This window comes from Herpetosiphon sp. (assembly GCF_003512625.1).
Taxonomy (GTDB): Bacteria; Chloroflexota; Chloroflexia; order Chloroflexales; family Herpetosiphonaceae; genus Herpetosiphon; species Herpetosiphon aurantiacus.
The window spans coordinates 1-46321 of sequence record NZ_DOPT01000017.1 but is presented as its reverse complement, the minus strand read 5'-3'; the positions used below and the strand labels follow the sequence as shown (position 1 = coordinate 46321).

Here is a 46321-nt window from a genome sequence, read left to right as displayed (position 1 = left end):
CATCAGCCCCAACCGATGTGCCAGTGCCCACCGAAATTCCGAGCATCGGGTTACCAACCGCCACGCCAACGATTGTGCGTGAGCAACCAACTGCGCCTGTCCCAACCAAAGATCCTGGCGATATTAAGCCAACCGAAGTTCCACCAACTTCACCACCAACTTCACCACCACCAACGAAGGAGCCACCGCCGCCTTCACCAACGAAAGAGCCAGAGGATACCAAAGGTCAGCCAAACCCCATTCTCCAATATTAAGGCTTTGATCTATGAGTCAGCAATCAACCCCACAAGATTGCTGACTCCTGACTCCTGACTCCTCCTGACTCCTGACTCCAAATTCTGTCCGTTTGGACAGGTCTAAGCCTGTCCGATTGTGCTGCACCTAGCCCCACTGCTGGCTGAGTTATTAGCAAACGCTAATAGCTATACTGCTAGGCAGATGGAGGTAGCTATGAACAACGACGATTTTCGAGGCTGGTGTAGTAGCCTCGCCACAGTTTGGAATCAACATATGTTGGCTGTTTTGCCCACATTATTCAGCCCAGCCATTCGTTATCAAGAGCATCCCTTCGAGCCGGCCTTGCATGGCGTGGCGGCGGTTATGAGCTATTGGCGCACAACCTTGGCCCAACATGAGCAAGTCGAATGTGTGATCACACCAGTCATCTTTGCCGATGGATGTGGAGTTGCCGAATGGCGCACCAAGCTCTATCACCACAATCAACAGCAAGCCCAAACTTTAGCCGGAATTTTTATTGTGAATTTTGATGCCCATGGCCAAGCTAGCGAACTTCGCGAATGGTGGTTGGCGCAGGCAGTCGAGGAGCAACAGATATGCAACGCATTGGATTAATTACCGGGGCTTCGCGTGGTTTAGGCCTAGCCTTAGCCCAACAATTAGCCTTGAATGGCTGGCACTTAATTATTACTGGCCGTGGAGCAACCGCGCTTGAGCAGGCTCGCGCCGCTTTGGCAACGCACACGACAGTTCAGGCAATTGCTGGCGATATTGCCGACCCAGCCCATCGCCAAGCGTTGGCGGTTGCAACCCAAGCATGGGGGGGCTTAGATCTTTTGGTGAATAATGCCAGCATTTTGGGGCCAAGTCCCCAGCCAAATCTGCTCGATTACCCGCTTGATAATTTAGCTCAAGTGTATGCAATTAATGTATTTGCGCCATTGGCAGCAATTCAAACATTAGCCCCAAGCTTCAAGCCAAGCATTCGAATTATCAATATCAGCAGCGATGCGGCAGTACAAGCCTACGAGGGTTGGGGTGGCTATGGCTCAAGCAAGGCCGCACTCGACCAACTAACCGCAATTTTGGCCGCCGAACAGCCAACATGGCGGGTGTATGCCCTCGATCCAGGCGATATGAACACCCAAATGCATCAAGAGGCCTTTCCTGGCGAAGATATCAGCGATCGGCCACCACCAGAAGCGAGTGTACCTACAATTCTGCGCCTGATTAACGATGATCTGCCGAGTGGGCGCTATCGGAAGTAACGAACACGGTAACAGGGGTCAGGCACTGGAAGTCAAAAGGCAGAAGTCAAAAATCAAAAGGGGCATCATTTTAACGCTGAGGCCCAAAGCGATAAGGCTATGGGCTATGGGTCATGGATTCATTGGGTTAACCACCAATTGTACCGTGCCCTCTCCCCCAGCCCTTCTCCCACTGCGGCGGGCGAGGGGAGCACTCCTAGGGAGCTTTTCCCTCGCTGGGCGGGCGAGGAGGTTCGGGGGTGAGGGCATGCGGGCCGTTGTTCATGCGATAAACCATGACCCATAGCCCATAGTCAGTGCGCAGATGCTTTGTGGATCATCAGCCCGATCCCCGCCAAGCGATCCTCGACCCTCTATTCATGAAAGTGATCGATCTATGCTTGCAACAATAGATTTTGAATTGCCCGCCGTGCTCGAGGCGGGGGAACCACCGGAAGCACGTGGCTTGGAGCGTGATCAAGTGCGCCTGATGGTTTCGCACAGTCGCTCAAATACGATTGAGCATTATCGCTTTGATCAATTGTCGATGATTTTACAAGCAGGCGATGTACTGGCAATTAATACTAGTGGCACGCTGAACGCAGCTATTCCCGCCACCGATGCTAGTGGTCAACGTTTCATGGTGCATCTTTCAACCCAGTTGTTGGCCGAACTATGGCTCGTGGAAGTTCGCTTACCCCATGGCACAAGCAGCCAGCCATATCGGGCTGCACTGGCTGGGAACAGCCTAAATTTACCATCTGGTGGGCAGATTGATATTCATCGCGGTTATGCAAATGATGGATCAGCGATCAATCGTTTGTGGATTGCTAGCCTGCGCTTGCCCCAACCTTTGCCACACTATCTCGCTGAGCATGCCAAGCCCATTCATTATCAGTATGTTGCCGCTGATTGGCCCAACAGCTACTATCAAACAGTCTATGCAACTGAACTTGGCAGCGCCGAAATGCCCTCAGCTGGGCGAGCCTTTTCTGAGCGTTTGCTCACACGCTTGGTGGCGCAGGGCATTCAAATTGCACCATTATTGCTGCATACAGGCGTGGCCAGTCTTGAAGATCACGAGCCGCCCTATGCCGAATGGTATCGCGTACCAGCAACCAGTGCTGATCTGATCAATCGGGCACGCGCTGATCATCGTCGGGTGATCGCGGTTGGCACAACCAGTGTGCGGGCAATTGAAAGCACCGTCGATCAACGTGGCTTGGTGCATCCCCAAGCAGGCTGGACAGAATTGGTGATTACGCCAGAGCACGGTTTGCAGGCGGTCGATGGAATTTTAACGGGCTTGCACGAACCCAAAGCGACCCATTTGGCCATGCTTGCCGCCTTAGCAGGCTATCAACACCTGGAGTTATGCTACCAAGCCGCGTTAGAACAGCACTATCTTTGGCATGAATTTGGCGATTTACACTTAATTTTGCCCTAGCCCAATTCATTCGCTAGATTGATCACTATTCAGGAATTGTTTGGCATACTGCTTGAATAGTGATCTTTTTCAAGGATGATTAGGCTATTGATGCATCCAAATGAGCAACCAATAGATCATGCTTTAGTGCAAAGCTTACTGGCAAGCCAATTTCCTGAATGGGTCGGGTTGCCGTTGCAAAAGGTGGATTCAGCGGGAACTGATAATGCAATTTACCGCCTTGGATCAGAGTTGGCAGTGCGGCTACCACGAATTGATTGGGCCGTCGATCAAATTGCTAGCGATTTTCGCTGGTTATCATGGTTGCAAGCCCAATTGCCATTGCAGATTCCTCAGCCCATCGCCCAAGGCCAGCCAACCGCAAATTATCCATGGCCATGGGGCATTTATGCTTGGCTAGCTGGCGAAAATGCGATTAATGCAAGGCCCAATAATCCAGAACATGGATTGAGTCAATTTTTGCATGCACTCCAAAAAATTGATGCGCAGACTGGCCCAGCTCCAGCCTCGCCAACTGCACGCGGGGTATCGTTAATTCAACGTAATGCGGTAACTCGCGCGGCAATTACCCAAGCTCATACATTACTTGATACTGAACAAATTTTAGCAGTATGGGACCACGCCATACAAATTGAAACATGGGCGTATGCACCCGTCTGGATTCATGGCGATTTGCATGCTGGAAATTTATTGGTTATTGATAGCAACCTTAGTGCAGTAATTGATTTTGGAGCGTTGGCAGTGGGTGATCCTGCTTGCGATTTACTGCCAGCCTGGAATATGTTTGATCGTCAAACACGGCTGAATTTTCGTCAAGCAATGGCGGTTGATGCTGCCACTTGGATACGTGGGCGGGGCTGGGCCTTGTCGGTTGCCGTGATTGCGTTGCCCTACTATCACCAAAGTAACCCTGTTTTGGCTCAGATGGCACGTTATAGCATTCAGCAAGTGTTGGATGATTGGAATAACCTATGATCTATTTAACTCAGCTTATTTATGTCAATTCAGGTCAAGCAGGAGTAGTTGAGCAATTTGAAGCGCTAGTTTTGCCATTGTTGCCGCAATATAATGGGCGGTTGTTGTTACGAATCCGCCCAAACGACGCAACGATCATTGAACAAACGATTGAAACCCCCTACGAAATTCATTTGCTTGAATTTGCCTCGCAGGCCGATTTCGAGCGCTACCTTGCTGATCCTGAGCGCCAAGCGTGTTTACACTTGAAAGAACAAGCAATTCGTTCGACATTTGTTATTCAGGGACAAACACTTTAGCTTTAGATTACACATTGAGAAAATTTATTTTTTGCGATAGGTTTCGACAAAAACATCGCTAACAACCCATTGCCCATCGTCATACGTTGTGGTGCAAAACCAAACCCATGGTTCGGACAAAATCGTTTGGGCAGTCATCCGACGCATAGCTAAAGCGGTTGAGCGAATGCCCCGAACATGGGGTTCAGGTTTGAGGATTGTGTGATTCGCATCGAGGAAAACAACCGACCAAATATTAAATTTCTCAACTACAGCTTGTTTGCAGGCGGCCAAGGCTTGTTTTTCTTGATCAATAGGTGGAGTGGTTGGGCTTGGTACAATGGTTACAGTCGGTTGGGTCGTAGGTTGGGTCGTTTGGTTGGCACAGCCACCAACAAGGCTGACGGCCAAAAGTGCAATCCAGATCAAGCTGCGCATACAGCGTCCTCATCTCTCAATGATACTCATCAATTGGGCAGAGTATACCCGATTAACCAGTTTTTGCCTACAAACAATTCATTCAGGATTGATAATTCAAGCACAAATGCTTTAATCTGCAAGTAATTGGTATATTGTATTCATTGCAATTTCCATTTCTAGGAGAGTAAAACAATCCAGATCAAGCTGCGCCAATGTTTCTGGAATATGGCGAAAGCTAACGAAAATGACTGGTACAGCCTGATTTAAATGCTGACGTGTATAGAAATAAATTTCTAGCGGGTCACGAAATCCCTCAATAAAATGGTCAATAATCAAAATAAGATCTGGATTAAGCTGATAAACTGTATCGAGTGCCAGTTGAATGCTATCACAACAATATGGAAAATAGCCATGCTCGGTTAATTCTTCAGCGATGAAAGGAATTGCCGCAGTTCGGGCAATAATCATAATCGATTTCGCCATGCTAGCTGCTCTCATAAAGGTTTACCTATGCACGAACTTCCAACACCGATCAGGATAACAACAAAGCGCTTTGAGCTACAAGGCATACCGGTTGGCACAATTGGTGAATTAACCCATATTTATGCGGAAGATCAATGGGAATTGTGCTTTGAGAATGAACATGGCATTACTTACGCTATTATTTTGGCCGAATCGAATGATTTTGTGCGGATTATGCCTTTTGAGGCAGATTAACAGGTTGCAAAGGAATTGATCCATTTTTTAACCGCAAAGATCGCGAAGGACACGAAGTTATTAACCGTAGTGGTTCTTCGTGTCCTTCGTGGTTAAATCGTTGTTCTATATGAACCTACTCGGTTGGTAATTCGAGCTTTTTAAACAGCACGCTTGGGGCGGCCAACTCACGACCTGCGGGCAGATCGCTCCATTCCCAGCGGCCAATCCAAGTACTAGGTTCGCAGGTAAGCACTTCGTGGCTATGCTGGCTTTCTTGGCGTTCTTCAAACAGCAATGGCCCTGCCAAATAACCTTCATTACCCAAAAGTTCATGCAATTTTTGGCTGGTGAAGGGCAAAAATGGCGTAAACAAGGTGCGCAAATTATTAATCGCTTGCAAGGCAACATACAAAATCGTGCCACCGCGTTCGCGATCGGTTTTGAGCACCTTCCATGGTTCTTGGCTGGCCAAATATTCGTTGACCGAACGCGCTGCTGCCATAGTGGCGATCAAGCCAGCTTTGAAATGAGCTTGCTCTAATTCCTTGCCAACCGTTTCAAAAGCCGCCCGCACAGTCGCCAAGGCGGCTTCATCCTCGGCGGTGAGGGCTTGCGGCGTTGGCACATGGCCAAAATTTTTGTGGGTGATTGAAAGTACCCGATTGACCAAATTACCCCAGGTTGCTACTAACTCTTCGTTGTTGCGTCGAATGAATTCGCCCAGCGACCACTCAGTATCCGAGGTTTCAGGGCCAGCAATCACCAAGAAATAGCGCAACGGATCGGGATCATACTGGGCCAAAAATTCGCCAACAAACGGAATACTATTGCCTTCAGCGCGTGATGATGAGATTTTCTCGCCGCCTGCCAAGGTCAAAAACTCGCTACTGACGACCTCATAGGGCAATTCCAATTCGCCATGACCAATCAGCATGGCGGGCCAAATCACGCTATGAAACACAATATTATCTTTGCCCATGAAATAATAATGCCGCGCGTCGGAGTTGAGCCACCAATCGCGCCAAGCCTCAGGCCGCCCAACCTTGATCGACCATTCAACTGCTGCTGAAAGATAGCCAATCACTGCATCAAACCACACATAAATTCGCTTGCTATCGAATTCGTCGCCTTCCACCGGAATTGGCACGCCCCACGTCAGGTCGCGGGTGATCGCGCGAGCTGGTACATCATCGAGTAAGCCCAACGAGAAGCGCTTAACATTTGGTCGCCAATGGTTTTGGCTTTCGATCCATTCGCGCAAACGTTCAACAAAGGCTGGCAAATTTAAGAAAAAGTGGGTTGTTGGCTTGAACACCGGCGTTGCGCCACTCAAGGTCGAACGTGGCTCGATCAAATCAACCGGATCAAGCTGCTTACCACAGTTATCGCACTGATCGCCACGGGCTTTGGTGTAGCCACAATGCGGGCATGTGCCTTCAACGTAGCGGTCGGGCAAAAAGCGCTTGTCAGCTTCGCTGTAGGTTCCAATCATTTCTTGAGCAAAAATATAACCTTTTTCTTGCAAGCGGGTAAAAAATGCTTGGGTTATTTGGTAATGGTTTTCGGTTGATGTGCGGGTAAACAAATCATACGACAAGCCCAAATCACGCAAATTGTTGCGAATTTCAGCATTGTAGAAATCGGTTACTTCGCGGGGTGTTTTGCCCTCGCGATCGGCTCGCACCGTGATCGGCGTGCCATGATCGTCAGTGCCACTGACCATGAGCACATTGTTTCCAACCAAGCGTTGATAGCGGGCAAATACATCGCTTGGTACGCCAAAGCCAGCAACATGGCCAAGGTGTCGAGCGCCGGAAGCATAGGGCCACGCGACCGCCACTAAAATATTTTTCGCCATACACACATCCTTAAAAAAACAATCATTGAGGGCAACAAAAAACCGAGCGCAAGTCGCCCGGTTGTACGAATCAACGAGGTGGGCGCATCTTCTAGTTGGCGGGAAGGCCCGCCATGAAGCCGCCAGCGGTAAGGCGAACCCCGGCCCATAGCCAAAAATCGGCTGCTGCTTGCGCCGCTTCGGGGGAAGTTTTGGTTGTGGTTTGATTGGTTTGCATTGGGTTGCCTCGCCTACGTAAGCCTCATTGTACCATACAGGTTGGTTGTGCGTATAGGCCTAAAGCTGTAGCGATTGGGGATCGGGGATCGGTTATTGGAGGTTGAGGATCAGCACTTAATGTAGAGGCACAGAACGACAATAGGCTATTGGCTATCGAACGATTGTGCCGCATACACGCTGATAGCCAATACCTGTTCATAAGTTCCTTATACTTGTTTCTTCTATGCCCCAACCACGCGACTAGTCAATGGATAGCCCGCACCAAAAATCGCGCCGAGCAATTGCTCTTTGATTGCGGCAAATTCGGCACTGCCCCGTTGACGGCTACGTGGTAGGTGAATCGGTAAATTGAGTGCAATATGCTGATTCTGAATAAGCAACACTCGATCAGCCAAGGCAATCGCTTCTTCAACATCGTGAGTAACCAGAATGGCAGTAAAGCCCTGTGCTCGCCAAAGTTGCTCAACCAATTGCTGCATTTCGATTCGCGTCAGGGCATCGAGTGCGCCAAATGGCTCATCAAGCAGCAACAAACTTGGCGTGTTGGCGATCGCACGGGCGAGCGCTAAGCGTTGACGTTCGCCACCTGATAAACCCAATGGCCAATCATATGCGCGATCAGCAAGGCCAACTTGATGCAAAGCTTGTAGGGCATGCTCAGGATTGAGGTTAGGCAAACCGAGCGCAACATTCTCCCAAACCCGTTTCCAAGGCAACAAGCGAGCATCTTGAAACATCACACGGGCGGCAGGATTTAAGCCCGCCAACGGGCTATTATCGAGCGCTACTTGGCCAATGGTTGGCTCGGTTAGGCCAGCAATCAAGCGCAACAAGGTTGTTTTGCCACAGCCACTTTTGCCGATGATCGCGATAAATTCGCCAGGTTTAATCTCAAGGTTGATGTCGTGCAAAATTGTCCGATTGGCAATTGCCTTGCCCAAGCCACGTAACCCTAATTCAACTCCACGGATACTCATCACACACTCCTACGAGATTTGTTGTTTATGCGCCAACTCGCCAACGAAGGCTGCGGCGTTCGATCAAACGCGCAATCGTATCGGCTAATTTGCCGAGCAGAGCATAGATCACAATGCCCATTACCAACACATCAGTTTGCATAAATTCGCGGGCATTCATCGTCAAATGGCCAATACCAGCATTCGAGGCCAAACTCTCAGCGACGATCAAGGTCAACCACATGACTCCCAAAGCAAAGCGTAGGCCAACCAAAATTGAAGGTAAGGCTCCAGGAAAAATAATATGGCGAAACAAGCCCCATTTTGATAACCCATAAACGATGCCCATCTCGCGGAGATTAGGATCAATACTGCGGACACCATGATAGGTATTCAGATACAGCGGGAAGAACACGCCAAAGGCTACCAAAAATAGGCGTGATGTTTCGCCGATGCCAAACCATAAAATCACCAATGGCAGCAGCGCCAAATGGGGAATATTGCGAATCATTTGGAAGGTGCTATCAAACAGGCGTTCACTGGTTGGAAATGTGCCATTCAGCAGGCCAAAGATAAAGCCAAGGCTGCCGCCAATTGCCAGGCCGAGGAGTGCCCGACGAGTGCTAACCGCAATATCGCCAAGCAAATTCTGGTGCAGCAAAAGCTCCCAGGTTGTTTGCAGAATTGTGCTGGGTGCTGGCAACACGCGGGCGCTCAGCCAGCCAATCGTTGCTGCAAGTTGCCATACCCCAATGAGCACGATTGGCACCAGCCATGGGAGCCAGCGTTGGCCCAATTGGCGTAATTGCAGCCGTTTTTTGGCTGAGCGCGGCGCGGTTGTTGGTTGTTCAATCGCCAATGCCATTGCTAAGGCTCCTTTCGTAGGGGCTAGGGACAAGGGATCAGGTGCCAGAAGTTAGCTGAAACCACGAAGGACACGAAGATCACGAAGGGAAATTGGCTATAGGCTAGCGGCTTTTGGCGCAATAGATCATCTATGTACCAACATTTGTTCCGATAGCCATCAGCCTAGCGCCATTGTTTCTCTGCGCCTCTGCGTTAATGGCTTTTTCGGTTTCATATCATTCGTGGATCAATAGCCCCTGACACCTAATTAACTACTGGCCAGTTGGAGCTGGCTCGCGCCGTGAAAATTCGTGCAACTGCAGCAACTCGCCAAAGATCCCAGTTTGGTTGGTAGGCGCGGTTGGTTTGCTACCCAACGGCAAGCGCGGAAACAACAATTCAGCCACGCGATAAGCTTCTTCCAGGTGAGGATAACCTGAAAGCACAAAGGTATCGATGCCTAGCTCGTTATATTCGAGCATGCGTTCGGCGACGGTTCCGGCATCGCCAACCAAGGCTGTACCAGCACCACCACGTACCAAGCCGACTCCAGCCCACAAATTTGGGCTAACTTCGAGCTGGTTGCGATTGCCATTGTGCAAGGCTTGCATACGCTTTTGGCCGACTGAATCCATCTTGGCAAAAGCCGCTTGCGCATTGGCAATTGCCGCATCATCAACATATCGAATCAGATCGTTGGCGGCATCCCACGCGGCTTGGTTGGTTTCGCGCACGATCACATGCATGCGCATGCCGAAACGAATTGTGCGGCCATGCTTGGCGGCCAAAGCCCGAACTTGGGTAATTTTCTCGGCGACTTGGGCTGGCGGTTCACCCCAAGTCAGGTAGACATCGACATGTTTGGCGGCAACTTCGAGCGCTGCTGGCGAGGAGCCACCAAAATAGAGCGGCGGATGCGGTTGTTGCAACGGCGGTAACATTAATTTGCCATCGGTCACATGAATATGCTGGCCTTCGAGAGTTACATGTTCGCCAGCCAACACGCGCCGCCAAACATCCAAAAATTCGTCAGTCAGCGCATAACGTTGATCATGATCGAGATGTAAGCCATCGCTGGCAACTTCGGCGCTATCGCCACCAGCCACCACATTGATCAACAACCGTCCGTTGGAGATGCGGTCGAAAGTCGAAGCCATTCGCACGGCGGGGCCAGGCAACATCAGGCCTGGGCGAATTGCCACCAAAAATTTCATCTGACGCGTGACCGCAGATAGTGCTGAGGCCAAGACCCAGGCATCTTCGCAATAATGGCCAGTTGGTAGCAATGCCCCAGTAAAGCCCAATTCATCGACTGCCTGGGCAATTTGGCGCAAATAGGGAAACGTTGTCGAGCGGCTGGCCACGGTCGAGGCAAGATAGCGCCCATCGCCGTGGGTTGGAATAAACCATAGGATTTCCATCGAGCCAAGCTCCTTTACCAATGAGCGCTGTCGTTGGGTCACACCACCCCAGCGAACACCAACGACAGCAGGAAATCATCACTGATGATTATACAGATCGACGCTACTGAGCGCTGGCTTGGGTTGGTTGCCACGTCCAAACTGCTTCGCGAATGCTGACCTTTTTGGGAATTAAGCCTAATTCAAAAAAGGTATCGGCAATTTGCTGTTGCTCATTCACAATTGCGTCATTGATTGGGCTAAGCCCAAAGGCCTGTTTTTTGGCCACTTCTTCTAAGATTGCCGCATCAACCCCAATCACGGGAGCTAGAATTTTGGCAACTGCTTGCGGTTCTTGGGCTGACCATTGCTCAACTTTTTGAATTTCTTCCAAGGTTGCGCTGACCAGATCGGGATGTTGCTCGGCAAAGCTTTTGGCTGCTAAATAGTAGCTATGGCTGGGCGCAAGGCTCGATCCATCGTGCACAACTCGCGCATCGGTTGCTTTGAGCGCAATCGTCAAATAGGGTTCCCAAATAATCCAAGCATCGACGCTGCCACCCTCGAACGCTGGCCGCGCATCGGGTGGAGTCAGAAATGCTGGCTCAATATCGCTATATTGCAAGCCTGCTTCACGCAGAACATCAATTGCAAAATAATGGGCGCTCGAACCTTTGGCAAAGGCAACTTTTTTGCCCTTGAGCTCGCTCACGCTTTGAATTGGTGAATCTTTCGGTACGAGCAAGGCTTGGCCGGTAGGCGAAGCCGCGACCGAGGCCACATAAACCAGCGGCGTGCCAGCAGCTTGGGCAAAAATTGGCGGAGTTTGGCCAGTCGAGCCAAGATCGATGCTGCCTGCATTCAGTGATTCAAGCAGCGGCGGCCCTGCGGCAAACTCAATCCATTCAACCTTGACATCCTTGAGCCGACTCTCAAGAGCGCCGTTGCCCTTGAGAATCGGCAACGAGCCACCCTTTTGATAGCCGATCCGCAGGGTGCGCGTGCTCGTTTGTCCATCTGAAGCAGCATCATTGCTGGTGGAGCCACAGCTTGCCAAAAGCCCGACGATTAAAGCCAAGGCCAAGCGTTGCCAACCAAGTGAAAAACGGCGTGCCATGATCTGCTCCTTAGGCCACTGCTGCCAGTGGCAAAACCCCTAATTGCTGGGCGATATCATCAAGTGCTAGCCCCAAGCGTTCTTCTAAACTGCGATGAATTCGTGGTGGTAATTTTGATCCGAGCAGCTGAATTTGCTGCTCGGCGGCAAATAGGCTCGGAATGATATGCTTAGCTCCAAGTTGGCGAAACCGCGTTGCCAAATCCGCATAGATTTGAGCTTCGGTTCGCGCCGATGAACCAGTGATTATTGGCAATACCAGCGTATTCCGTAGAATTCCTGTTGGAAGTAGATTAAGCCAGGCACGTAATAATTCAGCATAAGTGTCCTTATAAACTGGCGTTGCTACAATTAATGCCCCGGCTTGGCGAATCAGTTGGCTATAATGGCGCACTGCTGGGCTAAATTGAGCTTGGCCGATTAATTCTTCTGGTGGAATATCGCGCACACTCATCGATTTAACCACGAGTGCATGGCGCTCTAAAATTGTTTTGGAATGCTCCAAAAGTGCTGCTGCTGTTGAGCGGGGCGCTGGACTTCCCGCTAAAGTGACCACATCAACCACCACACACCCCTTTGATAACTTTCTTGATAAGAATACTTAACAATTGCCAGTATAGACAGTCGCGGTTCCGAAGAAGGTTCCATGCTGGTAACAGGTTGGTTCCAAATCAGGGCAACGAGGGATGGAGTATAATCAGATTTTGTGAATCGAACCCGAACAATACCTGGCCTAAGGAGCTTGTGTGGATAAATCATTACGTTCAAAAGTGGTAATCTCAGTAGTGCTGGGTGTAATAGTGATGCTTGGCCTAGCTCTATTTAGCGATATTGGCAAAGTTGGTGATAGCCTCAGCACTTTTAATTGGCTGATGCTGCCAGCAGTGCTGGGCTTTACGATTTTCAATTATGTCTTGCGCTGGCTCAAGTGGGATTACTATTTGCGCAAATTGGGCCAAGGCACGAATGTAAGTTATGGACAAAGTGCGTTGCTATTTACCGCTGGCATGGTGATGGCGGTCACGCCTGGCAAGGTTGGCGAGGTACTTAAATCAGGCTTACTCAAACGCCTGAATGGCACACCGATTAGCCGCTCAGCGCCGATAGTTTTGGCCGAACGCTTGACCGATGGGTTAGCGATGCTCTTGCTGATGGCCACTGGGTTGGCGTTGTATCCGCCGGCTCGCCCAGCCTTTGTGGTCTTGGTGATTTTGAGTGTTCTAGGTTTGGCGTTGTTCCAAAATCGCCGAATTGCCCTTGGTTTTATTGCTTGGCTGGAACGTGGGCGCTTGGCGCGTTTTGCCAAACCATTGCATAGCTTCTACGAAAACAGTGCCGAGCTGTTGAGCGGACGATTGCTGATTGTCTCAACCATTATCTCGGTCGTTTCTTGGGCGGGCGAATGTGTAGCGATGTACTATGTACTACGCGGCTTTGGAGCCGAGGCATCTGGATCACTTTTGTTACAATCGACCTTTATTTTTGCTGCCTCGACGCTATTTGGTCTGGTATCATTCTTACCAGGTGGTTTGGGCGCTTCAGAAGTTTCGAGCACCTTATTGATTACCACCTTGGTCAAATTAGGCGAGGGCGCGGCAACTGCCGCCACGATTGTCATTCGCTTTTGCACGTTGTGGTTTGGCGTGTTGCTGGGGATTGTCGCAATGAGCATCTTCGCCCATCGTTATGGCCTGATCGAGTCGGAGGCAACCAATCTTGCGAAAGAAGCTTAACTATTTATTCGGTTTAGGATTTGGCCTGGTACTTTTAATTGGCTGTGGCTCGGATGCTGCGCTTGGTGAAGTGACGCTCAGCGAGCCAATTATCAACTTGAATACTGGCCCGCGCACCACCACCATCAGCTATCTGATTGGGCAGCCAACCAAGGTTTCGATTTGGCTTGAAACCAGTAGTGGTGAGCGTTATGCCTTGCGTCAAGCAGTTACCCGTGAGCCATCCAAGGATGCGTATCAAGTGCTGTTTGATGGCAGTGTGCCAGTTGATGCTGATACGAATCGTTTATTGCCGAGTGGTAGCTACACAGTGGTGATTGAGGCGGAAAATACTGCGGCCCAACGGCTGAATTTGCAAATCGATCAAGCGCCAAGTGATAGCTTTGACGTGTATGATCTGCGGGTTACGCCCAATCCATTTTCGCCAAATGATGATGCAGTTGAAGATTTTACAACCTTCTCGTATCGTTTGCCGATTACCGCGACCGTCTCGTTGGATGTGATTGATTCAGCCAATGCGACGCGCTATCCAATTCTCAATCGTGAGTTACAAGGCTTGGGCGAACATAGTGAGGCTTGGTCGGGGCGGCCTGTGGTTGGCGGTATTTTGGCCGCAGGAACCTATCAATATGAATTGCGAGCTGATGATGGCCGTGGCAACCGCGTGACCAAGCGCGGCGATGTGACCCTCAGCAGTGCTGGGATCGGGGCGCTCGATGTGCTCAGCGTTGAAATTGGCCCTGAACAGATCTTATTAAACGATGTGATCACGGTCACGTTCAAGGTCAAAAATAATAGCGATGTGGCCTTGCGCACCTTTGGGCCAGCTTCGGGCTACACCTATAGCACCAACCAAAGCTACTCGTCGATTGAAAACGAGCAGTATGCTAACCTTGGCGGCGGCTTATGGCGGGTGGCAATCGATTGGGATGGCAATGGTGGCTCGGGTTTTCGCTACCCATTCCGTTGGGCGATTTCGCCACGCAGCCCTGACCAATGGTACGACCCCAACAAATTTGATTACCTGTATCCAGGCGAAGAAGCCACGATTATTGGGCGCGTGCAAATCAAACAACGCGAAGATCGCATGACCTTTTATGCTGGCGTGGCCCATGAAGGTGTTGATTACCCCACCAATCGACTCAAACCAACCCTAATTCAAGTTTCATTCTAAATTTAAACCGACAACCCACGGTATTTGCCGTGGGTTTTTATATTTTAGGCTGCGCCATTTTTGGTGAGCAGTTGATAGACTAATTGATTAAGTCGTGTTTCGGCTTCGAGGTAGGTTGGCGCATAGCCGACCAATTCCCCATCAAGATACATAGCAAAATCGCCAGTCTTTCGATCATATACAATCATTTTGCGATACATGGATGTACTCGCTTTCTATGGTACGTTGTCGATAACCCAGTAACGAATATTTTAGCACAAACGTTCGTTATAATCAAGGCCTATTTGTTAACAAAATGGACTTTTATTGCGTTTGCTGGCCTGAGTATATGGGTTTGGTGTGACAACCAGTGTCATTTAATTAATCCAATTTGGCAATAGCGTGCGATTAATTAATGACAACCAGACCGAGCCAAGGCTAGCCAACATAGTGCTTGTGCGTGACAAAACTCAACCTATTGGGCTATTTGCAGTCTTGTCACCGATCGGCTATGATCTTAAGTTGGGTGTGTGGTGTGATGCTCTATCACACAGCGCGGCACACATCGTAGCATTGACATTGAAGTACGGCTGGTAGCAATGGCTACTAGCATGGTGGAGGACGCTGTGCGACGACCAAAATTATGGTTTGGAATCGCGATTAGTGCATTCTTTTTGTGGTGGTCGTTTAATGGCCTCGATTGGGCTGGCTTCTGGGATGCGTTAAGCACCGCCAATTATTGGTGGATTATTCCTGGAGTCGTGGTCTACTTCGGGGCTGTTTGGGCCAGAACGTGGCGTTGGCACTATATGCTCCGTCACATCAAAGCGGTTTCGATCCGCCGCTTGTTCCCGGTAGTCGTGATTGGCTATATGGGCAATAATGTCTATCCCGCCCGTGCCGGAGAAGTGATTCGTTCGTATGTGCTCAAGCGCAAAGAAGGCATCGGCATGGGCGCATCGCTCACGACCGTCATCCTCGAACGCTTGTTTGATGGCTTGGTGATGCTCTTATTTGTGTTTGTTACCTTGCCTTTTATCGATTTGCCAACGCTCTGGAACAACTTGGTGATTATTTCATCAATCTTGTTTGGGGTTGCTTTGGTAATCTTTTTGATGATCGCGACCAACCAACGCCGTACCGAACAGCTGTATTCGTGGGCCTTGCGCAGCATCGTGCCTCAACGCTTTCATAGCAAAGCCCATGGCTTGTTCGATAAAATTATGTTGGGCTTGCATTCGTTACGCTCCCCGCGCGAGATGCTGATGATTTTCGTCACTTCAACCGCGATTTGGCTAACTGAAACCACTAAATATTGGTTTATTATGCAAGCCTTTGATTTTCATGTCTCGTTTGATGTGCTGATGTTGATGACTGCCGTCGCCAACTTGGCCCTGATCATTCCGGCTGCTCCTGGTGGCGCTGGAACCTTCGATGCCGCTGGAATTAGCGTGCTGAAATCGTTCAATGTGGCCGAAAGCATTGCAACAGGCTATACCTTGGTGCTGCACCTCGCTCTGTGGATTCCAATTACTGTGCTCGGTTTTTGGTATATGTGGCGTGAGCGGGTGGCTTGGAATGAATTTGATCAAGCTGTCAACGAAAGTCAAGCCGCCGAAAATCGCATTCAACAGCGTGAGGCCGCTCTGCGAGATGAATTAGGCGAGTCGGCGAATCTGCCGCATGCTGAAGTTGAGGTACTCCGTTGAAAACAATTGCAGTAATTGGGGCGGGCTTTGCTGGATTAAGCGCCGCCTATGATTTGGCTTGTGCTGGTCACCAGGTCACGGTTTATGAGGCTGCGCCCCAAGTTGGTGGTTTAGCGGCGGGCTTTCAGGCTGAAGGCTGGGATTGGTCGCTGGAAAAGTTCTATCATCATATTTTTGGCTCGGATAAGGCGCTGCTAGATTTTATTAAAGAAATTCGCGCCGATGATTTGCTCTTTTTCAATAGCCCAGTTTCTGGTCAATGGGATGCTCAGCGTGGCTCAATTGAAATTGGTGGGATCATTCCGCTCTTGACCTATCCCCACCTTTCAGTCTTCAACCGTTTGCGGAATGCTGCTGGCGGGGCTTGGCTTAAATTTTTGGCGATTATCGATCGCTGGCAACACCTCGAAAAGACCACTGCCGAGCGCTACATTCAAAAGCTGATGGGTAAACCGGCCTACGAAGCCATGTGGAAACCTGTGCTTGAAGGCAAATTTGGGCCATACACGCCCGAAGTTAATGCTGCTTGGTTTTGGGCACGGATCGCCTCGCGGACTTTCAAACTTGGCTATTTTCGTGGCGGCTTCCAAGCCTTGGGCGAACGCATGGCCGAGGCGGTGCGCCAAAAGGGCGGCACAATTCGGCTCAACAGTCCAGTTCAAGAGCTGCGTAAAATTGAGCAAGGCTGGCTGGTGATCAGCAACGATCAAGCGAGTTATGATCAAGTGCTTTCGACCACTTCGCCTGGTTTGCTCAAGCGCATGACCCCCGATCTGCCAGCCAGCTACACCGCCAAACTTGATCAACTCAAATCGATTGGGGCGGTGGTGTTAACGGTGGCGCTCAAACAATCGCTGACCAACGGCATGTATTGGATGAACATGGACAAAAAGCATTTTCCCTTTTTGGCCTTGGTTGAGCATACCCAGATGATCGATCGTCGTCATTATGGCGGCCAGCATTTGGTCTATCTTGGCGATTATCTGGAGCCATCGCACGAGTATTTTCAATTGAGCAAAGAAGAACTCCTCGAACGCTTTATGCCTTCGCTAAGCAAAGTTAATCCTCAATTCAAGCCCGATTGGATCGAGGGCGTGTGGTTGCATCGCGAAGCCTATGCTCAGCCAATTGTGCCAGTCAACCATAGCCAAGCGATTCCAGCCTTGAAAACGCCGCTCGAAGATTTATGGTGGGCGAGTATGAGCCAAGTCTACCCATGGGATCGCGGCACGAATTTCGCGGTGGAAATTGGCCGTCGCGCCGCCAAAGAGATGTTGTCTAAATAGAATAGCGAGCATAGAACATAGAGATCTGACTGGATTTAACGGAGAGGCGCAGAGAAAAATAGCGCTATATTCTCTGCGCCTCTCCGTTAATCATTAATTAGGCACGCATAAACGTTCGTGGATCAGCCCTAAATAATCAGCATGGCATCGCCAAACGAGAAGAATCGATACTGACGTTCGACCGCCTCGGCATAGGCTTGCATAATCAAATCGCGGCTTGCCAAGGCACTGACCAAGAGCAACAAGGTCGATTTTGGTAAGTGAAAATTGGTGATCAAACTATTGACCACTCGATATTCATAGGGCGGGTAGATATAAATACTGCTCCAGCCCGCCGCTGCTTGGATTTCGCCAGCAGTCAAACTAACGTCTTGGGATTGGGACACGGTTTCAAGCACACGGGTGCTGGTGGTACCAACCGTGATAATTCTCCCGCCAGCAGCGCGGGTTGCGTTGATTGCTTGGGCAGTTTCCGCCGAAAGCTCATACCATTCACTATGAATTTGATGATCAAGCGCGTTTTCAGTTTGTACAGGCCGAAATGTATCCAAGCCAACATGTAAGGTAACGCTAGCCCAACCAACCCCCAGCGCTTTAACCTGCTCGATTAATGCTGGTGTCCAGTGTAAACCTGCGGTTGGGGCGGCGGCTGAGCCGGCTTGAGCGCTATAGACTGTTTGGTAACGCTCAGGATCAGTCAGCGGGGCAGTGATATAGGGTGGGGTTGGCATTGAGCCAAGTTCGGGCAATCGATCATTAATCGGTTGCTCAAAACAGATAATTCGACTGCCGCTTTCCAATAATTCCTCAACTGTTGCTTGGACTTGGGCTCCACGATGGCCAGTGATGATTAAGCGTGTGCCAACCGCAACTTTGCCTTTGATCAAGGCTTCCCAGCGTTGGGCATCGCGTTGTTTGAGTAGTAGCAACTCGGTTTTGCCACCACTGGCTTTTTGGCCATACAAACGGGCGGGCAAAACCCGACTATCGTTGGCAACCAGTAGGTCGCCAGGCCGCAAATAACGCCCAATCTCATAAAAATGGCGATGCTCAAGCTGGCCTGTAGCGCGGTCGAGCACCAACAAACGCGAATGGTCGCGTGGCTCAATTGGGGTTTGGGCGATGCGTTCAGGTGGCAAATGATAATCAAAATCGGCAATTGGTAGCATGATGATTGGCTATAGACTATGGGCGATAGGCTATAGATAAAGCATACGTTTAGGGTTTATAGCATACCATAGAATATAAGGATGAGGGATGAGGAATGAAACTCATACCCGAAACTCAAGCGCCAAACGCCAAACCGCTGTTCTATGTTCTATGTTCTTATGCTCTATGCCCTTTGTAAAAGCCTTATGCTATAATGGCGCAGATACACCACCAAGATAAGGAACATCCATACAACTATGGAACCAGAAATTTTAGCTCGTCTCGCGCGGGTCGAGGCGCGATATATCGAACTCAATGATGAAATGACTCAGCCTGATGCGCTGAGCGACCATGTGCGTTTAACTACATTGGCCCGCGAACAAACCGAACTTGGCGAATTAGTCGGGCGGTATCGCGAGTTTATGCAGGCTGAAAAATCGGTCGAAGAAGCCAAAGCCCTTCTGCGCGAGGAGAATGATCCCGAGTTGCGCGAAATGGCTCAATTGGAGATCGATGAGCTTTCGGCTCGCATGGAAGCAATCGGGGCTGAAGTACGGGTTTTGCTCTTGCCACGTGACCCCAACGATGAAAAGAACGTGATCATCGAAATTCGCCAAGGCGAAGGTGGCGATGAAGCAGCACTCTTCGGCGCTGATGTCTATCGTATGTACCAACGTTATGCCGAAATTCGTGGTTGGAAAACCGAGGTTATGTCGCTCAGCGAAAATGGTATCGGCGGCTTCAAAGAAGTTATTTTTGAAGTGCAAGGCCAAGGCGCTTGGAGCCGGCTTAAATATGAGGGCGGCGTACATCGCGTTCAGCGCGTACCAGCCACCGAGGCCCGTGGCCGAATTCATACCAGCACGATCACGGTGGCGGTGTTACCAGAAGTCGAAGAAACTGCCGTCGAAATCAAGCAAGAAGATTATCGCATCGACGTGTATCGCTCAGGTGGTCACGGCGGCCAAGGGGTCAACACCACCGACTCAGCCGTGCGGATCGTGTACAAGGCTGGTACGCCTGAAGAAATTGTGGTTGTTTGTCAAGACACCCGTTCGCAAATCAAAAATCGCGAAAGTGCCTTGAATGTGTTGCGGGCACGGCTCTATGCGCGTGAGCAAGAAAAACGCCAAAAAGAGCTTGGGGAATCGCGCTTGGCTCAGGTTGGAAGCGGTGAGCGAGCTGAAAAAATGCGCACCTACAACTATCCTCAAGACCGCATTACCGATCATCGGATTGGCCAAAACATCTCAAACCTGCCGGTTGTGCTTGATGGAGCGCTTGATCGCTTGATCGATGCGCTAGTTACCTTCGACAACGCCGAACGGCTTAAGGCCTTGGGTATGGGAGCCTAGGAGTTTGTTGCATGCACTCGCCGCTTGCTGAATTTATTCGCCGCATGCCCAAATGTGAGCTTCATGTTCACTTAGAAGGCTCGATTACCCCTAAAACGCTTTTAGAGCTAGCGACGAAGAATGGCATTAGCTTGCCTGCTAGCGATTTGGCTGGGGTCGAGCGCATGTTTCAATATGAACATTTCCTCGGCTTTTTGGATGTGTATCGCACCTGTGCTCGCTGTTTGATCCATGGTGAGGATTTTGAGCGGGTTGCCTATGAATTGGCAATCGATTTGGCGCAACAACAGGTGCGTTATGCTGAAGTGATGCTCTCGCCTGCTCAGCACATGCTCCGCAACATGGATTTCGATGAGATTCTTGGTGGTGTTGCGGCTGGGTTTGCCCGTGCTGAGCGCGAGATGGGCATTGTGTGTCGGCCTGCCTTTGATTTTGGTCGGCAGTTTAGCCTTGATCAAGCCTTACGAGCGGTCGAGTTGGCCCAAGCTGGCATGCAATATGGGGTTGTCGCCTTTTCGATTGGCGGCGATGAGGCCAACTATCCCCCTGAGCCGTTTGTTGAGGTGTTTGCCTTGGCCAAGGCGGTTGGGCTGCACGTTATGGCTCATGCTGGCGAGGTCGCTGGGGCCAATAGCGTGCGCGGCGCAGTCGAAATGCTGGGCGTAGATCGAATTGGCCATGGTTTTCGGGTGCTTGAGGATGCCGAATTAACCCAATTTCTGGCTCGCCGTGGCGATATTACCTTCGATGTGTGCCCAACCAGCAATATTCGGACTGGTGTGGTTGCCTCGTTTGATCAACACCCTCTGCGCCAGATGCTCGATGCTGGATTGCCAATTACCCTCAACTCCGATGATCCAGTCTTGTTTGATACAACAGTAACTGGTGAGTTTTTGCTGGCCGCCGAACGCTATGATTTTACGATTGATGATATTTGTAAAGTCGCCCGCCAAAGCGCCAAAGCCGCCTTCTTACCAGCCGAACAACGCCAACAACTGCTGCTTGAGTTTGATCAACAACAAGCCCAATTGCGGCGCGAACTCGGCTTATAATCCGAAGAGCATAGAACAGAACAGAGGGTTCATTCTCTGCCCTTCCAGCAGGCGAGAGGAAACTATGCCATGATAGCTATTAGAACTTCCAGCTATGGTCTCTAGCTAACCCTTATTGCCTGACAATTGGCAACGGTTGCGAGGGCGATTCACGTAATTGCCCAGTAATCAAGCGATCGGTGGCGGGAGCGAGGGGTAGCCACAAGGTGAAGAGGCTGCCTTCGCCAACATTTGAACGAACTTCGATTGTACCGCGATGGGCATCGGTAATCCATTTGACGATCGCCAGACCGATGCCAGCTCCGCCGCCTTTGCGCACCCGCGATTTGTCGGCACGATAGAAACGCTGGAAAATATTAGGCAGAATATCGGGTGGAATGCCCTCGCCAGTATCTTGCACCCGCAAAGCCACCTCGCGCCCAACCCGCTCCAAACTTAGAGTGACTGCGCCACCTTCGGGCGTATGCTGAATCGCGTTATAGGCCAAATTGAGCATTGCTTGCTTAAGCCGATCGCGATCACCGATAACAGTTGCTTGATCTTCGCTGCCGATTTGGAGCTTGACATGCTCAGCCAGTGGGCGCAATTCGCGGAACACTTCCAAAATCAAGGTATCAAGCTCAACTGGCTCGCTACGCATTTGTACGCCAGCCTCGGTTTGAGCCAAAAACAGCAGGTCGTTGACCAAACGATTGAGCCGCGCTACCTCACGTTCTAAGTCGCTCAGCGATTCGTTGAGCAATTCGGGGTTGCGCATAGCTCCGCGCCGCAGCACCTCAAGGTTACCGCGCATCGCCGCTAGTGGGGTGCGCAATTCGTGCGAAACATCGGCGGTCAGGCGTTTTTGGGTGTTGAACAAACCTTCCATCCGCGCTAGCAAATCGTTGGTAATCGTGGCTAATCGCCCAAGCTCATCGTGGGGGTTGGCCACGGCGATACGGCGGCTCAAATCTTCGGCCCGCACAATTTGCTCAGCGGTGTTGGCGATCATATCAATTGGGCGCAAGCCGCGCTTGGTGATTTGGCTGATGCCCAAAAACATCAGCACCACTGTGAGCGAGCCAGCAATCAAAAACACCAACGACAAGGTATCCAAGGCCCGATCAACCGTGCGCAGCGATTGACTGGCCACCAACACCCCAACCACGGTATGATCGAAGGTCAAGGGCGAAACCACCTGCATTGTGCGACCATACGACGAAGGTTTGGTGTTAATGACTGAATTTTTCTCTAGTGCCGAGGCTAATTCAGTGCTATCGAGGGTCGGGCCTTCGCCCATAAACGAAGGTGTTGAGGCCAATCGCACGCCATTGGGGTAATACACCGCCACCGAAATCGGCGAACCTTCAAAATCTTCGTTGGGCACTGGCAACAACGAAACACTTGTGCCGCTAAAATAGCGCTCAAGCGGTTTTTTGGCCTCGGCATATTGGCTCTGAATTTGGTTGGTAGCCCGCACCAAATCATCGCGCACGCCGTTGAGCAAAATCGCCCGTTCCGCCGAATAGAGTGTCAACCCTAGAATTAACAATCCAAGGGTCATAAAGGCCACAGAAATGAAGGTTAGCCGATAGCGTAGGGTCATCGTTCACCGTAGGGTTGTTCACGTAAAATGTAGCCAGCTCCACGCACGGTGTGCAGCATGCGGCCTTCGCCCGATTCTTCGAGTTTTTGGCGCAGATAGCGCACATAGACCTCAATGATATTCGATTCGCCGCCGAAATCATAGCCCCAAACCCGATCATAAATGACATCGCGGGTTAGCACTTGACCTGGATGGCGCATAAATAATTCGAGCAATTCGTATTCTTTGGCAGTAAGTTGGACAGCGCGGCCTGCAATTGTGACCTCGCGCGAAGCCGTGTTCATCTCCAAGCCATTGACTTGCAAGACAACTGGGCCTTCGGTGCGGGCTACATGGCGACGCAGCAAGGCCCGAATTCGCGCTAACAATTCTTCAAAGGCAAACGGCTTGATCAAATAATCATCTGCGCCACTTTCTAAGCCCATCACGCGGTCGGGCACCGTTTCTTTGGCGGTCAACATAATAATTGGCACATCGCTGCCAGCCCGTAATCGCCGACAAACCTCAAAGCCATCCATGCCTGGCAACATAATATCGAGAATCACCAGATCGGCGGGGCGTTCACGAGCGGCGGCAATCCCAGTTGGCCCGTCATGGGCGACCTCAACTGTAAAACCTTCGAAGGCCAAACCACGCCGCAAATAGCCAGCAATTTCTTTTTCATCTTCAACAACCAAAATTCGTGCAGCAGCTTGCGGTTGGCTCATGCAGCACACTCCTTCTTTGAATAATAAACAACACCGCTAGGGTGTGAGATTCGGAATTATTCCCCCTAGCATAGCACATTCTGCTGAAAATCTGGCAAGAATCGGTTAAGGATTGGCTTAATTTTTAGTTTGCTACAGGCGATGTTTTTGGTATAGTTGTTGCTTAAGTCACGCCTGTATCAATCCAGCCAAGCATATTTGTGTATGGGAGTCGCCATGGACGAGCTTTCGTTGACTCTTGCTCGTTGGACAACTCGTCGTGTCATGACCGCCACTTTAGTCGTCCTCGCGATCATCGGCCTCGCTTTTGTGATTGTTAATTTTTATAGTGTGTTTGTGGTAGCCTTTATTGCCTTTGTGCTCAGCACCGCGATTCGCCCATTGGTGCAATTATTACAACGGCTCAAAATCTCACCCCAACTAGGGGTAATTATTGCCTACCTGCTATTATTGGCACTGCTGGTGGGCATTGTTGTGCTGATGGCTCCGCTGATCACCGAACAAATTACCGCAATTACTGCCAAAATTCCTGAGTATTATCATGATGCCCGCCAATTTTTAATTTCTTCGCGCAGTAGTTTTATTCGCAATTTAGCGTTACGTTTGCCACTTGATGCCCCAATTTCGCTATCTGGAGTTGCGCCCAGCGAAACCAGCCAGCAACAAACTGACGTAGCAGTAAGCCAACTTGTCACTGTTGTAGAAAATGCGGGCATCAGTTTGTTTGTGTTGATTGCCACCTTACTGCTGGGGTTTTATTGGACGCTTGATGGTGATCGGGTACTGAGAACCTTGCTCCAGCTCGTCGCGGCAGAAAAACGTGAGAATTGGCGTTCGCTGATTGCCGAAATTCAGGCCAAAATGGGCGCATTTATTCGCGGACAACTCATCCTTGATCTCTCGATTGGGGCACTTTCAACCGCCGCCTACTTGCTAATTGGTATCGATTATGCGATTGTACTGGGCATTTTGGCTGGTTTACTCGAAACCATCCCGATTTTGGGGCCAGTGCTTGGGGCAGTGCCACCCTTGCTGATTACCCTGGCCCAAGGTGACACAACCGCCTTTATTTGGGTGATTGTAGCGACCGTGGTGATTCAACAAATTGAAGGCACTTTTTTAGTGCCCAAAGTGATGGATCGGGCGGTTGGGGTGAATGCGGTGCTGACCTTGGTCGCTTTTGCGGCCTTTAGTGCGACCTTAGGCTTGGCTGGGGGGATTTTGGCCGTGCCATTGGCAGCCATTGTGCAAATTATCTTCACTCGCTTGGTGTTTAATCAAGCTGAAACCAGCACCAACGTCACTCGCCGTGATCGCTTTGGCGTGCTGCATTATGAATCACAGCAATTGCTCCAATCCTTGCAACGCCATAATCGGGCTGATGAAACTGAAGATGAAGCTAATATTGTGTTTGACGATCAGCTCGAACATGTGGTCGTCGATTTGGATGGCATGTTGGCGGCGATCAATAGCAGCGAGGAAGTAGCGGCATGAAACAGCTTGCACGTGTTACCGCAACCATCCTGTTTACGCTGGCGCTTGTGGTATTAATGTGGATGTTCAGCGATGCGGTGTTGCTTTTCTTAGTTTCGCTGGTGATTGCCTCGGCTGTGCGGCCCTTTGCTCAGCGCTTGATTGATCGGGGCATGAGCCGTGGAGCGGCCTATGGCTTGGTCTATTTTGCCAGTTTTGTGTTTTTTGGAGGCTTGTTTGCGGTGATCAGCCGTGGTTTGCTGAGCGAATTACAGCTAGCCGGCGACCAATTATTGAATTTTTACACTCGCGTCACGCTAACCTGGCCCCAAGGCCAAGAATGGCAACAAACGATAGCTAGCGAACTGCCCTCGCGTCAAGCATTGCTCGATTATTTTGCAGGAACTGATGGGACAGCAGTAATCAATAGCATCGTGGGGTTTGGCAGCGGCGTATTCGATTTTCTAGCACAGTTGGTGATTTTGCTCTCACTGAGCACCTATTGGGCAGTTGATCAAAACCGCTTTGAGCGTTTATGGCTTTCGTTGATCAGTGCCAAACATCGCCAACGCGCCCGCACCATTTGGCGGGCAGTGGAGTTAGAAGTTGGTGCCTATATTCGCAGCGAAGTTGCCCAAAGCTCGTTGGCAGGCATAAGTTTAGGGATTATTTTTGAATTGATTGGCTTGCCCTATCCAACGCTTTTGGCCTTGTGGATTGCCATTGCTTGGCTGGTGCCATGGGTTGGGGTATTGTTGGCCTTGATTCCAGCGGTGGCCGTAGGCTTATTGGTCAACATTCCTGTGGCCTTATTGGCAGGTTTATCGACAATCGCCGTGTTTGCCTTTTTGCAAATTTGGGTCGAGCCACGCTTGTATGGGGCCAATCGGGTTAGTCCAGTTTTGGTGGTGCTGATATTAATGGTGATGGCGCAAGCCTTTGGGATTTTGGGCATGCTGATTGCCCCACCCTTGGCAGCCACCATTCAAATTTTGGGGCGCGAACTGTGGTTTAGCAAATCGCCAGAGGAGCAATTGGCTGATGATTATCGCAATCAGTTGCATACCCTACGCCAACGGCTGGCGACGATTGAGCGCGACGAGGTGACAGCAGAAGTCGCAGCGACCGCCCAACATCAATCGTATATTCGCCAAATTGAGGCGCTAATGGATCAGACTCAAGCTGCGTTGGGCAATGCTGGCATGCTCAATCGTGAGCAATCGTAGTTAGTTCGGGCACGAGCCTAGAGCAAGATGAGGCGCAATTCATGAAAGAATGGGTAACCAAAACCGCTTGGCCGTTAACTCAACGCACCTTTAAAGCATGGACGGTCGATGATTGTTCACGCATGGCAGCATCGTTGGCCTACTATGCGGTATTTTCAATCTTCCCGTTGATTTTGCTGTTGCTTTCGATTTTGGGTTTTTGGCTACGCTTGCAAGGCGATACTAACACCAATGCTGAAGAAACTTTAGTTAATTCGTTGATGCAAGTCTTTCAAACCAGCCCACAAGTTGGGGTTGATGATTCAGCAATACGTACAGCCCTCACCGAAATTCTGAAAAGCCTCAGCCAACAAGCTGGCACCAATGCTCCAATTGCGTTGGCCACTACTTTTTTTGCCGCCAGCGGGATTTTCGTGCAAATTGATAAAGCCTTTGATGTGATTTGGGATATTCAACCGCAGCAAGGCAACTTTTTGCATACTGTCAAAAGCACCTTGATCGAACGTGGCAAAGCCTTTGCCTTGGTATTGGTGATTGGCTTATTGCTGATTAGCTCGTTGATTCTTTCCTCAGTCTTGCAAGCCTTGGAAAATCTCTCCAAAAGCTTCGATTTGCCTGGAGTTGGGGTTGGGTGGCAAATTTTCACGTTTGCAACGGCCTTTGCTATCAATGTATTAGTATTCTTTTTATTATTTTTTGCCATGCCCAAGCCCAAAATGCGCTGGCGTGATGTCTTGCCCGGGGCGATTCTGACCGCTGCGCTGTGGGAAATTGGCAAAATTGTGCTTTCGCTGTTTCTTGGCGGCAATAAATATACCGCTTCAACCACTGTGGCGGCTTTTATCGCGCTTTTGGCTTGGATCTACTATGCCAGCCAAATTATCTTTTTTGGAGCCGAGTTTTGTCGGGTGTATACCGATTGGAATAGCACCAAACGCGCTAAGCAAGCGCCAGCGGTCGCCTTACCGACTCCGCCCGATTTACCAACCACAGCCTTGCCGCCAGCTCTGGCTACGGCGCAACAAAAAGCCAGCTATGCGGTTGGTGGCACAGCCTTGGGCGTGGTTTTAGGGGTGCTGATGAGTATTGTTGGTACGCTAGTTGCGATTATCCAATTTATTCAAACCTTGCGTAAAGGCAAAGCCTAGCGTTATTGAGGATGTGAATATGAGCGACCCAAGCGAACAGCCAACGCCAATCGAGCCACCAGCGCCAGAACCCATGCCGATCGGCGACCCGCCGCTAGATCCAACGACCGCTGATCCGCCGCCAATTGGTGACCCGCCGAGCCAACCCCAGCCACCAATCGGCGATCCGCCCAAAAGTGGTGAGCATAAAACATAGGGGAAGCAGCGTGGTTCCCCTCGGCGGCTGAAGGGGTTCTATGTTCTATGTTCTATGTGTAATGGTTTATAGCATTAACAACGGTCAGCATGCCCTCACCCCCAACCCCTCTCCCATTGCGGCGGGCGAGGGGAGCACTCCTGGAGCGGTTCCCCCTCTTGTCGATCGGCGGCTGAGGGGGTTCTATGTTCTATGTTCTGCTAATGCCAATTGCATGCGCCGCAAGCCTTCGGCAAGCAATGAGCGTGGCGTGGCAAAATTGACCCGCCAAAAGCCCAAGCCAGCCTCGCCATACAAGCCGCCTTTTTCTGGCCCAACTTTGGCATGGGTGCGAAAACGCTCAGTTAGTTCTTCTTCGCTCCAGCCAGTTGCCCGAAAATCGAGCCAAGCCAAGTAGGTGCCTTCGAGTGGGGTTAGCCGCACCAATGGATTATCAGCAAAAGTTTGTTCGATCAGGCGATAGTTTTCACGCAGATAGTCGTGCAGCGCATCGAGCCATTCAGCACCCGATTCGTAAGCCACCGCTAGGCCAATATCGCCAAAAACTGTGCCAACATGATAGCCGCTACGGCCTTTTTCGGCTTCGTAGCGTTGACGATGCTCCTCGTTGGCAATCACGCCATACGAAGTCGTTAGGCCAGGTAAATTGAAGGTTTTGCTAGGAGCGGCCAAGGTAATTAGCTGGTCGGCCAAATCGGGGCGCAAACGGCCAAGCGGGGTAAATTCAGCAAATAGAGCCAAATCGCAGTGAATTTCGTCACTCACCACGATCACATTATGTTGCAAACACAAATCGGCAATCCGATTCAGCTCATCGGCGTTCCAAACTCGGCCAACCGGATTGTGCGGGCTACACAAAACCAGCATTTTGGCTTGAGCGAGTTTAGCCTCAAGATCAGCAAAATCGATCTGGTAGCGACCATCGACTTCGAGCAAGCGGTTTTCAATCAGCGTGCGACCATTGTCGCTGATTACACCATAAAACGGAGCATACACTGGTGGCTGAACGACAATCCCATCGCCAGCTTGGGTAAACGCCCGCACAGCGACATTTAATGCAAACACGACCCCTGGATTTATCACAATCTGTTCTTGGGGAATTTCCCAACCATGGCGGGTTTGATTCCACGTTTGAATGGCTTTGAACATGCGCTCAGGCCGCGCTGCATAGCCATAAATTGGGTGTTGTGCTCGCTCGATCAGTGCTTCTGTCACGGCTGGAGGCGAACGAAAATCCATATCCGCAACCCATAAAGGCAGCACATCAGCGCCACCAAGGAATTGCTCGCGCATATCCCACTTTACCGAATTGGTGTTAACTCGATCAATCACCTGATCAAAGAAATCTGCAGTGATCATGAATGCTCCCTCACGGCCACAAACTGGCTGCTACAGCGAGAGAACCTAGCAACAACTCGGCGCTGAGCCGCACACAGGTTCTGTTGGCACTCATTGTACTACCAATTTAGGGCAGATCTGGGCTTAAGTTAGCGGCGCATCGGCTTAGCGTTTTGGCGTTTCTGGCGCTCAAAGGCATATTCAACCCCAGCTTGCAACGTGCCTTGGGTGCGCACGCCCTGCAAATTTACGCCAAGTTGTACCAACGTTTGGGCCATTTCAGGCCGAATGCCCACTAATAACACTTCGGCTCCAACCAATTTGGCAGCCTGAGCCGATTGAATTAAGTTGTGCGCCACTTGAGTATCAACCACCGGAACCCCCGTTACATCGATCAATACGGTCGAGGCTTGTTCCTCGCTGATTCGTTGCAACAAGGCTTCGGTAATGCGGCTGGCTCGTTGTTCGCCCAAAACGCCAATCAACGGGACAACTAATACACCTTGCGAAAGTGGAATAATCGGGGTTGAGAATTCGGCAATTTGGCTGGCCTGCTCACGAATATGCTGTTCACGCGCTTTGAGAATTGTATCGGAGAGTTTCATCGCGCCAGTATAGACAATCGCATGCATCTGTTGCATCCACCACAATAATCCAGCGGGATTATCGGCAAACGTCGCGTTGAGATCTTCGGTAATTACTTCAACGCCCATATTGATGCCGAACAAAATATCTTCAACGGTTGCGCCTTGCTCAGCGCGTTGCGGGCCAATGCGCATCAGAAAATTGGGCATCGCCTCAACCGTACCAGCACTAAGATCGCTCACAAAGGCCGTGTAGGCATAGCGAATTGAGGTCTGTAATTGATCATAGCCAAAGCTACGATACAGATTGATTTTGGCTGCGAAGACGCGATCGGTGGCGGTGGTGACATAGCGATCAAGGTGCGCTTGAATATGCTCAAGAATAGGTTGCATCGATAGGCTCCGTTGTTGCGGCACCAGTGATCGAACATAGCGATTGATCAGAGTGGCGCTAATGTATTTAGTTGATTACCAAGGGCTAAAAAACATCATAGCTTAGAATAATCGTGCTCGCAATCCTGTTTATACGCCCGTACTGAATCCCCTTTTAGTGTGAATTAGGTCTGCCAATGTTAATAGCTTGCAAGCGGCACAGCCAGCTTTTCGGCCCTATAATATTTACAGGTTTCTTTTGCAGGAGACAGCTGATGACACTTGCGACCAATCTTCATCGATTACCCAACGGCTTGACGGTGCTCACCCGCGAGGTGCATACCGCGCCAATCGCGACCAACTGGATTTGGTATAAAGTTGGTGGGCGCAACGAACGGGTGGGCATTTCGGGCATTTCGCACTGGTGTGAGCATATGTTGTTCAAAGGTACACCATCGATGCCTAAAGGCGCGTTTGATGCCACGATTGCCCGCAATGGCGGTACATTCAATGGCTTTACTTGGATCGATTACACCGCCTATTATGAAACCCTGCCCGCCGATCGCCTCAGCTTGGGGTTGCAAATCGAAGCAGATCGCATGGTCAATTCATCGTTTGATCCTGATGAAGTCGCTTCTGAACGCACGGTCATTATTTCGGAACGCGAGGGCAACGAAAACAGCCCTAGTTTTTGGCTTGATGAAGAGTTACGTTCAACCGCCTTCAAAGTCCATCCTTATCGTAATGGGGTGATTGGCTGGAAGAGCGACTTGCGAGCCATGACCCGCGAAGATTTATACACCCACTACAAGACTTTTTACGCACCCAACAACGCGGTGTTGGTGGTCGTCGGGGCATTCAATACCGATGAAGTGCTCAAACAAATCGAAGCCTTGTATGGCCCGATTCCCCAAGGCTTGCCCTTGCCCGAAGTGCGCGGCGAGGAGCCAGAACAGCAGGGCGAACGCCGCGTCCATGTTTCGCGGCCTGGCCCCAACTCAATGATTCAAATTGCCTTCCATGCCCCACCAGCCACCTCACCTGATTGGGCCGCCTTGACCGTACTCGATGCAGTGTTGACGGGTGGTAAATCGCCTTCGTTTACAGGCGGCGGTGCTCAGACCAATCGCTCAGCTCGTTTGTATCGGGCCTTGGTTGAGGGCGAATTGGCCACTGGCGCTTATTCATCGTTTATGGCGACGCTTGATCCATTCTTATTTGAAATTGGGGCAACCGTGCGGCCTGATCGCACAGTCGAGCAAGTTGAGCAAGCACTCTACACTGAAATCGAAAAACTGCAACAAACACCAATCAGCGAGGCTGAATTGCAAAAAATTCAGCGCCAGGTGCGTGCCCAACAAGCCTATAGCCTCGAACGAATCAGCAATCAGGCCATGATGTTGGGCATGTGGCAAACCCTCGATTCCTATGAACGGGCCGATAGTTCGTTGGAAGAGATTGCAGCGGTGACTGCCGCCGATGTTCAACGAGTGGCCCAGCACTATCTAGCCCCACAAAAGCGCAATATCGGGGTCTTTACGCCGAGCAATAGCAGTGGCGGAGGCCAAATCACCCCAACTGCCCGTACATTTCACCCAGCCTTGAGTTTTTATGATGCCAAGGCGGCTGAAGCTGAAGCTACCGCTGCCGCCAACAATGCTCCCCAAGCAACCCGCCATGTGCTGAGCAATGGCATTGTGGTGTTATTGCAGCGCAATCCAAATAGCCCAACTGTTAGCATTCAGGGCGAAATCGCGCTGGGCCAAATCCATGAATCAAGCGCATTAAATGGCGTGGCCGTGTTCACCGCCGCCGCACTCACTCGTGGCACAACCAGCCGCAGTTTCCACGATATTACCAATCTTACCGAAGATCGTGGCTGCTCAATTTCGGCTAGCGCAGGCCGCCACAGCACTTCGTTTGGGGGCAAAGCCTTGAGCGATGATGCGCCATTAATCTTAGAATTATTGGCTGATGTGTTGCGCAACCCAACCTTCCCTGAGCGTGAAATCGAGCGTTTGCGCACCCAATTTACCACCATGCTGCGCCAAAGTGAGCAAGATACCCGTTCGCAAGCATCCAAAGCTGCGCGTGAACAACTGTATCCCAGCGATCATCCTTACTATTTTTCACCCAACGGCTCGTTAGATACCGTGCCTGGGATTACCACTGCGGATCTTGCCGCCTTTGCCAAGCGCTATCACCCTGCCGCGACCACGATTGCAATTGTTGGCGACATTGACGAAACGGCGATTTTGGCCGAAGTTGAGCGCTGGTTTGGCGATTGGCAAGGTCAAGGCGAGCCACCAACGACTGCCGTACCAAGCGTTGATCTGCCCCCTAGCGTGCTGCGCCGCGAAATTGAAGTCGCAGGCAAAACCCAATCCGACCTCGTTTGGGCCGTACCAGGTTTAGCCCGCACCGACCCTGATTTCTATGCAGCGATGATGGCTAATTTGGTGCTTGGCCAATTGGGCTTGATGGGGCGTTTAGGCGAAAATGTACGTGATAAACAAGGCCTCGCCTATTATGCCACCAGCCGCATCGATGCCGATGTTGGGGCTGGCGCGTGGATCATCTATGCTGGGATCAACGCCAAAAATGTTGATCGGGCACTCAGCGCCATCCAAGAGGAAGTTGATCGCTTGTTGGCTGAAGGGATTAGCGAACTCGAACGCAGCGATTCGGTGGCCTATCTCACAGGGATGTTGGGGATTAGTCTTGAGGCCAATAGTGGCATCGCCAATATGTTGCTGAATATCGAACGCTACAACTTAGGCCTCGATTATGTACAGCGCTATCCCGAAATTATCGGTTCGGTTACGCTTGAGCAGATTCATGCTGCCGCCAAACGCTTGCTTTCCAGCGAGCGCTATGTAATTGGAGTAGCAGGACCAGCCGCCTAAGTTATAAGTGGTGGGTTCCGCGCCCCTCGCCCCTCACTCGCTCGACGGGCGAGGGGCGAGGGTAGGTTGACTCCTCACCCCAACCCCTCTCCCACTGCGGTGGGTGAGGGGTTCGCTTACAAGAATAGATTTTAAGTCCCCTCACCCCAACCCCTCTCCCACTGCGGTGGGTGAGGGGCGTTCCCTCCTTCATGCTTGATGACTGGGAACGAGCGATCACAGTTTAGCGAGTTGCTGCGGCGATAGCCGATTCTAGATCATGCCACAGATCGGCGGCATCCTCAATCCCAACGCTCAAACGCAACAAGGCTGGCGGTAGATGCTCCTGCCCGGGAATTGCCGCCCGTCGTTCCATGGTCGATTCAACTGCTCCAAGGCTCGTGGCATGATGAATTAATTTAACTTGCTGACACACATGATCAGCAGCCACAGCGCCACCCAACACATCAAACGAAATAATTGTGCCAAAACCCTTGAGTACCCGTTGAGCGACGGCATGGGTTGGGTGCGATCGAAGCCCAGGGTAACGCACGCGCATAATCTGTGGATGAGCCTCAAGTCGCTCGGCCAGCAGCATGGCCGTTTGTTGCGCCCGTTGCAAACGCACCGCCAAGGTGCGTGCACCGCGTACCGCCAAATAAGCTTCGAGCGTGCCAGGGGTTGCGCCAGTTAACTCACGCGATTTCTTGAGCGCATGCCAAAGCGCCGCATCGTTGGTCGTCGCTACGCCAGCCAATAAATCTGAGTGGCCGCCAATAAATTTCGTCGCCGATTGAATTGCAACGGTTGCGCCAAACGCCAGTGGTTGCTGATTTAACGGCGTGGCAAAGGTATTATCGACCACGACAATCGCGCTGGGTTTACGTGGCGCAGCACAAATCAGTTCAAGATCGGCCACGGTCAGCAATGGATTCGATGGCGATTCAAGCCAAATGAGGTCGGCATCGGCACAGGCTCGCACCCATGCTTCAGTATCATCGACCGCTACCCGCTGCACCGACCAACGCCCACGCTGTTGTCCAGCAGCAGCAAGGCCAGCAACGCCTTGATAACAATCATCGGGCAAGGCAACCTGTGAGCCAACCGCCAGTTGATCAAACACTGCGGCAATCGCAGCCATGCCCGAAGCAAACGCCAAGGCCTTGCCACCCTCTAAGCCACCAACCACCGCCTCAAGCGCTTCCCAAGTTGGCGTGCCATCATCACGCGAATATTCACGGCCACTGCCAATGATAAAGTTCGATGCAGGAACCAAGGGCACATTCAATGGATCGCCTGGCTGCGAACCGCGCCCCGCTGAAACCAACCATGATTCTGGTTTGATGCTGGCTGAATCTTGGCCCATTGTGCAGTACCTCGCAAACAACGAAAATCCTGAAGCCCGAGCACGATCATAGCAAATCAGCGCAAGCACTTCAAATTGCGAGGCTTGACAATCGCTTAATCTATATTACTATTAGATATATAACGCAAGGATATATTATGGAACATGTGATTCTAGGGTTGTTGATGCTCAGGCAACGCAGCATCTACGAGATCAAGAAAATTCTCGAAGAGACGATTTCGTTGTTTTATAGTGCCAGCTTTGGCAGCATCAACAGCGCGATTGAAAAATTGGTGGCAAAACAAGCAGTGACGGTGCAGGAGCAGGTTGAGAGTGGGCGATTCAAAAAAATTTATAGCATCACGCCAAGCGGCCAAGCGCTGTTTGAGCAATGGCTGGCGAGCGCAATTCCCCAAGAGAAGGTCAAAGATCCAGCCTTGACCCGTTTGTTTTTTATGGGCTTTCTCGCCCCAAGCGAGCAAATTCGGCTCTTGCGTGAACATCTTGGGAGTGTGCAAATAGTACATGCCCAACTCAACAGCTTGTTGCGTGAGCGCGAGCAAATCAATGTGGCAGCTGAACAACAAGCGCTCGCCGATTTTCAATGGCTAACCTTGGAATATGGTGTAGCCTACTACAGTTTCAATATTAATTGGTATCAACAACTGCTAAGCAAACTTGAGGAATCTGGCAATGAGTAATCAATTAAGCGCTAAAACGATTAATATACACGATTTTGATTTACACTACTATACCGTAGGCAACCCCGACAACCCAGCTTTGATCTTAATTCATCCAGCGTTTGGCGATCATCAATGCTTTGCTCAGCAGATTGATAGCTTCGCCAAATTGCATTATGTCATCTTAATCGATTTACCTGGTCATGGTCGTTCGCAACCAAGCAAAGCCTTGATTGGCATCGAACGCACACCTGAATATTTGGCCGCCATCTTGCAAAACGAAAACCAAGCACAAGCTCATGTGTTGGGCGTTTCGCTTGGCTCGTTGATCGCTCAAGAATTCGCCTATCGGTATCCGCATTTGGTGGCTAGCGTGACGGTTGTTGGTGGCTACAGTATTTTTGGCGATCAACGGGCGGTGATGCGGGCGCAACGCAAAGAAATGCTCAAATGGATGTTCATGGTGCTATTTTCAATTGAGCGTTTTCGGCGCTATGTGGCAAAGATCAGCGTGTTTTATTCGGCTGGTCAGGAATTATTTTATCAACGTATGCAGTTTTTTTCGCGCTCATCATTTCGCTTGATGAGCAAGTTGAATCAAATTATGCATCCAAACGAAGTAGCACCCCAACAAAAACTCTTGGTTTTGGTGGGCGAGCACGATCAGCCAATTGCCTTGCAAGCAGCCCGCGAATGGCAACAACAGCAACCAACGATCGACTACCATGTGCTACCAAACGCTGGGCATTGCGCCAATATGGATAATCCAACGCTTTTCAATCAATTGGTGCTCGATTTTCTGCATTCCGCCCCAAAACCGCATAATTAATCCTGTAACAACTGCGTAACATCGCGGCGCTATGCTCAAAATATATCATTTTGAAGCAAACGAGGCCGCAATGCAAACACTCCTTTGGTGGATTTACTGGCCACTTAGTTGGCTATTGATTGTCGCCAGCGCTTGGTATCTGCCCAATCGCTGGCGAAACAGCGTCGGTTGGAGCATATTGGGGTTCGGAGGAGCACTCAGCTTATATCTAGCAATCGATTTAGACCCTTGGCAACGCTTGCTCACCAGCACAGCCGGATTAATTCTCTTGCTCAAAGCTGTCGTACTTTTGCAAATTCCCCGTCAAGAACTGCAACGGTATTCGCATGTTGGTTTAGGCTTGTTTATGACGATCTGGCCAGGCATGAATCCAGCCCCTTTTCGCCAACGCCGCCAGATTCAACGCGATCTTGGCCCGACAATTATTCAAGGTTGGGTTGGAGTTATGGCTGGCAGTTGTGGTTTGATTCTCAGTGCTTATCTCTTGCCATGGCTTGGCCAAGCATGGGCAAGTTGGGCAGCAATTCTCAGTATTTTAGGGATTGTGCACTTTGGTTTAGCCTATTGGCTCAATGCCGGGTTATGGTATTGGGGTTGGCCAGTGGCCGCCTTATTTCGGCAGCCCCTCCAAAGCCGCTCCTTACGCGATTTTTGGAGTGTGCGGTGGAACATTGCGTTTGTTGAGATGAACAAACAACTTTTTTTACGCCGCTTAGGCCGCTACGGCCCAAGTACGCTCGTGATAGGAATCTTTCTACTGTCAGGGATATTCCACGAACTTGGTTTAAGCTATCCGGCACAAGCAGGTTGGGGTCAAGCAATGGCCTACTTTGGGTTGCATGCTGGGCTAATGTGGCTTGAGCGAACGTTTAATTTAGCTCAACGCTGGCCACAATGGATCTTAAGTTGTTGGACATGGCTAGCCATCCTTGGGCCTTTGTCATGGTTGTTTCATCAACAATTTCGCCAAGCGCTGATTGTACCTGCCCTACATTGGGCCTAAGCACTATTGCATAGTCAGCCGCTTGATTGGTATTTTGGCTGGGGCATCAGTTTGGCAGCTTTGGCTCATGGCATAATTTTGCTGGCGAGTTCTCAAGTGCCCAAACAACTGAATTGGCGGCAAGATCTCGCCAAATTAACGCCGTTTAACCGCAAAATTATGTGGACGTATGGCGGCTTTATTGTGCTTTGCATCATCGTCTTTGGTTGTTTGTTGGCTTGGCTCAAGAGCGATATTTTGCAAGGGCAACCAGCCGCGTTAGGTCTGGTTGCCTTCAATGGACTCTTTTGGACAACGCGAGTTATTGTTGATTTTAGCTATTTCAAACATAGCGATTGGCCATCAGGGCTGCTATTTGTGATTGGTCATTGCTGCCTTAGCACAACCTTTATTGCCATCGTGATCGTCGATTGGTCTGTGCTTGCTTGGCACATACTAACCTAGTCAATGGGCTAGGCTAATTAAGCTATATCCCTTATTTAGTTGCCCACGGCAAATAAACCCGAAACTGATGGATTGAGGTTGTCGTGGGCAAGGCGGTCTCAGTTGGTACAACCGTGTTGGTATAAGTCGCTGTTAGTGTTGCGGTATTCGTCACCGTTGGAATTCCAGTTGGCGTAGCCGTTGCCGTATTCGTCACCGTTGGAATTTCAGTTGGCGTGGCCGTTGCCGTATTCGTCGCCGTTTCAGTTGGCGTAGCTGTTGCCGTATTCGTCACCGTTGGAATTTCAGTTGGCGTGGCCGTTGGCGTAGCTGTATCCGTCGCCGTCGGAATGGCGGTTGGCGTTGCAGTCGCCGTTTCAGTTGGCGTTGCAGTCGGCGTGGCCGTTGCCGTTGGAATGTCGGTTGGAATTTCAGTCGCCGTATTCGTCGCCGTTGGAATTTCAGTCGGCGTTTCAGTTACGGTATTTGTCGCTGTTGGAATGTCGGTTGGCGTGGCCGTTGCAGGAATTTGGGTCGCAGCCGAGCCTGGATTATAGACCTCGAAAATTCGCGATTGGCTGCTACTGGCTTGAGTTCCGCCAGCGGGCACATAGATTCGCCCGCCAACCAAGATTGGAGCATGACCCTGACGGGCAGTTGGCATCGGGGCAACACTGCGCCAACTCTTAGTCAACGGGTTATACACATCAACTCGATTGCTCACACCGGCCTGATCGGCCCCGCCCAGCAGATAGAACTCACCTTTATACCAAATTGCTTGGCCCAGATCGGCACGAGCTTGGGGTAATGGCGGAATCGTTGGATCGCTGGCGCTGCTCGTCCACGTTTGGGTCAGTGGATCATAGATTTGCAGATCGTTGCTGGCAGCACCGATTGTACCACTCGCCCGCCCACCAAACAGATAGAAAAAATGGCCATCTGTGCCACCAGCAGCACCATTACGCGCCAATGGCATGTTTGGCAAATTGGCCCAAGTGTTGGCGGTTGGATCATAGGCGGCATGATAATTTGAGGTATTGCCGCTGACAATGCCGCCTGCAACATAGATTTTGCCATCAATGAATGCAGAGCTAGCCGCCATTGTCGCAAATGGCATGGCCGTGCCTTGCGACCAACTATTGCTGGAAGGTTGGTAAATTTGCACTTTGCCTGCGCTTGTGCCTGCCCCGCCAAACAAATAGAGCCGCTGGTTCCAGACTTGGGCACTGTGGCTATGGGTTTTATAGGGGCGTTGCGCCAAGCCAGCATTCCACGAATTCGCCCCAAGATCAAAGGCAGCGGTTGCACCATTGCTCTCACCAACCAGATACATTTTATTGCCGATAACCCCGCCAGAAGCCTCGCCCAGTGAGATCGGCAAGGTTCGCGCTAATTCCCAGTGATTTTCAAGCTGGCCGATCCACATTTCGGGATTGGGCACATAGCCACCAGTCGTTACCAAAATTTTGTTGCCATAGGCTGCGGCAACTGGAGTTTTGCGCACCCCAGGAATCGAGGTTAATTTCATCCAAACATCATCATTGGGGTCGTACAGCATCACATCGGCAGAAGCCAAGCCATAATCGCCGCCATTAACCGAGCCGCCCACGACCATAATTCGGCCATCGACTTCAAACACCGATGAGGTAATATGCCCGCGACCTTTGGGCAAATCAGCGACTCGTGTCCAAGTGTCAGTGCTGGGGTCATAACGATTGACTTCAACTTGAGCGGCTGTTGATTCGGCAGCTAAATATTGGCCGCCAATTGCATAGACATAGCCATTGAGCGTCGCCGCTCCAAGGTGATTGCGGGCATTGGGCATGGGTGCGGCAGTGCGCCAAACTTGAGTATCCAAATTCAGTACAAAATGTTTGTTGCTATCCCATTCTTCGAGGTGCAAATTACGCCGATGCGCTCCACCAAAAAAGTGAATTTCGCGGCCAAGTTTGGTTGCCCCAGCAGCGCCGCGATCTTCGGGCAAATCGGGGCCACGGCTCCAAGCATTGGTCAGCGTGTTATAGACCCACACATGATCAGTGCTACCACCAGGCGAATTGCCAATATAGCCACCCAATACATAAATCAAATGGCCATCGGCAACCACAGGGGCATGAGTCATCGCTTCGGGAATATTAGCGCAGATTCGCCATTGATTAGTAGTGATGTTATAGGCAAAAACCGTATCAGTAGCCTCAACTTGGTTGGTATAAAAACCGCCGATCACATACAAGCTATCACCAACAACTGCCCCGCCAGCCTCAAATCGCGCCAACGGAATCGGCTGAAACGTATTCCAATTAAACATATTAGTGGTTGTAGTAATAGCAGGAGTGGGGGATTCAAGTGGAATTTGGGCTTGAGTTGGTTTCAACCAGGCTAGAGCGACCAAACTAAGCACGACCAACAACACCGACCAACGAACCGCAATCAAACGCATAATTTCCCTGTTACAAGCAGCTATCGGCAGCAATTGCCGCCAATACACAAACTGGATATAGCCAAAACGTCCGGCGCAGGCTATTATACAAACATAGTCAAGAGTAAAGAGCCAACAAGTTTCACATTTATTCACAGTGCTGCAACAACTGTGAAACCTTTGTCGTCCAACCCATGCCAAAACCATAGGAGGAAGTTATGCAACCATATACCGAGCATGATACCGAACGCGCTCGCCAAATTGAGGCCGCTCAAGCCAACTATCCAATCTATCCAACCAATCAACAAACGCCCAGCAATAAACTGTTACAACAACTAACCGCCCAGCGTGATTCACGCGGGATCGCGGCGATTGCCCTGATTGTGTTTGGGGTTTTATGGTTTCTAGCTCGTTTGATGGGTGGCGATAGCATTGCCTTTAATTTTGGGATCGATCCCGACGCATTTATCCCAAGCATGATTTTATTTACAATTGCCAGCTGTTTCTTCTTCTTTGCCTTTGCCAAGCGGCTGTTTGGGCTATTTATCCCCGCTAGCATTCTGACAGGATTGGCCGTGGGAATTCCCTTCGCCAACCTGACCAATGGTATGTCGGTAGTGTGGGGGTTGGCCTTGGGCTTTGGGGCAATTGGCTTGCTGGGTAAGCCAATGTTTGGCACGAATGGCTTTTGGGGCTTTATTCCAGCTTCGATTTTGTTTGTGGTCGGAACGATCATTGCAATTGCCACCTTGCCAGGTCTGCTAAGTATTGGTATGGTATGGGTGCCGATAATGCTAATCGGGGCAGGTCTATACCTTGGGTGGGGCCGCAACCGGATCTAGTCAGACTCGGCAGTATTGAACAACCACGGAGCCAATTCCTCGGCTTCGTGGTTTTTTTGTGGCCTCAAGCCTGCTATAGTAGCCCACTAGCTAGCTTAAGGAGTTCAATCTGATGCAACAAGCACCAACCAAGCCACGTTGGCAACCTGATCTTTCCGAAACGACATTCAATGGTTTGCGGGCATTGCTCATTTCGAGTGCAGCCACCCTTGGCTTAATTGCAATCTTTTGGTGGCTGACCAGCTTGATCAATCCTGAAATTAGCCAATTTGATCGGGCTGGCTTGGCTGGTGGTTTTTGGCTGCGCACGCAGTTGCCCTACCTCAACCCAATTTTTCACCTCGCGACATGGATTGGGACACTGTATGGATTGGCCTTGCAAACATTAATTGTCGGCTATTGGCTCTATCGGCGTAAGCCAGCAGCATGGCGCAGTCGCTTGAGCTTAATTATTTTGGCCCTGCTTGGCGCGGCCATTTGGATGACCTTGCTCAAACAGGGCTTTGCCCGGCCACGCCCGAGCATCTTCGAGCCAGCCTACCAGATTAGCACCTACAGTTTCCCCAGTGGCCATGCCATGGCCGCAGCAGCTTGGTATGGCAGTATGGCCATAGCGCTCAGTTACGGCCATACTCAATCACGGCGTTGGGGGATTATTATTGGGTTGGCAGCCATGGCAGTGTTGATCGGCACATCGCGGGTTGTGTTCGCGGTGCATTATCCAACCGATATTAGTGCAGGATGGATTGGCGGAATCGCTTGGTTGGCCTGCTTGCGGGCAGTTTGGCATGGCATTAGTTGGCAACGCCAGCGCCGCCAATCGAATTAGCCTAAAAGCTGTTTCGCCACGATATAGCCAGAACCACCATTAATCCCATGGCCCGGCCATGTTGCTGCTCCCAGCATAAAAATATTCGGAACCAGCGTGCGATGGCTAGGTTGGGCGGGCAAAGGACTCAATAGATAGCTTTGGGCTAAATCATGTGCCCCACCGTAAGGATCTCCAGGCCCAAGATTGGGGCTGAATTGGGCTAAACTGGTTGGTGTAACCGTGTGTAAGCCGACAACACTCGATGGAATATTGGGAATATGGCGCTCAACAATTGCCAAAATGCGCTCAACAAAGCGCTGGGTTAAATCGCCAGTCCAAGTACCATCGCCAACTGCGATCTGTCCGGCGGCATCGCCAATCGGGCGACATGGCACTTCAAGCACTTGGATTCGCATAATCGCTTTGCCTGCTGGCGCACGGGTTGGGTCAAGGTTGGTCGGGCAATCGACGGTAAACGTTGGATTGATTGGCAACAAACCTGCCATCGCTTGGGCCACGGCCAAGGTACATTGATTTAGGCCATCGGTTAAATGCGGCTGACCAATTCGATTAAAACGCGCATCAGGCCAACGTGGCGGCTCACTCAACGCCAAATGAATTTGAACACAACCACGGCCATAGCGAAATTCTTTGGCTTGTTGCAGCACATGCTCCGGCTGCGGCGAATCGGCCAACAAACGCAAATACAATTGATCAGGATTGACCGAAGCGATCACATGTTCACGCACGCCAAAGGCTTCGCCAGTATTAGTATGCACTTCGCTGGCCTTGCCATTGCTCAGCACAATCCGCGTGGCGGCTGTTTGCGTGCGAATTACCCCACCATGGTCGCTGATCAAACTACCCAAAGCGCGGGCTAATTGTTCGCTGCCACCTTCGGGAGTTGCCATGCCCGCGCCCATCGTCGCCAACACAATCAGATAGACCCATAAACCGCTGCCAATTTCATCGGGAGTGCGGCCAAGGTGCATCACCCAAGGCGCAAGCATGGCCTGCATCACTGGCGATTGAAATGGGCTGACCACATTTCGCGCTGTTTCAAACAACAATTTACTAAATGGCGAATAGCCAGTTTCGCTCCGCAGCAACCGTTGAATCATCGTTTGCGCCGTTGGCGATTGCAAATCCATCGAAAATAAGCCAAAAACATCTTCAACATAGGGGTTGAATGAAGCTAACATTTGACCAAGCACCGCGCCATCGCCTGTGGCTAAACGCTCAGCTTCGGCCAACGCCGCCTCGAAGGCTTGGGGCAAAATCGCCGTGCGCCCATCGCTAAACGAAACTCCAGTTGGAATATCGGTGTTGATGTAGCGCAAACCACGCGCCGTCAAATCTGCGCCAAGGTCGGCATAGGCTTGGCTGGTGGTAAATAATGGGTGAGCCGAGGAATAGACGTCATGTTTGAAGCCAGGTAAGGTCAGTTCTTCCGTCCGTACCAAGCCGCCAATCCGATCGTTGTTTTCGAGCACCAACACCGATTTGCCTGCCCGCGCCAAGTAGGCCGCCGCGATCAGGGCATTGTGTCCGCTGCCAATCACCACAACATCATAGCTGTCCATAACGTTCCTTTCACACCACACATACACGGCAAGAAGGTCTTTGTATATAGCTATTCAAACAGCAGTGTCAAGTAGCAGACAAATTTTGTAGCTGTTTTTGTAGCACTTGTGGCATTGCAGCAGCAACTCTTAATATGTTTTAATACTCTCACTGAAATAAGTCTGGTCTTTTCACCAAAGGAGCGACAACGATGTTCTCGAATGTACGATTTTCTTCCCGTGGAGCATCACGCCTAGCTTTGTTAGCATGTTTGGTGCTCAGCCCAATGCTTTTGTTGGGCCAGCCTCAAAGCACATTTGCCGCCACCAACCTCGCGCTCGGCAAAACTGCCGTCGCCTCGACCAGTGAAAACGCTGATTTTGGCGCAGCACTGGCACTCGATGGTAACGTGAATACCCGTTGGAGCAGCACGTTTGCCGACGGTCAATGGCTGCGCGTCGATCTTGGCAGCGTCCAAAGCTTCAATAATGTGGTGCTGCGCTGGGAAGCTGCTTACGCCAGCAGCTATCGCATTCAAACTTCAAACGATGCCAACACATGGACAACCATCCAAACCATCACCAATAGCGATGGTAATGTTGACGATTTGAGCATCAGTGGCACAGGTCGCTATGTTCGCGTCGAAAGCATCACCCGCGCCACCCCCTATGGCATCTCGTTGTTTGAATTTGAAGTCTATGGCAATGCTGGCAGCAGCAATATTGCCTTGAACAAAACGACCAGCGCCTCAAGCAGCGAAAATGCTGCAACGACCGCCAATTTTGCCGTTGATGGCAATGTGAATACTCGTTGGAGCAGCACATTTGCCGATGGTCAATGGCTGCGCGTCGATTTTGGCAGCGTCCAAAGTTTCAATCGAGTGGTCTTACGCTGGGAAGCTGCCTACGCCACCAGCTATCGGGTGCAAACCTCGAACGATGCTAACAGCTGGACGACCATCCAAACCGTCACGAATAGCGATGGCAATGTTGACGATTTAAGCATCAGCGGTAGTGGCCGCTATGTTCGGATCGAAAGCGTTACTCGCGCCACGCAGTATGGCATTTCGTTGTTCGAGTTGGAAGTGTATAGCGGCAGCATCCAACCAACGGTGCAGCCAACCACCCAACCAACCACTCAACCGACGGTACAGCCAACCGCCCAACCAACTACTATTCCGGGCAACTGTACAACTTCAACCAATATTGCCTTGAACAAACCAGCCTATGCCTGGTTCTACGAATCGAAAACCTCAAGCCCAGCCCAAGCCGTCGATGGCAATGCCACGACCACTCGCTGGAGCCATCTCTGGTATCCAAGCGGCCCAGCCAATGCTTGGTTGTATGTTGATTTAGGCTCAACTAATGCCACAATCAACCGCGTGCGCATCTTGTGGGAATCAGCCTACGCCGCCGATTACCAAATTCAAGTCTCGAATGATCGCAGCAACTGGTCGAACATACGCAGCGTGGTTGGCAACACCCAAACCACCAACGACTACAATCTCACGCCAATTACTGGGCGCTACCTGCGAATCAACATGACCAAAAAGGGCACTGAATATGGCTACTCCATTTGGGAATTAGAAGTGTATGGCTGTAATGCAGGCAACCCCAGCTATGATCCCGCGCCAACCCCATTGACTGGCAATTTCAGCCGCGTTTGGGTTGAAAACTTCGATGGCACCAGCCTGAACATGAACAACTGGGCCTATGATAACGATGTTCATGTCAATGGTGAACAACAACAATACACCAGCAACAACGTCGCCGTCAGCGGTGGCACCTTGAAAATCACCGCCCGCAAAGAAACCGCCAACGGCTATCCTTTCACCTCGGGCCGGATCTTTGGCCTAGGTCGTCAGAGCTTCTTATATGGCAAAATGGTTGCCCGCATGAAGATGCCAGTTGGTGAAGGCTACTGGCCAGCCTTCTGGATGATGGGCGCAAATATCAATGAAGTTGGCTGGCCTGGCAACGGTGAGCTGGATATTATGGAAAATATCGGCTATGGCAACTGGACTTCAGGGGCACTTCACGGCCCAGGCTACTGGGGAGCAGGCTCGGCAGGCGGCTTAGTCAACTTGCCAGCAGGCCAAACCACCGGCGCTTGGCATACCTACGCCGTCGAATGGGACCCAACCTATATCAAATGGTTCGTCGATGATCGTGAAATTCTGAGCTTCACTCGCGCCCAAATCATCGCCGATTATGGCCAATGGACGTATAACAATCCCAAGTTCTTTATCTTGAATTTGGCCTTGGGCGGCGAATATCCCGCTGGCTACAACGGCTGTACTGGCAATCCATTGCCAGCAGGCTGTGCCTACTTTGGAGTCAAGCAATCAACCGTCGATAGCATTGTGGCTGGTAATGGCTTGCTCGAAGTTGATTACGTTGAAGTATGGCAAAAACCAGCTGCAACAACCCAAGGTGCTCAATATTTGCCTTTGGCGCAACAAGAAAACTAACCAACTGATCGTTCGATCAGCAACCCGACGGATGCATTAGTGCATTCGTCGGGTTATAGTTTAAGTGGCAAATCCTATCAAGGAGCAAATTCATGTCCACAGTTATCAATCTCGTCGAGAAATTTGGCCATTTCAACGATTATTGTAACCCCCGAGTTGTCGGCGAACTCAACGGTCAGCAGGTCAAGCTAGTCAAACTTCAAGGGGCTTTCGAGTGGCATCATCATGAGCATGAGGATGAATTATTTTTCGTGGTACAAGGCCGTTTGCGCATGCAGTTACGTGATGGAGACCAAGTGCTCAACCCAGGCGAAATGATCATTGTTCCGCGTTGCGTAGAGCATTGTCCGGTTGCCGAAACCAAGGAAGTTTGGTTGATGTTGTTTGAGCCAGCCACCACCCTTAACACTGGCAACCTACAAAATGAGCGCACTCGCACGGAGCTAGAACACATTTAATAGGATCAGCCGCTCAGAATAGTAAACCCTGAGCGGCTGATCACATTGATTAAATTGAGCCGCTCACATAGGCTTGGCCAATAGTGAAAGTCATCAGCACAAACAAAAATGAGCCAACCGTGACTAGTGCGGCAAAACGGGTTTTGATCTGTGGCCGCGCAATTGGAATCCAGTAGAACAACGAGCAAAAGAAGAGTGGAGCTAATCCACCAACATAATGGATATACAACTGCACAACCCCTAAGCCCTGATCAAGCAGCTTGATGCCCAATAGTGCTTGCAGCATAATCACCAGTTGCATGCTAATAATCGCCAAATTTGCCCAACGATTAAGCTGTTTGCCCTTCCAAGCCAACCAACAGACATAGCCCATCGTCAAAATACTGACCGTTACCACCAGCATCCCCATGTTCAGGTGGACAGTCGGCGAAAGGAACAAGCGATCGATCACGAAGACCTCCTAAATAGATTCTGAGAACCATTCTCACCGCAATCCAAACTGTATCATAAAAAGCTGGCTTAATAAAAAAACTGCCCTGTTCGTTGAATGAACAGGGCAGTTGCAATTTAGGAGAGTTATTCGCCTTTCATTGCCATTGGTAAGAAAATCTTGTTTTGGGTTGGCTGAACCGTACTTGTAGCCGTCGCGGTTGGTGTTAGCGTTGGCGTTAGGGTCGCCGTTGCCGTTGCCGTCGCGGTCGCTGTGGCCGTAGCAATCGCAGTCGCAGTGACCGTCGGAATTGGTGTATTCGTTACGGTTGCAATCGCAGTTGCTGTCGCGGTTGCAATTGCTGTCGCCGTCGCTGTTGGCACATTGGTTGCCGTTGC

Annotated in this window: 45 protein-coding genes and 1 pseudogene; 26 read left to right on the top strand and 20 right to left on the bottom strand. The window is 50.7% G+C overall.

Translation table 11 applies throughout. The features are described from left to right. The 6 genes and pseudogenes from DEF47_RS03475 to DEF47_RS03450 form a co-directional block, all read left to right on the top strand. A pseudogene (locus DEF47_RS03475) lies at positions 1–254 on the top strand (chaplin); the annotation flags it as partial. Between the two features lie 196 nt (positions 255–450). Beyond that, positions 451–852, top strand: coding sequence for a nuclear transport factor 2 family protein (locus DEF47_RS03470; RefSeq protein ID WP_012190317.1), 402 nt, complete (start codon positions 451–453; stop codon positions 850–852). Continuing rightward, on the top strand, positions 834–1505 hold the full coding sequence (locus tag DEF47_RS03465; RefSeq protein ID WP_012190318.1) for an SDR family NAD(P)-dependent oxidoreductase: 672 nt from the start codon (positions 834–836) through the stop codon (positions 1503–1505). Before DEF47_RS03470 ends, DEF47_RS03465 begins: the two co-directional genes overlap by 19 nt. 376 nt (positions 1506–1881) lie before the next feature. Then, positions 1882–2931 carry an S-adenosylmethionine:tRNA ribosyltransferase-isomerase gene (locus tag DEF47_RS03460; RefSeq protein WP_012190319.1) on the top strand — a complete coding sequence of 350 codons (1050 nt, stop codon included), beginning with the start codon at positions 1882–1884 and terminating at the stop codon, positions 2929–2931. 90 nt (positions 2932–3021) lie between these two features. Beyond that, entirely contained in the window at positions 3022–3906 is an 885-nt protein-coding gene (locus DEF47_RS03455; protein ID WP_287044974.1) for an aminoglycoside phosphotransferase family protein, read from the top strand. Next, entirely contained in the window at positions 3903–4205 is a 303-nt protein-coding gene (locus tag DEF47_RS03450) for a DUF1330 domain-containing protein (protein WP_012190321.1), read from the top strand. The genes DEF47_RS03455 and DEF47_RS03450 overlap by 4 nt, the downstream gene beginning before the upstream one ends. A gap of 24 nt (positions 4206–4229) precedes the next feature. Here the strand turns inward: DEF47_RS03450 and DEF47_RS03445 are convergent, their stop codons facing one another. Together DEF47_RS03445 and DEF47_RS03440 are read right to left on the bottom strand one after the other, a co-directional pair. Next, the gene (locus DEF47_RS03445) at positions 4230–4622 is read right to left on the bottom strand and encodes a hypothetical protein (protein ID WP_041304529.1); all 393 of its coding nucleotides are present in this window, start codon (positions 4620–4622) and stop codon (positions 4230–4232) included. Between the two features lie 111 nt (positions 4623–4733). Then, on the bottom strand, positions 4734–5087 hold the full coding sequence (locus DEF47_RS03440; protein WP_041304531.1) for a hypothetical protein: 354 nt from the start codon (positions 5085–5087) through the stop codon (positions 4734–4736). A gap of 27 nt (positions 5088–5114) precedes the next feature. Between DEF47_RS03440 and DEF47_RS03435 the strand changes: the two genes are divergently transcribed. Next, on the top strand, positions 5115–5321 hold the full coding sequence (locus DEF47_RS03435) for a hypothetical protein (RefSeq protein ID WP_041304533.1): 207 nt from the start codon (positions 5115–5117) through the stop codon (positions 5319–5321). Between the two features lie 115 nt (positions 5322–5436). On the opposite strand, the gene metG is transcribed toward DEF47_RS03435, so the two are convergent. From metG to DEF47_RS03400, 7 genes are all read right to left on the bottom strand, one after another. Then, positions 5437–7161, bottom strand: coding sequence for a methionine--tRNA ligase (gene metG, locus DEF47_RS03430; RefSeq protein ID WP_012190324.1), 1725 nt, complete (start codon positions 7159–7161; stop codon positions 5437–5439). Between the two features lie 91 nt (positions 7162–7252). Further along, complete coding sequence (locus tag DEF47_RS03425) at positions 7253–7378, bottom strand: hypothetical protein (RefSeq protein WP_287044966.1); 126 nt, start codon at positions 7376–7378, stop codon at positions 7253–7255. Positions 7379–7601: 223 nt separating this feature from the next. After that, positions 7602–8357: an ABC transporter ATP-binding protein gene (locus tag DEF47_RS03420; protein ID WP_012190325.1), complete on the bottom strand. Its 756-nt coding sequence runs from the start codon at positions 8355–8357 to the stop codon at positions 7602–7604. 25 nt (positions 8358–8382) lie between these two features. Next, entirely contained in the window at positions 8383–9201 is an 819-nt protein-coding gene (locus DEF47_RS03415) for an ABC transporter permease subunit (RefSeq protein WP_012190326.1), read from the bottom strand. Between the two features lie 253 nt (positions 9202–9454). Further along, positions 9455–10603, bottom strand: a complete 1149-nt coding sequence (ssuD, locus tag DEF47_RS03410) for an FMNH2-dependent alkanesulfonate monooxygenase (RefSeq protein WP_012190327.1) — start codon at positions 10601–10603, stop codon at positions 9455–9457. Between the two features lie 103 nt (positions 10604–10706). After that, entirely contained in the window at positions 10707–11699 is a 993-nt protein-coding gene (locus tag DEF47_RS03405) for a sulfonate ABC transporter substrate-binding protein (protein WP_012190328.1), read from the bottom strand. 10 nt (positions 11700–11709) lie between these two features. After that, entirely contained in the window at positions 11710–12264 is a 555-nt protein-coding gene (locus DEF47_RS03400) for an NAD(P)H-dependent oxidoreductase (protein WP_012190329.1), read from the bottom strand. 181 nt (positions 12265–12445) lie between these two features. On the opposite strand from DEF47_RS03400, the gene DEF47_RS03395 reads away from it, so the two are divergent. Both DEF47_RS03395 and DEF47_RS03390 read left to right on the top strand, forming a co-directional pair. Beyond that, positions 12446–13432 carry a lysylphosphatidylglycerol synthase transmembrane domain-containing protein gene (locus tag DEF47_RS03395; RefSeq protein ID WP_041304535.1) on the top strand — a complete coding sequence of 329 codons (987 nt, stop codon included), beginning with the start codon at positions 12446–12448 and terminating at the stop codon, positions 13430–13432. After that, positions 13416–14606: a hypothetical protein gene (locus DEF47_RS03390; RefSeq protein ID WP_012190331.1), complete on the top strand. Its 1191-nt coding sequence runs from the start codon at positions 13416–13418 to the stop codon at positions 14604–14606. The genes DEF47_RS03395 and DEF47_RS03390 overlap by 17 nt, the downstream gene beginning before the upstream one ends. Positions 14607–14650: 44 nt before the next feature. On the opposite strand, the gene DEF47_RS03385 is transcribed toward DEF47_RS03390, so the two are convergent. Next, positions 14651–14806, bottom strand: a complete 156-nt coding sequence (locus tag DEF47_RS03385; RefSeq protein ID WP_287044965.1) for a hypothetical protein — start codon at positions 14804–14806, stop codon at positions 14651–14653. Between the two features lie 405 nt (positions 14807–15211). Here DEF47_RS03385 and DEF47_RS03380 point away from each other — a divergent pair, with 405 nt between their 5' ends. After that, positions 15212–16294 carry a lysylphosphatidylglycerol synthase transmembrane domain-containing protein gene (locus DEF47_RS03380; protein WP_012190332.1) on the top strand — a complete coding sequence of 361 codons (1083 nt, stop codon included), beginning with the start codon at positions 15212–15214 and terminating at the stop codon, positions 16292–16294. Beyond that, positions 16291–17580: an NAD(P)/FAD-dependent oxidoreductase gene (locus tag DEF47_RS03375; RefSeq protein WP_012190333.1), complete on the top strand. Its 1290-nt coding sequence runs from the start codon at positions 16291–16293 to the stop codon at positions 17578–17580. The genes DEF47_RS03380 and DEF47_RS03375 overlap by 4 nt, the downstream gene beginning before the upstream one ends. A 128-nt stretch (positions 17581–17708) precedes the next feature. Here DEF47_RS03375 and queA read toward each other — a convergent pair whose 3' ends face one another. Next, on the bottom strand, positions 17709–18749 hold the full coding sequence (gene queA, locus DEF47_RS03370; RefSeq protein WP_012190334.1) for a tRNA preQ1(34) S-adenosylmethionine ribosyltransferase-isomerase QueA: 1041 nt from the start codon (positions 18747–18749) through the stop codon (positions 17709–17711). A gap of 249 nt (positions 18750–18998) precedes the next feature. Between queA and prfA the strand changes: the two genes are divergently transcribed. Together prfA and add are read left to right on the top strand one after the other, a co-directional pair. Beyond that, the gene (gene prfA, locus DEF47_RS03365; protein WP_041306419.1) at positions 18999–20084 is read left to right on the top strand and encodes a peptide chain release factor 1; all 1086 of its coding nucleotides are present in this window, start codon (positions 18999–19001) and stop codon (positions 20082–20084) included. A gap of 11 nt (positions 20085–20095) precedes the next feature. Further along, a complete protein-coding gene (gene add / locus DEF47_RS03360; protein ID WP_012190336.1) occupies positions 20096–21136 on the top strand; it encodes an adenosine deaminase in 1041 nt (346 codons plus the stop codon). 112 nt (positions 21137–21248) lie between these two features. On the opposite strand, the gene DEF47_RS03355 is transcribed toward add, so the two are convergent. Together DEF47_RS03355 and DEF47_RS03350 are read right to left on the bottom strand one after the other, a co-directional pair. After that, positions 21249–22721, bottom strand: a complete 1473-nt coding sequence (locus DEF47_RS03355; protein WP_012190337.1) for a sensor histidine kinase — start codon at positions 22719–22721, stop codon at positions 21249–21251. Further along, positions 22718–23428 (bottom strand): response regulator transcription factor, encoded by a 711-nt coding sequence (locus DEF47_RS03350; RefSeq protein ID WP_012190338.1) that lies wholly within the window; start codon positions 23426–23428, stop codon positions 22718–22720. Before DEF47_RS03350 ends, DEF47_RS03355 begins: the two co-directional genes overlap by 4 nt. Positions 23429–23644: 216 nt before the next feature. Here DEF47_RS03350 and DEF47_RS03345 point away from each other — a divergent pair, with 216 nt between their 5' ends. From DEF47_RS03345 to DEF47_RS03330, 4 genes are read left to right on the top strand one after another with little or no spacing between them, the layout of a single operon-like run. After that, positions 23645–24922, top strand: a complete 1278-nt coding sequence (locus DEF47_RS03345; RefSeq protein ID WP_012190339.1) for an AI-2E family transporter — start codon at positions 23645–23647, stop codon at positions 24920–24922. Continuing rightward, positions 24919–26127: an AI-2E family transporter gene (locus tag DEF47_RS03340; protein ID WP_012190340.1), complete on the top strand. Its 1209-nt coding sequence runs from the start codon at positions 24919–24921 to the stop codon at positions 26125–26127. The genes DEF47_RS03345 and DEF47_RS03340 overlap by 4 nt, the downstream gene beginning before the upstream one ends. 41 nt (positions 26128–26168) lie before the next feature. Continuing rightward, positions 26169–27275 (top strand): YihY/virulence factor BrkB family protein, encoded by a 1107-nt coding sequence (locus tag DEF47_RS03335; protein ID WP_012190341.1) that lies wholly within the window; start codon positions 26169–26171, stop codon positions 27273–27275. A 19-nt stretch (positions 27276–27294) separates the two neighbouring features. After that, complete coding sequence (locus DEF47_RS03330; RefSeq protein ID WP_287044963.1) at positions 27295–27471, top strand: hypothetical protein; 177 nt, start codon at positions 27295–27297, stop codon at positions 27469–27471. Between the two features lie 183 nt (positions 27472–27654). On the opposite strand, the gene DEF47_RS03325 is transcribed toward DEF47_RS03330, so the two are convergent. Continuing rightward, positions 27655–28830, bottom strand: a complete 1176-nt coding sequence (locus DEF47_RS03325; RefSeq protein WP_012190343.1) for a MalY/PatB family protein — start codon at positions 28828–28830, stop codon at positions 27655–27657. A gap of 128 nt (positions 28831–28958) precedes the next feature. Then, positions 28959–29786: an STAS domain-containing protein gene (locus DEF47_RS03320; protein WP_012190344.1), complete on the bottom strand. Its 828-nt coding sequence runs from the start codon at positions 29784–29786 to the stop codon at positions 28959–28961. Between the two features lie 254 nt (positions 29787–30040). Here DEF47_RS03320 and DEF47_RS03315 point away from each other — a divergent pair, with 254 nt between their 5' ends. Continuing rightward, positions 30041–32671, top strand: coding sequence for a M16 family metallopeptidase (locus tag DEF47_RS03315; protein ID WP_012190345.1), 2631 nt, complete (start codon positions 30041–30043; stop codon positions 32669–32671). A gap of 223 nt (positions 32672–32894) precedes the next feature. Here DEF47_RS03315 and DEF47_RS03310 read toward each other — a convergent pair whose 3' ends face one another. Continuing rightward, positions 32895–34016 (bottom strand): trans-sulfuration enzyme family protein, encoded by a 1122-nt coding sequence (locus DEF47_RS03310; RefSeq protein WP_012190346.1) that lies wholly within the window; start codon positions 34014–34016, stop codon positions 32895–32897. 137 nt (positions 34017–34153) lie between these two features. On the opposite strand from DEF47_RS03310, the gene DEF47_RS03305 reads away from it, so the two are divergent. The 4 genes from DEF47_RS03305 to DEF47_RS03290 all read left to right on the top strand — a co-directional run bounded on the left by DEF47_RS03305 (position 34154) and on the right by DEF47_RS03290 (position 36951). Next, positions 34154–34696 (top strand): PadR family transcriptional regulator, encoded by a 543-nt coding sequence (locus tag DEF47_RS03305; protein WP_012190347.1) that lies wholly within the window; start codon positions 34154–34156, stop codon positions 34694–34696. Beyond that, entirely contained in the window at positions 34689–35504 is an 816-nt protein-coding gene (locus DEF47_RS03300; protein WP_012190348.1) for an alpha/beta fold hydrolase, read from the top strand. Before DEF47_RS03305 ends, DEF47_RS03300 begins: the two co-directional genes overlap by 8 nt. 70 nt (positions 35505–35574) lie before the next feature. Beyond that, a complete protein-coding gene (locus DEF47_RS03295; protein ID WP_012190349.1) occupies positions 35575–36507 on the top strand; it encodes a wax synthase family protein in 933 nt (310 codons plus the stop codon). A 6-nt stretch (positions 36508–36513) separates the two neighbouring features. Next, positions 36514–36951, top strand: a complete 438-nt coding sequence (locus DEF47_RS03290; protein WP_041304539.1) for a hypothetical protein — start codon at positions 36514–36516, stop codon at positions 36949–36951. Between the two features lie 31 nt (positions 36952–36982). On the opposite strand, the gene DEF47_RS03285 is transcribed toward DEF47_RS03290, so the two are convergent. Beyond that, on the bottom strand, positions 36983–39370 hold the full coding sequence (locus tag DEF47_RS03285; RefSeq protein WP_012190351.1) for a Kelch repeat-containing protein: 2388 nt from the start codon (positions 39368–39370) through the stop codon (positions 36983–36985). Positions 39371–39567: 197 nt separating this feature from the next. Between DEF47_RS03285 and DEF47_RS03280 the strand changes: the two genes are divergently transcribed. Together DEF47_RS03280 and DEF47_RS03275 are read left to right on the top strand one after the other, a co-directional pair. Then, positions 39568–40191, top strand: coding sequence for a hypothetical protein (locus tag DEF47_RS03280; protein ID WP_012190352.1), 624 nt, complete (start codon positions 39568–39570; stop codon positions 40189–40191). A gap of 112 nt (positions 40192–40303) precedes the next feature. Further along, positions 40304–41020 (top strand): phosphatase PAP2 family protein, encoded by a 717-nt coding sequence (locus tag DEF47_RS03275; protein WP_012190353.1) that lies wholly within the window; start codon positions 40304–40306, stop codon positions 41018–41020. Here the strand turns inward: DEF47_RS03275 and DEF47_RS03270 are convergent. Then, positions 41017–42585: a phytoene desaturase family protein gene (locus DEF47_RS03270; RefSeq protein WP_012190354.1), complete on the bottom strand. Its 1569-nt coding sequence runs from the start codon at positions 42583–42585 to the stop codon at positions 41017–41019. The two genes, DEF47_RS03275 and DEF47_RS03270, sit on opposite strands and share 4 nt — an antisense overlap. A 191-nt stretch (positions 42586–42776) precedes the next feature. Between DEF47_RS03270 and DEF47_RS03265 the strand changes: the two genes are divergently transcribed. Then, on the top strand, positions 42777–45035 hold the full coding sequence (locus DEF47_RS03265) for a discoidin domain-containing protein (protein ID WP_012190355.1): 2259 nt from the start codon (positions 42777–42779) through the stop codon (positions 45033–45035). 92 nt (positions 45036–45127) lie between these two features. Next, positions 45128–45493, top strand: coding sequence for a cupin domain-containing protein (locus DEF47_RS03260; RefSeq protein ID WP_012190356.1), 366 nt, complete (start codon positions 45128–45130; stop codon positions 45491–45493). Positions 45494–45542: 49 nt separating this feature from the next. Here DEF47_RS03260 and DEF47_RS03255 read toward each other — a convergent pair whose 3' ends face one another. Next, a complete protein-coding gene (locus tag DEF47_RS03255) occupies positions 45543–45944 on the bottom strand; it encodes a hypothetical protein (protein WP_012190357.1) in 402 nt (133 codons plus the stop codon). 125 nt (positions 45945–46069) lie between these two features. Next, a partial coding sequence (locus DEF47_RS03250; protein WP_287044962.1) for a hypothetical protein occupies positions 46070–46321 on the bottom strand: 252 nt, incomplete at its 5' end.

Coding starts and splice junctions, on each gene's coding strand:
- DEF47_RS03470 (WP_012190317.1), top strand. CDS start 451: ATGAACAACGACGATTTTCGAGGCTGGTGTAGTAGCCTCGCCACAGTT.
- DEF47_RS03465 (WP_012190318.1), top strand. CDS start 834: ATGCAACGCATTGGATTAATTACCGGGGCTTCGCGTGGTTTAGGCCTA.
- DEF47_RS03460 (WP_012190319.1), top strand. CDS start 1,882: ATGCTTGCAACAATAGATTTTGAATTGCCCGCCGTGCTCGAGGCGGGG.
- DEF47_RS03455 (WP_287044974.1), top strand. CDS start 3,022: ATGCATCCAAATGAGCAACCAATAGATCATGCTTTAGTGCAAAGCTTA.
- DEF47_RS03450 (WP_012190321.1), top strand. CDS start 3,903: ATGATCTATTTAACTCAGCTTATTTATGTCAATTCAGGTCAAGCAGGA.
- DEF47_RS03445 (WP_041304529.1), bottom strand. CDS start 4,622: ATGCGCAGCTTGATCTGGATTGCACTTTTGGCCGTCAGCCTTGTTGGT.
- DEF47_RS03440 (WP_041304531.1), bottom strand. CDS start 5,087: ATGGCGAAATCGATTATGATTATTGCCCGAACTGCGGCAATTCCTTTC.
- DEF47_RS03435 (WP_041304533.1), top strand. CDS start 5,115: ATGCACGAACTTCCAACACCGATCAGGATAACAACAAAGCGCTTTGAG.
- metG (WP_012190324.1), bottom strand. CDS start 7,161: ATGGCGAAAAATATTTTAGTGGCGGTCGCGTGGCCCTATGCTTCCGGC.
- DEF47_RS03425 (WP_287044966.1), bottom strand. CDS start 7,378: ATGCAAACCAATCAAACCACAACCAAAACTTCCCCCGAAGCGGCGCAA.
- DEF47_RS03420 (WP_012190325.1), bottom strand. CDS start 8,357: ATGAGTATCCGTGGAGTTGAATTAGGGTTACGTGGCTTGGGCAAGGCA.
- DEF47_RS03415 (WP_012190326.1), bottom strand. CDS start 9,201: ATGGCATTGGCGATTGAACAACCAACAACCGCGCCGCGCTCAGCCAAA.
- ssuD (WP_012190327.1), bottom strand. CDS start 10,603: ATGGAAATCCTATGGTTTATTCCAACCCACGGCGATGGGCGCTATCTT.
- DEF47_RS03405 (WP_012190328.1), bottom strand. CDS start 11,699: ATGGCACGCCGTTTTTCACTTGGTTGGCAACGCTTGGCCTTGGCTTTA.
- DEF47_RS03385 (WP_287044965.1), bottom strand. CDS start 14,806: ATGTATCGCAAAATGATTGTATATGATCGAAAGACTGGCGATTTTGCT.
- queA (WP_012190334.1), bottom strand. CDS start 18,749: ATGCTACCAATTGCCGATTTTGATTATCATTTGCCACCTGAACGCATC.
- add (WP_012190336.1), top strand. CDS start 20,096: ATGCACTCGCCGCTTGCTGAATTTATTCGCCGCATGCCCAAATGTGAG.
- DEF47_RS03355 (WP_012190337.1), bottom strand. CDS start 22,721: ATGACCCTACGCTATCGGCTAACCTTCATTTCTGTGGCCTTTATGACC.
- DEF47_RS03350 (WP_012190338.1), bottom strand. CDS start 23,428: ATGAGCCAACCGCAAGCTGCTGCACGAATTTTGGTTGTTGAAGATGAA.
- DEF47_RS03345 (WP_012190339.1), top strand. CDS start 23,645: ATGGACGAGCTTTCGTTGACTCTTGCTCGTTGGACAACTCGTCGTGTC.
- DEF47_RS03340 (WP_012190340.1), top strand. CDS start 24,919: ATGAAACAGCTTGCACGTGTTACCGCAACCATCCTGTTTACGCTGGCG.
- DEF47_RS03335 (WP_012190341.1), top strand. CDS start 26,169: ATGAAAGAATGGGTAACCAAAACCGCTTGGCCGTTAACTCAACGCACC.
- DEF47_RS03330 (WP_287044963.1), top strand. CDS start 27,295: ATGAGCGACCCAAGCGAACAGCCAACGCCAATCGAGCCACCAGCGCCA.
- DEF47_RS03325 (WP_012190343.1), bottom strand. CDS start 28,830: ATGATCACTGCAGATTTCTTTGATCAGGTGATTGATCGAGTTAACACC.
- DEF47_RS03320 (WP_012190344.1), bottom strand. CDS start 29,786: ATGCAACCTATTCTTGAGCATATTCAAGCGCACCTTGATCGCTATGTC.
- DEF47_RS03315 (WP_012190345.1), top strand. CDS start 30,041: ATGACACTTGCGACCAATCTTCATCGATTACCCAACGGCTTGACGGTG.
- DEF47_RS03310 (WP_012190346.1), bottom strand. CDS start 34,016: ATGGGCCAAGATTCAGCCAGCATCAAACCAGAATCATGGTTGGTTTCA.
- DEF47_RS03305 (WP_012190347.1), top strand. CDS start 34,154: ATGGAACATGTGATTCTAGGGTTGTTGATGCTCAGGCAACGCAGCATC.
- DEF47_RS03300 (WP_012190348.1), top strand. CDS start 34,689: ATGAGTAATCAATTAAGCGCTAAAACGATTAATATACACGATTTTGAT.
- DEF47_RS03295 (WP_012190349.1), top strand. CDS start 35,575: ATGCAAACACTCCTTTGGTGGATTTACTGGCCACTTAGTTGGCTATTG.
- DEF47_RS03285 (WP_012190351.1), bottom strand. CDS start 39,370: ATGCGTTTGATTGCGGTTCGTTGGTCGGTGTTGTTGGTCGTGCTTAGT.
- DEF47_RS03280 (WP_012190352.1), top strand. CDS start 39,568: ATGCAACCATATACCGAGCATGATACCGAACGCGCTCGCCAAATTGAG.
- DEF47_RS03275 (WP_012190353.1), top strand. CDS start 40,304: ATGCAACAAGCACCAACCAAGCCACGTTGGCAACCTGATCTTTCCGAA.
- DEF47_RS03270 (WP_012190354.1), bottom strand. CDS start 42,585: ATGGACAGCTATGATGTTGTGGTGATTGGCAGCGGACACAATGCCCTG.
- DEF47_RS03265 (WP_012190355.1), top strand. CDS start 42,777: ATGTTCTCGAATGTACGATTTTCTTCCCGTGGAGCATCACGCCTAGCT.
- DEF47_RS03260 (WP_012190356.1), top strand. CDS start 45,128: ATGTCCACAGTTATCAATCTCGTCGAGAAATTTGGCCATTTCAACGAT.